Here is a 55,789-nt window from a genome sequence, read left to right as displayed (position 1 = left end):
TCCGTTCTTCTGCGGTGGAGCAGCTGAGGTTGCGCAGCTCGAGGCCTACATGGACGAGCTGAGAAAGTCCGGCGATTCGATCGGCGCCGAGGTCAGCGTCATTGCCACCGGCCTGCCGCCAGGCCTGGGCGAGCCGATCTTTGACCGCCTCGATGCCGACATCGCCCACGCGCTGATGAGCATCAATGCCGTCAAAGGGGTCGAGATCGGCGCCGGTTTCGCGAGTATTGCTCAGCACGGCACCGAGCATCGCGACGAGATGACCCCAGCGGGTTTCCTCTCCAACAACGCCGGCGGTGTGCTCGGCGGTATCTCCACAGGACAAGACATCGTCGCTCGCCTCGCCCTGAAGCCGACCTCGAGCATCCGCCTAGCGGGTCGCACGGTCGACATCACCGGCGCCGCGACTGAGGTCATCACCAAGGGTCGACATGATCCCTGCGTCGGTATTCGCGCGACGCCGATTGCAGAGGCGATGCTGGCTTTGGTGCTGGCCGACCATCTGCTGCGGCATCGCGCACAGAATGCCCAAGTGGTTCCCCCGCTGGCACCCATCCCCGCGCAAGCGCCATAAACCGGCCTTTGCGTCTGGCTGAGCCGATGCCTTACGCGCGTCTGTCGAGCTACTACTTCTTCCATTTCGCCTCACTCGGCGCCCTAGTGCCGTTCTGGGGCCCCTATCTGCGCGATCGCGGGTTTGAGCCGGTTGCCATCGGCGTGCTCATGGCGATCTTGATGGGCACCAAGATTGTCGCTCCCAACCTCTTCGGCACGCTGGCCGATTGGCGTGGTCAGCGCATGCTCATCGTGCGCCTCGGCGCGCTCCTCGCCCTCCTGAGCTTCACTGCGGTGTTCTGGGCCGAGGGCTTTTGGCCCATGGCGCTGACCATGGCGATCTGGAGCTTCTTCTGGAATGGGCCACTGCCGCTCATCGAGGCCGTGACCTTCAACCACCTCGGCACGCGGGTCAGTCGTTACGCGCAGGTGCGGGTCTGGGGCAGCATCGGCTTTATTCTGGTGGTACTGGCGGTTGGCTGGTGGCAGCAGCAGGCAGGCTCCGGCGTAGTTCCCATCGCGGTGCTGCTGCTGTTCGGCGGCATCCTGCTCAGTGTCATGCTGGTGCCGGATTGCCCACATGCCCATGTCGCCGCTGAGCAGCTTTCCTTGTGGCGCCTGTTAGGGCAGCGCGAGGTGCTGTTCTTTCTCGCCGCTTGCCTGTTGATGCAGGCGAGCCACGGGGCCTATTACGCCTTCTATTCGATCTATCTCGAGGCTGAAGGCTATTCAGACAGTGCCGTCGGCGCGCTCTGGGCCTTCGGTGTGGTCATCGAGGTGTTGGTCTTCTTGCGGATGCACCGGTTGTTGGAGCGGTTCAGTGCGCGCGCTGATCTTATGGAGTCTGGCGCTCGCGGTGCTGCGCTGGCTGCTGATTGGTCTGTTCGTCGACATCGTGGCGTTGCAGATTGCCGCTCAGTCGCTCCATGCCGCCAGCTTTGGCGTCTTTCACGCCTCGGCTATCCACCTGACGCACCGCTATTTCCCGGGCCTGACCCAGGCCCGCGGCCAAGCCCTCTATAACAGCATCAGCTTTGGTGTCGGCGGGGCGCTCGGTAGTCTGACCAGTGGACTGCTCTGGTCAGCCGTTGGTGCCAGCTGGACCTACAGCGTCGCGGCAGGGTTTGCGGCGCTCGGCTTCGTCGCCGCCGCATCCAGCAAGTGCCGAGGCTCGGTACCAGCTGGATGCTGATCGGTTTATAGGTCGCCGTTGGCGCCTGCGGTCATGATCGACTCGATATTGTCACGCACCAGCTCGGCCTTTTCCATCAGCTCCGGCGGCAGATTGGCGCCCGGGATGATCTTGCCGAGATCCAGCGTCACCAGCCAGGCCTTGCCGTTGGTGTCTTCGATCAGCGCGATGCGGCAGGGCAGGTAAGCGGCGAAGTCCGGGTTGAACTGCAGCATTTCGTTGGCGATACGGGCATCGCAGAACTGGTAGATGCCGATGCGTCCAGACTCGACGCCCATCGCCTCCAGTTCTTTGGAGAGTGGCAGTTCTGCGACCAATTTGAAGTTCAACGCATTGGCGCGAAGTTTCATCGAGTCGACGGCATCGTCCATCGACACATCCTCGGCCAGCGGCATCTTCAGCACAGTGTCTGAGATGCTGATCGTCTGAGCGCTCGCGGTGATGGTGGTCAGCGCGAGGAAGCAGGCAAGAAAGGACGTGAGCAATGGCAGTTTCAGCAACGACTGTTTCAGCAACGACTTGGAACGCATTTTTAGGAAATCTCCCCTCGGAGCCGAGCCCTAGGCGGCGGCATCGGTCTATTGTGTATTGTGAGCCCAGCGATGGTGAGCTGGTCTGTCTTGGGCCGGTGGTCCGATGCAGATCGGTCCGGCTCCAGCCATTGTGACCTGTCTCCGGTCGATCTGCCAAATCAGCGCTGGACTGTGACTGAAGGGACGCCCAGCGTATACTCCCGGCCGCGTCCGACAGAGAACGAGTCCAGGCCAATGAGTCTGGGCCGACGGACAAGCACTCAAACGCATTGGAGAGGGAGGAGCACGATGGAGCATGGCCATGGTGCACTGATCGAGCGGGTCGAGGCGCTGGGGATGGCGGCAGTTGCCTTCTCGGGAGGTGCCGACAGCACCTTACTGCTTGCGCTGTTGCGCAAGCATCTTGGTCGTGAGCAGGTGATCGCGCTAACCGCGGTCACCCCTTATATGGTGCGGCAAGAGATCGGCGATGCGGTGGCGCTGGCCGCCAGGCTCGATGTTCGTCATGAGCTGGTCGAGATGCCGATGCCGGCTGGTATGGAGGTCAACCCGACTGATCGCTGCTATCGATGTAAGCGTTCGATGTATACGCAGCTCTTGCAGAGCGCGGTCGACTTCGGCTTTTCCGGCCTAGTCGATGGCAGCAACACCGATGACGCCGATGAGCAGCGTCCCGGTTTGCGCGCCTTACGGGAGCTCGGCATTCGCAGCCCGTTTATCGAGCTCGGTATCGACAAGGCCGCGGTACGGCAGATCGCCCGCGAGATGGACCTGCCAACCTGGTATAAGCCGACTAACGCCTGCCTGCTGACCCGCATCGGGTTCAATGTTCGGTTTACGATGGAGCAGCTGCAGCGCATCGAGGAGGCCGAGCGCTTTCTGCTCGAGCTGGGCTACACCTGGGTGCGGGTTCGCTGCCATGGCGAGCTTGCCCGCATCGAGGTGGCACCGGTGCAGCGCGAGCGACTGCTTACCGATGCGGCGACGGTCATCGAGGGCATTCAGCGCTTCGGCTTCCGGTATGTCACCATGGACCTGGCCGGCTATCAAACCGGCAGCATGAGCGATTAGCCGTCCCCCAGACAGACTCGAAGTCAGGCGTCTCGATCAGTCGCCTCGATCAGTCGTCTCGAAATCAGGCACACTCAATCGAGCCGATAGTGTTTCTCGACCGGGGCGGTGATCTCCCAACGGCAGCTCATCCCCGCGGGGAAGGTGATCAGGTCGCCGCGCTTGAAGTGCTCGGGCTCGCCACCCTCGGGCGTCACACTGAAGGTGCCGCGAACGACATAGCAGGTCTCGCGCTGGTGATAGGTCCAGTCGAACGAGGATGGCTCCTTCTTCCAGACTGGCCAGCCCTCGATGCCGAGGACCTCGAGCTTGGCCGGCGGTGGGTTGTGCTCGCAGAGGATCGATTCTTCGGACATGATTGACTCCTAGCTTGTTTAGGGGGCTGACTGCCCCGCATCCTAAAGAGTGGTGTTAAATCTTGCAGCGACAAATGAGGGACCTGATGCGTGATCTGATTGGGTGACCTGATGAGTGACCCGATGAGTGACATCATGAGCGACCTGATGAGCGACCTGATGAGCATGGATCTTGATGGCCTGGCCGCTGAGCTTGGCCGCTGTTTGCAAGCGAGCGGCGATCGATTGGTCACCGCCGAATCTTGCACCGGCGGCTGGATTGCCAAGTGCATGACTGATATTGCTGGCAGCAGTGCCTGGCTCGACCGTGGCTTCGTCACCTACAGCAACGACGCCAAGCAAGAGATGCTCGGCGTTGGCGCCGACACCCTGGCGCAACAGGGCGCGGTCAGCGAGGCCGTGGTGCGCGAGATGGCGTGTGGCGCGCTGACGCGCAGCCGGGCAACCCTGGCCGTCGCCGTCAGCGGCATTGCCGGTCCCGGCGGTGGCACGCCAGCGAAGCCGATCGGCACGGTCTGCTTCGGCTGGGCCCGAGCGGGCCAGGTCAAGGCCGAGACGCAGATGTTTGCTGGCGATCGCGACCAGGTGCGCCGGCAGTCGGTCGCGCACGCGCTGCGGGTGCTCATCACCGATTGGGCTCATGCTTGAGCATCGGCCTGAGCACCGATTCCAGCGGGTGTGGCATCCGGTGCACTGTGGGATAATCCCGCGAAACAGCGCGTCGACCAAGCGAGGGCGGCGTCTCTAACCTGGTGGGGGATGACCAATGGACGAAAATCGCAAGAAGGCGCTGGCGGCTGCGTTAGGCCAGATCGAGAAGCAGTTCGGTAAGGGCTCAGTGATGCGCATGGGCGACGCCGGCGCTATCCCGAACATCGAAGCTGTGTCGACCGGCTCCTTGGGTCTCGATATTGCGCTCGGGATCGGCGGCCTACCGCGCGGGCGTGTGGTCGAGATCTACGGACCTGAATCCTCAGGCAAGACCACCCTGACGCTGCATGCGGTGGCCGAGGCCCAGCGTGCCGGCGGCACGGCAGCCTTCGTCGACGCCGAGCATGCCCTCGACCCGACCTATGCCGAGAAGCTCGGCGTGAATATGGACGAACTGCTGGTCTCGCAGCCAGATACGGGGGAGCAGGCACTCGAGATCACCGATATGCTGGTGCGCTCTGGCGCGGTCGACATGGTGGTTATCGACTCGGTGGCAGCGCTGACGCCGAAGGCCGAGATCGAGGGTGAGATGGGCGACTCGCATGTCGGCCTGCAGGCGCGCCTGATGTCGCAGGCGTTGCGCAAGCTGACCGCCAATATCAAACGCTCGAACGCCATCGTCATCTTCATCAACCAGATTCGGATGAAGATTGGCGTCATGTTCGGTTCCCCGGAGACCACATCGGGCGGCAATGCACTCAAGTTCTACGCGTCGGTGCGGCTGGATATCCGCCGGATCGGCTCGATCAAGCGCGGCGCCGAGGTGGTTGGCAACGAGACCCGTGTCAAGGTGGTCAAGAACAAGGTGGCGCCGCCGTTCCGCGAGGTCCTGTTCGATATCCTCTACGGTGAGGGCATCTCGCGCGAGGGTGAGATGGTCGATCTCGGGGTCGGTGCTGGCATCATCGACAAGTCCGGCGCCTGGTACAGCTACGATGGCAATCGGATCGGGCAGGGCAAGGATAATGTGCGCAACTTCCTGAAAGAGAATCCGGATCTCGCCGCTGAGATCGATACCAAGGTCCGCGAGGCGTTGTTGCCAAAGCCGAAGCCGACCCAGGCCGAGGCTGAGGCTGAAACGGCAAAACCGTTGGCAGCCGGTGCTGCTGGCGAGGCTAAGGAGGCTAAGGAGGCTAAGGAGACCAAGGAGGCCAAGGAAACCAAAGAGACGAAGGCTGCTAAGGTCGCCGCCGATGGGTGATCCGGCCCCGGCTGAGCCCCTGCCCGCGGGGGCGCTGCGCGACGAGATCCAGAGTCGCGCGCTCAAGCTGCTGACCACGCGCGAGCACAGCCGCCTGGAGCTTGCGCGCAAGCTACGCCAGCGTGGCTATCCGGCGGCCGAAGTCGAGACTGTGCTCGATGCGCTGGTCACTAACGACCTGCTCAGCGAAGAGCGGCTGATGGCCGCTTATGTCGCCGAGCGGCTCGGTAAGGGCTTCGGTCCAGTGCGTATCCGCTTCGAGCTGCGCGAAAAGGGGCTTTCGGACGAGCAGATTCAACCTTACCTGGATCAAGAAGAAGCGAGTCTCGTCGAGTCCCTCCGTCTGGCCTATCGTAAGCGTTTTGGCGATGAGCCTATTAGCGACCGCCGCGAGCTGGCCAAGCGCTCCCGCTTCCTCGAGTATCGTGGCTTCCCGTCGCACCTGATTGCCCGTTTTCTGACCTCTATTCAGAGCCCACCCTCTATGCAGAGCCCACAATGAAGAGCGATCTATGAAGAGCAGTGCCGAGCTTCGTCAGGCCTTTCTCGATTTTTTCGCCGAGCGCGACCACACCCCGGTCGAGAGCAGCCCGCTGGTGCCTGGGAACGACCCGACCTTACTGTTTACCAATGCCGGCATGGTGCAGTTCAAGGACGTCTTCCTCGGCCGCGAAAAGCGCTCCTACAGTCGGGCTGTCAGCTCCCAGCGCTGTGTGCGCGCCGGCGGTAAACACAATGATCTGGAGAACGTCGGCTACACCGCCCGCCATCACACCTTCTTCGAGATGCTCGGCAACTTCAGCTTCGGCGACTACTTCAAGCGCGAGGCGATCGGCTTTGCCTGGGAGCTCTTGACCAAGACGCTCGAGATGCCGGCCGATCGGCTTTGGATCACGGTTTACACCGATGACGACGAAGCGGCCCGCATCTGGCTCGACGAGATCGGCGCCGACCCGGCGCGCTTCTCGCGCTGCGGTGAGAAAGACAACTTCTGGTCCATGGGCGAAACCGGACCCTGCGGCCCTTGCTCTGAGATCTTCTACGACCATGGCCCGGAGATCCCAGGCGGTCCGCCCGGCTCGCCAGACGAAGACGGCGATCGCTACGTCGAGATCTGGAACCTGGTTTTCATGCAGTTCGATCGCGATGCCAACGGCGAGCTGCATCCGTTGCCGCGCCCCTCGGTCGACACCGGGATGGGGCTCGAGCGGCTGGCCGCAGTGATGCAGGACGTGCACAGCAACTACGAGATCGACCTCTTTCAGGCGCTGATCCGCGCCGCCTCCGAGGTCACCGGCTGTGCCGATCTCGGCAACAAATCGCTACGCGTGATTGCCGACCATATTCGTTCGGCCGCCTTCCTGATCATCGATGGGGTCACGCCCGGTAACGAAGGTCGTGGCTATGTGCAGCGGCGGATTATTCGTCGGGCCATTCGTCACGGCTATCAGTTGGGGCAGACGGCGCCGTTCTTCTGGCGCCTAGTCGAGCCGCTCGTCGAACAGATGGGCGATGCCTATCCAGAGCTGCGTGAGCGGCGCGCCCATGTCGAGCGTGTCTTGCGCACCGAGGAGGAGCGTTTCGCCGATACCCTAGAGCAGGGGCTCCGGATCTTCGATGAGATCGCCGCCCAGTTGGAAGGCACCGAGATCCCCGGCGAGGCGGTCTTCCGCCTGTACGACACCTATGGCTTCCCGGCTGATCTGACTGCGGATATCGCCCGTGAGCGCGCCCTGACCCTCGACATGGCCGGTTTCGAGCGAGCCATGTCAGCGCAGAAGGAGCGCGCGCGGGCGGCCAGCCAGTTCGGGGCTGGCGCTGTGATTCAGCTCGACATCGAGGGTGAGACCGATTTCACCGGCTATGAGGGCCTTGTCGATCAGGCCACGGTCATCATCTGCTACCAGGATGGTGAGCCGCAGGATCACATCAAGGCTGGACAAGAAGCACTGCTGGTGCTCGACGTGACGCCGTTCTATGCCGAGTCCGGCGGCCAGGTTGGCGACCGCGGCACCTTAACCACAGAGACCGCGCGCTTCGAGGTCCAGGATACCCAGAAGCAGGGCGGGGTCATCTGCCATATTGGGCGCTTGCTCGAGGGCGAGCTGACGGTGGGTGATCGCGTCGATGCCCGCGTCGACCGTGCACGGCGGCGCGCGATCGCGCTCCATCACTCCGCGACGCATCTGTTGCATGCGGCATTGCGCCAGATCTTGGGCGACCATGTGCAGCAACGCGGCTCGCTCGTCGGGCCCGAGCGGCTGCGCTTCGACTTCACCCATTTCGAGCCCGTGACGCGCGAGCAACTGCGCGAGATCGAGCGGCTGGTGAATCGCGAGGTGCGCGAGAACCATACGGTCGAGACCCGCATCATGGGGCTCGAGGATGCCAAGGCCTCGGGGGCCATGGCCTTGTTCGGCGAGAAATACGCTGAGCAGGTGCGGGTGCTGCGGATGGGGGATTTCTCGACCGAGCTCTGCGGTGGCACCCATGTGCGTGCGGTCGGGGATATCGGGCTGTTCAAGATCGTCTCCGAGACCGGTATCAGTGCCGGTGTTCGACGCATCGAGGCGGTTGCCGGTGATGTCGCGCTGAGCTGGGTCGAGGAAGAAGAGGAGCGACTGGCGCGCATCGCTGCCCTTGTAAAGGGTGCCGCGACCGACGCCGACGACAAGGTTGCCTCGCTGGTCGAGCGCTCGCGCCGGCTAGAGAAAGAGCTGGAGCAGATCAAGGCCAAGCTCGCGAGCGCGGCCGGCAGCGAGCTGACCGACGCGGTGATCGAGATCGATGGGGTGAAGGTGCTCGCGGCGCGGCTCGATGGTGTCGATGCAAAGTCACTGCGCGACACGCTTGATCAGCTGAAGAACAAGCTCGGCTCTGGGATCGTCTTGCTCGCCACTGAGAGTGACGGTAAGGTCAACCTGATCGCCGGCGTGACCAAGGATCTTGTCGCCCGGTTCAAGGCTGGCGACCTGGTCAAGGCGGCCGCTGAGAAGGTCGGTGGACGCGGCGGTGGCAGACCTGATATGGCGCAGGCCGGTGGTACTGATCCTGCGGGTATCCCCGCCGCACTGGACCTGGTCGGCAGCTGGGTGAAAGAGCGGGCATCCGCAGCTTAAGCGGTTTCTGTGAACGCTCATGCCGCCTTAGTCAAAGTGTCTATCAAAGTGTCTATCAACGTCTTGCCGATTTGCGGACCGCTGTTTGGCGATCATCGGGAAGTAGAAAATGGACAGCAACTTAGTCCAATTGCAGCAGTGAGGGCGCGAGTCGATCGATGTCGTTAATCGTTCAAAAATATGGTGGCACCTCGGTGGGCTCGGTGGAGCGCATCCAGGCCGTCGCCGAGCGCGTGAAGCGCACGCGAGACCAGGGTCATCAGGTGGTCGTCGTCGTTTCAGCGATGTCTGGCGAGACCGATCGTTTGATCGGGCTGGCGCGTGCCATCCAGCCGCAGCCAGTGCCGCGCGAGCTGGACGTGCTGATCTCCACCGGTGAGCAGGTGACGATCGCGTTGCTGTCCATGGCGCTGGAGGCTGCCGGTTGTCCTGCCCGCTCATACACCGGCTCACAGGTGCAGATTCGGACCGATAGCGCCCATAACAAGGCGCGGATTAGCGATATCGACGGCGCGCGCGTCTGCAGCGATCTCGACGCCGGTCGGGTGGTGGTGGTCGCGGGTTTCCAGGGCATCGATCGCGAGGGCAATATCACCACGCTCGGTAGGGGTGGCTCCGATACCTCCGCGGTCGCGATGGCTGCTGCGCTCAAGGCCGACGAATGCCAGATCTATACCGATGTCGATGGGGTCTACACCACCGATCCACGCATCGAGCCGCGCGCGCGCAAGCTCGACCGCATCACCTTCGAGGAGATGCTCGAGATGGCGAGCCTGGGCTCGAAGGTGTTGCAGATACGCGCGGTTGAGTTCGCCGGTAAGTACCAAGTCCCTTTGCGTGTGCTCTCAAGCTTCCATGATGGGGAGGGCACACTGATCAGCCTCGAGGAGGAGAACGTGGAAGACGCCAAGATCGCCGGCATTGCCTTCGCCAAGGATGAAGCGAAACTCACCGTGCTGGGGGTGCCGGATCAGCCGGGTATTGCATACAAGATACTTGGCCCGATCTCTGCTGCTAACGTGGAAGTCGATATGATCGTGCAGAACGTCGGCTCTGACGGGGCAACGACGGACTTCACCTTCACCGTCAACCGCAACGACTACGAGACTGCCCTACGGGTGTTGAAGGAGACGGCTGAGCAACTCTCGGCGCGCGAGGTCACCGGCGATCAAAAGATCGTAAAGTTGAGTCTGGTCGGCGTTGGCATGCGCTCCCATGCGGGTATTGCCAGCCGCATGTTCGAGGCCTTAGCCCACGAAGGCATCAACATCCGCATGATCTCGACCTCTGAGATCAAGATCTCAGTGGTGATCGACGAGAAATATCTCGAACTCGGTGTCCGTGCCTTGCATGATGCCTTTGGGCTCGACAAACCCTAGGGTAACTATTGATGCATTGCACTAGGGCCTACTGCTAAACTCTGTTCTTGAGTGGCTTGGCCCAGGCACCCGCAACAGCGGAGCCCGGGTTCAAGGCATTGGTAATCAGGCTGCGAGACCTAAAGATACGAAAGGGAACCGCGGCTCGGCTTTAAAAAAGGACATAAAGGATAGACCGCTATGTTGATACTGACCCGCCGCGTTGGCGAAACTCTGATGATCGGCGATGAAGTAACCGTCACGGTGCTCGGCGTCAAAGGTAATCAGGTTCGCATTGGTGTGAATGCTCCGCGCGAGGTTGCAGTGCATCGCGAAGAGATCTACGAACGGATCAAGCGCGAACAGGCTCAAGGTATCCCTGAGCAGCATGTCGCAGACGATCGAGGACTCGACGACTAGTCGAGTTCTGCAGTTCGCCTAAGACATCCGGGTGGCACGCCGGCCTGCATCAGGCCTAGATGATCAGGGCGGTTCCAGTGCCCTGAAGCATCAGCAACGCCACCCAAATCAACGCAAACACGCTAAACTTTGCTACAATCCACCCTGTCCGGAGAGATGGCCGAGTGGCTGAAGGCGCTCCCCTGCTAAGGGAGTATGGGTTAATAGCTCATCGAGGGTTCGAATCCCTCTCTCTCCGCCAATACTGCGGATAAATTGTAGTAGATTCAATAGATTATAATTTAGCCCGATCTGGCCCCCCGCTTGGCCATCGTTAATCTACCGATTTTTCGGTCCTATCCTCAACCTTGACCATCGAGCTCCCCCTCGCCGGGCTGCCCTCAGCTGCCGAAATGCCGGCTAACTTTGCCGACGAAGCGCGTTTTTTGCTCGCCGTTAAGCTCTTTGAGCAAGGCCGCATCTCATCGGGAAAAGCCGGCCGACTGTGCGGTATGGGGCGCGTTGAGTTTTTGCTGGCAGCGAGTCGTTCAGGCGTACCAGTGGTCGATTTACAGGGCGATGACCTGGTCACCGAGTTCGCCTGATGCTTGCCGAGCGTGCTGTGATCAATGCTGGCCCTTTGGTTGCGCTGTCTCTAATAGGGTGTTTCTGAGTCGAGCGGCGGCGACGAGGCTGTTGAAGAGCTGGCGTTGGCCGCGGTTGTAGAGAAGGAATTCCGGGTGCCATTGGACGCCGCGAACGCAGTGACGTAGGGGGGCCTCTATCGCTTGGATGATGCCGTCGAGGTCGCGGCCGGCGATGATCAGGCCTTCGCCCAGGCGGTCAATGCCTTGATTGTGTAGGCTGTTGATACGGGCGCGGTCGCTACTCATCAGGCGCTGCAGTTCGGTTCCGGGCTCGATGCAGAGGGTCTTGAGGGGAAAGATGGTCCAGCGGTTGGAGGTGTGCTTGCGGCGTGAGCGTAGCTCTTGGAAGAGGTTTCCTCCGAGGCGCACATTGAGCAGCTGGGCGCCGCGGCAGATGCCGAGCACAGGCAGGCCGCGCTCGAGTGCACGATCGATGACGGCCGATTCGAGCGCGTCGCGTTCTGGATCGTATTTCGGCGTCACCTCGGGGGCGGCGGCATAGAGTACTGGGTCGACGTCATGGCCACCCGTGATCACGATCCCATCAGCTGTATCTTGGATCTCCGACTTTGGGTTTGCCGGCGTGAGCAATGTGGTGCGCGCACCGGCGAGGCGCAAGGCAAGCTGAACCAGGAGCTTGGGCGCGTGCGAGCCACGCGTTGGGCCGGTGACGGCAATTAAAGGAGTCCGTTGTCGCTGAGCCATTGTTGGCAGGTCTGTTTCCAATCGCCGGTCAGGCGCTCGAAAGGGTTGCTGAGATAGGCGCTGTAGGCGGCGCAGAGCTGATCGAGTCGTGCCGGTTCTGCAGCCAGCTGCTCGACGACAAGCCAATCTTGCCAAGGTCTATTGAGATCCCAGTCGGGCTGATCGATCTCGCTATTGGGCAGTCGATAGTGCAAGGCAGGTCGTGCTTTGACCCGCTCGTCTTGGACCTGCGCACGCACCCGCGCCTCATCGAGGTGGGTAAAGAGGGGTAGCATGTCGAGCGCACGATTGCGGGTTGGGTTGGCATCGAGGTAGTCGTCGATCAACTGCGCGCGATTGGGCGAGTAGCCGGGCGCGACCGCGGTGCGCACATAGCCCTTCGGGAAAGGGTCGGCGAAGAAGGTGAGCCGCCGGGTCAGATCGACCTTGGCGCGCTCGCGCAGCCAGTCTTCGATGCAGAGGAAGGCCTGCAGATACTGGCGGATGCAGTCGACGTCGGTGGCCGGCATCTCAGGATTGAGCTGCATGCCGAAGGCGTAGGTAGGGTCATCGGCGGTGCCGCGTGCTCCAGCGGCGCGCAGACGCTCGATGATGAGGTTGAACTCGGCCAGCCGCGAGAGCGGTAGCGGTGGGCTGATGACCTCGACTGGCACGATGCGCTCGGCGACCAGGCGCAGCAGATCTTCGGCGAGTCCTTCGACCGCACCGCCGAGGTCGTCCTCGTTGCGCTCACGCCGCCCGAGCGCTTTCAGGTAGGCGAAGTCGAGCTCGATCTCCCAGTCGCCAGCGGGGTCACCGCGCAGTGCGACCTCGTAGCGCCCGGGATGCAGCATTTCTCCACCATCGGCGCCGAAGAGCGTCTCTTGCACCAGATCCGCGGTTTCGCTGAGCGTCAGTCCGCTGAGTTCGATCTCGACCCCGACGCGCCGTTCATGGCCGGCGCTGGTGTTGACCAGCGGTGGCATCGCGAGCTTATTTGTGGTTATCAGCATGGACACCCCTGGTGCGTCATCTGAATTCGGGTCTTCAATGTGAGTCATGATGCAGCATGATGCAGCCTAAGGTGCCTTGGCATCCGCTGCAACCCGAGGCATGGCGACCAGCGTCGCGATGGCTGGATTGATGTCATCCAGGAATTGCGCTGCCCGCACCTGTGCTTGGAGTGGCTGTGGCAAACCGGGCGCGCCCGAGCAAAGCGCGAGTCCATAGCCGGTCAGGGCTGGGTAGGAGCGCAGGAACCAGCGTTGCCCGCGATGGTCGATTTCAATCTCAGCATGGTCTTCGGCGATGGCGCAGAAGCTGCTGAGGCCACCGGCGATGCCTTCGCCGGTGGCCTTGAGCAGGCTCTCTTTGCGGCTCCAGAGGGCGACGAAGCGGTGTCTGCGCTCTGCGTTATCGAAACGGGCCAGCCACTGCTGTTCTTCGACCGTGAAGAAGCGCTTGGCGATGGCATCCCAGTCTCTGGTCGGGCGCACCTGCTCGACATCGACGCCAACCGGAGATGTACCGAGCGCGAGGGCGACAAACTGCCCTGAGTGTGAGAGGTTGAAGTGGAGCTGAGGATCGGCCGGGTAAAAGGGCTTTCCGGTCGGGCCGCGCTCGATATGGATCTGCGCTAAAGGCTGTGCGCGCTGATGGCTGATCAGGAGACGCGGCAGCAGTGCCGCGGCGAGGCTGCGGTAGCGGTCGGCATCGCGTCGATAGCGCAGGATGCGGGATTGCTCCTCAGCCGGCAGCTGCTCTAGCAGCCCCGCCTGAGCCGCGCCCCAGGGCTCAAGTGCTAACTCGACGACTAGGAGTCCAGTTTGGATTGTTGCCATGCGTACCGCCGACGTCTGAACCGGGCTTGGCGCGAGTCCCGAGCCAGATAGCATACTATCGGCAGATGAACGTCCAGGGCCATCTGTTCCGTCATCTGTTCCGCCCCTGATTTGAGTACGAGGCAAGGCTATGGCACGCATCCGGTTCGATTTTAAGAACCCCGAGGACCACCGGCTCGCGGGACTGCTGGAGACGCCGCCAGCGGGCGTCGAGACGCAGCGCTATGCGTTGTTTGCGCATTGCTTCACCTGCGGTAAGGATCTCGCGGCGGCAACCCGGATCGCCCGTGCCCTGGCGGCGCGCGGCATCGCGGTGCTGCGTTTCGATTTCACTGGTCTCGGCAATAGCGATGGCGACTTCGCCAACACCAGTTTTTCGTCGAATGTCCAGGATCTGCTCGCCGCCGCGGCGGCGCTTGAGGCTGAATACTCGTCGCCAGCGCTGCTCATCGGCCATAGTCTGGGCGGCGCCGCCGTGCTCGCCGCGGCGGGGCGCCTGCCGTCGGTCGAGGCGGTGGTGACGATCGCCGCGCCGGCGACGCCGGATCATATCGAGCACCTGTTCAGCGGTGTGCGCGGCGAGATGGAGTCGACCGGCGAGGCCGAGGTGCGGGTGGGTCGACGCCGGTTTCGCATCCGTCGCCAGTTCCTCGACGACCTCAAGCAGTATGCCGATGCGGAGCATATCCGCCGGCTGAAGCGCCCGCTGTTGGTGTTCCATTCGCCCGTCGATGAGATCGTTGAGGTTGAGGAAGCGGCAAAGATCTACCACGCGGCGCTGCATCCGAAGAGCTTCATCTCGCTCGATCGGGCCGACCATCTGTTGACCGATCGGGAGGATTCCGAATACGTCGCTGAGACGCTGGTGGCCTGGGCGAGCCGTTATCTGGGGCTGCATCGCCATCATGAGGAGGCCGGCGGTGGCACTGCACCCGCCGTGGAGCCCGGCGAGGTGCTGGTGACCGAGCGCGACCAGTCCTTTCTGCGTGGGCTCTATGCGGCGCGGCATCAGTTGCTGGCGGACGAGCCGGAGTCGGCCGGCGGCACGGATCTGGGGCCAAACCCGTATGAGCTGCTGCTGATGGCCTTAGGGGCCTGTACCTCGATGACGCTGCGCATGGTGGCGAGCCGGAAACGTCTGGCACTTGATGATATTGAGGTGCGGCTTCGGCATCAGGAGCGTCCGGCCGCAGAGGGCGCTCGGCAGGGTCCGCAGCAGATAGTGCAGCGGATCACGCTGGTCGGAGCGCTCAGCGAGCAGGAACGTGCGCTGCTGCTGGAGATCGCCGATCGCTGCCCGGTGCATCGGACGCTCGTGCATTCGCAGCTGCAGATCGTCACCGAGGGCGATGAGCCCTGATGTCCGACCCATTGACCGTCGATTTACCCCCAATTGACCCTCAATCTAACTCAATCTCACCGAACAGCTGAGGACGATGAAACGCTCGCGAACAGACCTAGAAACGACGTCGAACCGGAACGAGGTTGATGCCTTCCTGGCGCATGTGGCGGCGGTGCCCAAGCGAGCGCCGTCGGGTTCGCGCGGGCGGCTGATCTTTTCAATGGACGCGACCGCGAGCCGCGAGCCGAGCTGGGATCAGGCCGCCAGTTTGCAGGCGGCGATGTTCCAGGAGACGAACGACTTGGGTGGGCTGGACGTGCAGCTGGTCCATTACCGGGGGTTTCAGGAGCTGCACGCCTCGCCTTGGTGCAGTCGTGCCGATCAGCTCTTGCCACGGATGACGTCGGTGCGCTGCGCGGCTGGCATCACCCAGATCGGTCGCGTGCTGGATCACGCCATCGCTGAAACCGAGCGCAAGCGCGTCAATGCGTTGGTCTTCGTCGGTGATTGCGTCGAAGAGCCGCTTGATAGCCTGGCCGGGTTGGCGGGTCAGCTCGGCCTGCTTGGTGTGCCAGCCTTCGTGTTCCAAGAAGGGCGCGACCCGACCGCCGAGCGTGCGTTAAAGGAGATTGCGCGCCTCAGTGGTGGCGCCTGGTGTCCGTTCGACGCCTCGAGCCCAGGCACACTGAAGGACCTTCTCAGTGCGGTGGCGGTCTATGCCGCTGGCGGCCGCAAGGCGCTGGCTGACTTTGGTCGCCGGCGCGGCGGTGATGTACTGCGACTGACCCAGCAGCTGAGAGGCAGTAAATGATGATGGTGGAGTCTGAGCAATGGCGCGGCTGCTGATCCTGCTGATCGTCATTGGCGGTCTGTTAGGGGGTCTCTACTGGTTTAGCCGCACACCAGCGACGCAGGTTGCGCGGGTGCTGCGCCGCGTCGCGCTCTGGGGTGGCATTGGGCTGCTCGTGATCGCCACCCTCAGCGGGCGCCTGAACCCGATCTTTGCGGCGCTGGCCGCGGCGATTCCAGTCGGCTTTCGCATCCTCAATCTGCTGCACATGCTGCCGATGCTGCAACGGCTGCTGCGCTCGCTTGGGCTCAGTGGCCTAGCGGGCAGTATCCCGAGTGGCGGACTCGGTGGTGGACTTGGCGGCGGTCTCGGTGGCGCGGCAGGCGCCGGCGGCAAGAGCGAACAGCGCTCCGCCATCCGCACCCGCTATCTGGCGATGAGCCTCGATCACGAGAGCGGCGCGATGGATGGCGAGGTGCGCGAAGGTCCGTTCCAGGGCCGGCAGCTCTCTGAGCTGGTCCTCGACCAACTGTTGCGCATGCTCGAGCTCTATCAGGACAACGATGAGCAGTCAGCGGCGGTGCTGACGGCCTATTTGGAGCGCGAGCACCCAGATTGGCGTGAGCAGGCTGCCGAGGGCGGTGCGGATTGGAATGGGGATGCTCGCGATGGGCGCAAGGCGTCCGGCTCGGGCGGGCAGGGCATGACGCGCGACGATGCCTTAGCCATTCTTGGTCTTGACGCGGGCGGCGGGGCCGAGCCCGAGCCTGAGCAGATTCGCGCCGCGCATCGTCGCCTGATGCAAAAGCTGCATCCGGATCGTGGCGGCTCTGATTATCTGGCAGCCCAGATCAATGCTGCTAAGACGCTGCTGCTAGGCGATTGAGCATGCTCGCCCATCCGCTCAAAGCATGGCTGCTCGCCGACTGAGCCCGCTCGACCATCCGTTCAACGCGATGCCGCTCGACAACTTCAGGTGATCGACACCCAAGGTGAGCGCGCGGCTTCTGGTCAAGGACTGGTGAGCTTGATCTCGATACGCCGGTTGCGTCGATAGGCCGTGGCATCATCGCCGACAACGGCGGGGCGATGCTCGCCGAAGCCGGCCGCGACCATGCGCTCGGGCGGTAGGCCACGGCTGGCGAGGAACTCGACCACCGACAGCGCGCGCGCGGTCGAGAGCTCCCAGTTCGAGGCGTAGCGGTGTCCCTCGCGCAGCGGCTGCGGGTCGGTGTGGCCGTCGATGCGCAGCACCCAGTCGATCTCGTCGGGGATCAGCTTGGCCACCTCGAGCAAGGTCTCGGCAAGCTGCTCGAGCTGCGCGCGACCGGCCGGATTCAGAGCTGCTTCGCCGGACGGGAACAGCAGCTCGGACTGGAACACGAAGCGATCCCCGGTGATGCGCACATCGGGAGTCTCGCCCAGCGCCTCCTTCACGCGACCGAAGAACTCCGAGCGGTAGCGCTCGAGTTCGTTGACCTGTCGCGCGAGCGCTAGGTTCAGGCGCTCGCCGAGATCGGTGATCTCCTCGGCCTGCTCGGCTTTGTCGCGCTCGGCAGCCGCTAAGGCCCCGGCGACCTCCTGCAGCTGGGTGCGCAAGGCGGCGATCTGCAGATTGAGCAGGGCGACCTGATCGCGCTGCTCGGCGGTCAATTCCTGTTCTTGCGCGAGCGCCTCTTGCTGCGAAGCGACCAGCGCATCCAGCGCCAGCAGACGCAGCTGGTCCTGATCGCGGGCCGCGGCCAGGCTGTCGCGCTCGTCGGTGACCTCGGCTAGCTGCTCCGAGAACAGGGCCACCTGTGCGTTCAGCGCCTCGGCGCGCTCTTCGCTGAGGCCTAGGGCCTCGCTGACCTCAGCGAGACGGTTGCTGAGCAGATCCAGTGCGAATTCCTGATCCGAGACCACCTGGCGGAGCAGGAACTGCGCCAGCGTGAAGATCAGTAGCACGAAGATCACCACCATCAATAACGCCGAGAGCGCGTCGACATAGCCTGGCCAGACGTTGACGGTGCGGGAGCTGCGGCGGATTCCGGTGAACACTGGGTTTTGAGTGGTGAGTGGTGAGTGGTGAGTGGTTAGTGGTTAGTGGTTAGTGGTTAGTGGTTAGTGGTGAGTGGTGAGTGGTGAGTTGGGTCAGCGCTTGTGGGTGGCGGTCACCCCTGCGGTCGCATCGGGAGCTGGCGCTCGTGAGCCAGTCTGGGCGAGGAGTAGGGCTTCGAGGACTTGCCGCTGGGCGCGGAGTTCGTCGAGTAGGGCGGCTGTGTCGGTGTTGGTTGTTGCTAGGCTTGCGGTGCTCGTTTCGACCACGCGTGATTGTGGGCGGGAAGCGGCACCGCCCATCTCGGGCTCGTCGATCAGCTGGGTGAGGCCGGAGAGCCATTCTTCGAGGTCGTTGAAGAAGCGATTCTGCGCGTGTCCGGCTTGTAGGTCTAGGAAGCCGAGGATCAGCGAGCCGCCGAGCCCGAACAGCGAGGAGCTGAAGGCGGTGCCCATGCCGGCCAGCGGTGCTTCGAGTCCGGTCTTCAGGGTGGCGAAGACCTCGTCGACGGCGCCGCCGGAGACATCTAGCCCGGCGATGACTTGGCCGACCGAGCCGACGGTATCCAGCAAGCCCCAGAAGGTGCCGAGTAGACCGAGGAAGATCAGCAGCCCGATCACATAGCGTGAGATCTCGCGCGACTCGTCGAGTCGCGAGCGGATGCCGTCGAGGACGGTGCGCAGCGACAGCGCCGAGAGCCGGAAGCGATCCTTGCGCCGCCCGTGCAGATGGCGGGCCAACGGTTTCATCAGCCGCGGATGTTCTTCCAGCAGTTCGATATTGCCGGTGCGGAAATGCCTGATCCAGGCGATCTCGGGATGCAGTGCCAAGACCTGCTGCAGGTTGATGATGAGGCCGATCGCGAGTACACCGAGGATCAGGCTATTGAAGCCCCAGTTGGCGAGAAAGGCGTCTTGGAGCGGCACGAAGAGAACGGCGACCAAGGCGCCGACCAGCGCCAGGTAGACTGCCATCCAGAAGAGTGAATGATTTGGATTACTCATGGTTCGGGGCGAGCTTTTCCGGCAATCGCCCTAGCTGCTGTGCTCCGCGATGCGATCGCGCCAGCGTTGGGCGGCGGTGAGGATGTTGTCCGGCTCTAGGGTCAGGGGCTCGCCGTCGCGGATCAGCTGGCGGCCCGCGATCCAGACGTGCTGGACCTGGTTGCTGCTGGCGGCGTAGACCATTTGTGAGCAGGCATGGTAGAGCGGTTGCGTATGTGGGTTGCCAAGGTCGACCGCGACCATATCCGCCGCCTTGCCCACCTCCAGCGAGCCGGTCTCGTCGTCGATCCCGAGCGCCTTGGCACCGTTCAGGGTGGCCATGCGTAAGGCGGTTTCGGCGGGTACCGCAGCAGCAGAACCGGCGACCCCTTTCGCCAGCAGCGCTGCCGTTCGCATCTCCGCGAGCAGATTGAGGTCGTTGTTGCTGGCTGCGCCGTCGGTGCCGAGGGCGACATTCACGCCCGCATCCAAAAGGTCCGCGACCCGGCAGAAGCCACTTGCCAGCTTCAGATTCGATTCGGGGCAGTGCACCACATGCGCGCCGCTCGCGGCCACGCGGGCGATCTCTTCGTCCTCGAGCTGCGTCATGTGCACGGCAATCAGCTGCGGCCCCAGGAGGCCGAGGCGATCCAGTCGCGCCAGCGGCCGCTCGCCGTGCGTGCCGAGCGATTGCATCACCTCATCGCGTGTCTCATGCAGATGCATGTGCACCTGCACCTCAAGCTCATCGCTCAGGGTGCGGATGCGCGCGAGCGGCTCCTCTGAGACCGCATAGGTCGAATGCGGCGCGAACGCGATGCGTGCCAGTGGGTGGTCGTGGTATTGCTCATATAGCTCGAGGCCGCGTCGCAAATACTCATCGGCGTCCTGCGCATAGCGGGTGGGCAAGTCGACCACGATCATCCCGGCCAGCACGCGCATCCCGGCCTCGGCGGTGATCCGCGCCGTAACCTCGGGGTAGAAATACATGTCGTTGAAACAGGTGATTCCGCCGCGCAGCATCTCCAGCACCGCGAGCCGGGTGCCATCGGCGACGAATTCGGTATCCACCCAGCGACCCTCGGCGGGCCAGATGTGCTCATGCAGCCAGGTCATCAGCGGCAGATCGTCGGCGAGACCGCGCAACAGCGTCATGGCAGCGTGGGTGTGGGCGTTGATCAGGCCGGGGATGAGGGCATGGCCGGGTAGCTCGAGCACGCGCTTGGCTTCGATCTGTTGCTCCGCCTCGCTGCGCGGCAGGAGTGCGCTGATGCGCCCGCGATCGATACAGAGGCTATGCCGCTCCAGTGTGCTATCCGCCGCATCCACTGGCAGAATCCAGTCGGCATGAATCAGGAGCTCGGCTTGCATGAAGGGGTCCTCGGCATGTTGCCACTTGAGCGAAGGGCCAAAAAGGCCAAGAATGCACGAGAACTTTGCCACAAGGGATCGCGTCATGGAAACGTCCCAAGCTAAAACGCCCCAAGCTATACCGTCCCAAACGATGAAGCCGCATGCACTGGTTGCCCATCCAGACAACGCCATCGTCTGGCATGAGGACCAGCTGTTCCTGCTCGACCAACGCGCACTGCCTGCCGAAACGCGGTTCGTAGTCTGCGAGAATGCCGCCGAAACCGCCCGTGCAATCAAAGACATGGTGGTGCGGGGTGCGCCCGCGATCGGGGTGACGGCCGCCTACGGGGTGGTGCTCTCGGTGCGCGATCATTTCCAGCGCAGCCCGGCCGACTGGCGTCCCGGCGTTGACCAGGATCTGAAGGTGCTCGCTGCGGCGCGGCCTACCGCCATCAATCTGTTCTGGGCACTTGAGCGCATGCGTGAGCTGCTCGATCAGCTCGACCAGCTCGATCCGGTGCCGGCGCTGTTGATCGAAGCGCTGCGTATTCATCGCGAAGACGTCGCGGCGAATCAGGCGATGGGCGACCTGGGTGCGGCGCTGATCGAGGGCCCCACCGACGTCATCACCCATTGCAACGCTGGCGCCCTGGCCACTGGCGGCTATGGCACCGCGCTCGGCGTGGTGCGCAGTGCCTATGCCGCGGGCAAGCTCGGACGCGTCTACGCTGACGAGACCCGCCCGTGGCTGCAGGGCTCGCGGCTGACGGCCTGGGAGCTTGACCAATCCGGCATCCCGGTGACGGTGCAGGCGGACAACGTCGCCGCGAGCCTGATGGCGCGCGGTGGGATCGGCTGGGTCATCGTCGGCTCCGATCGCATTGCCGCCAACGGTGATGTCTGCAATAAGATCGGCACCTATGGGCTCGCCGTGCTGGCCCGCTATCACGGTGTGCGCTTCATGGTGGCCGCACCGACCTCGACCATCGATCTGAGCGTCGCGCGCGGTGCCGACATCCCGATCGAGGAGCGGGCCGCCGATGAGGTGCTCAGTTGTGGCGGAACTCGTGTCGGCCCCGAGGCCGTGGGCGCGCATAACCCGGTGTTCGATGTCACGCCGGCCGAGTTGGTCGATGTGATCGTCACTGAGCGTGGGGTGATCGAGCAGCCAACTGCGGAGAAGTTGGCTGCCTTGATGGCGCAGCGGTAATCGATTGCTGCCAATCGATCACATCCTACCAATCGGTCGCGTCCTACCAATACAGTCATGTGCGGCCGGTCAATCGATAAATCGCGGCGACAAATGGCTGTGAGTCAAGCAAGATCGGTTGTTCTGTGCATCAGCGAGTCAGCCTAGCGGTGAAGTCTGTGAGCCAAAACACCAGCCTGTGGAACATTCCGAACATCCTGACGCTGCTGCGGATCGCGCTGATCCCGGTGTTCGTGGTGGTGTTCTATCTGCCGGTGCCCTGGGCGCGCCTGGTCTGCGCGCTGATCTTCACGGTTGCTGCCATCACCGATTGGCTCGATGGCTACCTCGCGCGGCGCTGGAGCCAGACCTCGCCGCTCGGTGCCTTCCTAGACCCCGTTGCCGATAAGCTGATGGTGGCCGTCGCCCTGGTGCTCTTGGTGCAGGCCGAGGCCAGCATCCTGTTTGTGCTGCCTGCCGCCGTCATCATTGGCCGAGAGATCACCGTCTCCGCGCTGCGTGAGTGGATGGCCGAGATCGGCGCCCGGGCCAAGGTCAAGGTGTCGATGGCCGGTAAGGTGAAGACCACGCTGCAGATGATCTCGATCGTCTTGCTCATCCTCGGCAGCCCGTTCCTCGGCATACCGATCTACTGGCCCGCCGTGGTCTTGCTCTACATCGCCGCGCTCCTCACGCTCTGGTCGATGATCCTCTACCTGCGCGCGGCCTGGCCGAGTCTCACCAATACCGAGAAAGACCAGTATGCCGACTGATCAAAAACCAGCAAAAACCGGAACAGAACACCATTTGCGCTGATCATCAGGCAAGAACCGGAACAGACCAGGATTGACGCTGACCATCATGCAAGTTGAAGCCATCTATCGCCAAGGCAGACTCGAATTTCTGACGCCGTTGAGGCTCAAGCAAGACCCGTTGCGGGTGGTCGTCGAGGTGCCTGACGAAGCGATTGACGCGGCGATTCGCACTGAGGTGAGCACTGGGGGGCTCGCCGGCAACCTGCCATCTGAGGTTGTCGCGCACGCCAGAGCCAAGCGCGAAATGCTCGACGCCATTCGCAACGCGCCACCGCCACCAGACGATGAGCTGCCCGCGATGAGTGACAAGCAATGCGAGCGTCTCGAAGCCCTAGCGTTGCGAGAGGACCGCTGAGTGATGGACTTGCTGTTGGATGTGAATGTCGCAGTCGATAGCTGTGTCGGACGAAAGCCATGGTGTGAATCGGTCGATCTGGCCATCGCCAAGTGTCTGGCCGAGGGCGGTCGGCTTTGGCTCTATGCCGGCAGCGTGCAGACGCTCGATTATGTGGTCAGACGAGCACTGCAGCGAGCCCGGTCGCCCGCAGCGAAGCCGCTGTCTGCCAAGCAGCTTGCACATCAATCAAAATCCCTTCTAAAGGTCTTTGCGGAAGACAAGCACTGGCTGGCCGCGCTCGCGGGGGAAGGGCCCGTTTTCGACAGTCCCGATCCAGAGGATGAGCAACTGCTTCACGCGCTCGACCGATTTGCGCCCGGCTCGATCAAGTTACTCACGCGCGATGAGGTGCTTCTGAAAGACCATCGCGACCGCTGTGTTTCGCCCGAGGCTTTCTGCCAGCAACCAGCCACTCAGACCGGCATGGGTTTTATCGATCTGAAGACCCAGCAGGACGCCCTGCGTCCGCAGTTGGAGCAAGGTATCCACCGCGTCCTTCATCACGGTCAATACATCTTGGGCCCCGAGGTGACTGAGCTGGAGCAGCGCCTGGCGGCCTATACCGGCGCGCAGCATTGCATCACCGCGGCCAGCGGCACCGATGCGCTGCTGATCAGCCTGATGGCGCTGGGCATTGGGCCGGGCGATGAGGTGATTACAACGCCGTTCACCTTCGTCGCGACGGTTGAGGTGATCGTGCTGGTGGGCGCGACGCCGGTCTTCGTCGACATCGAGCCGGGGACCTGTAACATCAACGCCGCACTGATCGAAGCCAAGATCAGCGACAACACCAAGGCCATCATGCCCGTGAGTCTCTACGGGCAACCGGCGGATATGGATGAGATCAACGCCATCGCCGCCCGCCATGGCCACCTGCCGGTCATCGAAGACGCGGCCCAGAGCTTTGGCGCGGAATACAAAGGCCACAAGAGCGGCAACCTGAGCACCATCGGCTGCACCAGCTTCTTCCCCAGCAAGCCGCTTGGTGGCTACGGCGATGGCGGTGCCATCTTCACCAGCGACGATGCCCTCGCGCAAGCCTGCCGCGAGATCCGTGTGCATGGCCAGAGCGCGCGCTACATCCATGGGCGCATCGGCATCGGCGGGCGCATGGATAGCCTGCAATGCGCGGTCGTGCTCGCCAACCTCGAGCGCTTCGAGCAAGACATCGCCCAACGCCAAGCCGTCGCGCGCCGCTATCATGCGCTGATCCAGAAGAAAACTGGCGGGAAAACCGACGATAAAGCCCACGAGGCAACAGGCCCAGGCCAGGTTTTCACAGGCAGGAAAGCCGCGACCGCCGAGGCGATCACCGTGCTGCCCTGGCCAGCGCCAGATCGCACCAGCGTCTTCGCCCAATACAGTCTGCGGGTCCAGCACCGCGATGACGTTCAAGCGAAACTCAAAGCGGCGGGCGTGCCGACGGCCGTGCACTATCCGATGCCGATGAATCAGCAGCCAGCGTATGCGCATCTCTGCTGCCCGGAGTGCACACCGGTTGCTGCGGCCACTGCTGAGCAGATCATGAGTCTGCCGATGCATCCGCATCTGACCGAGGTCGAGCAACGGCGTATTGTCGATGCGCTCGTTGCTACCGAGGGAACAACTCGATTGGAAACCGATTAGGAGCCCGAGCGATGCCTACGACTGTTATTCGCCGCTGTGCGATCTGCATCTTGCTGACATTGAGCCTCGCAGCATGTGGCGGGGGCGGCGCCAAGACAAACGTCAGCGCGACCAGCACCACGATGGGTCAAGAGTTGATGGACCTGAATGCCAGCTATGAGCAGGGCCTGATCAGCGCTCAAGAATACAAGCGCGCGAAGAAAGATATCCTGCACAAGTACGATCAATGACCCTGATGTCTATTCGGGGGAGAGGGGAAACAGGGAGCTTATTGATCGCCTCAACAGCCGCGGGGCTCTGATCGGCATCCTTGGGCTAGGCTATGTCGATCTGCCGCTGATGTTGCGTTTTAGTGAGGTCGACTATCGTGTGCTGGGGCTGGATATCGATATAACCTTACATATGAATCCGCTCGCAAGGCCAAGGCCCTGCGAGCGGCCTCTGTGTCTAGACGCGGATACCGCGCGCCGAGAGTTGGCGACGAACGATGGGGTCAGTTCGGTTCTTCGAGGTCGCGGCCTTCATGAAGACCACCAGGCGATCGATGTCGCGGATGGCCCCGAGTAGGTTCTCGTCGGTCGCGTACAGCCTGCCCAGCGATTCAAACGAGAGATCCATCAAGTGCTCGTCGGCGCGTGCAATGCCGACGGCATAGGCGATGCAGCAAGCGAGACCCGGTTGGCGTGCATGCAGGCGCCCGGCGAAACGCCGCCAAGAATCGATCCATCCATCCCACTCGAGCTGCGAGACGTTGAAGCGGCTGGTGCGCAGGAACAGGCTGATGCGCACAAACTCGGCGCGCCAGTCCCAGTGGCTGGCTCCCGATAGCTCGCGCAGACGGTCGACGACACGGCCGTGATATTTTTGGCAGTGATCGCACTGATAGTAGATGGCCAGTGCGTAGGCGATATACTCGCGCTCGAGTTCGCTCAAGGTGAACGGATCGGACTCGCCGGGTACGCCGGTGAGGGTGTGGGCATGGAGTTCGTTCAGGACATCGTTGAACGGATGCCCCTGAATAGATTCTCGAACGGCTTGGACGGCCATGTTGTGCTCCTGAGGATTGGCGACGGTTGATCAGTACTCGATGATGTGCTTGATGCTAAGGCCAATGCCGCACTGCAACAAGACAGGAACAGCAAGGTTGTTGATCTGGCCCCGCTGTTTTTTGATTCCTTGAGTGCTTGACAAAGAAATTCTCGGTGGTATTCTAAGCGGCTCCTAGCGGGAATAGCTCAGTTGGTAGAGCACAACCTTGCCAAGGTTGGGGTCGCGAGTTCGAGTCTCGTTTCCCGCTCCAAATTAAGAAATTAGGCCGGCTTCAAGCCGGCCTTTTTTGTTGCGTGAACCCTGTCTTTGCCTGCGACAGCTGCACCGGCTTGGCCTTGACGCCGATTCAGCAACACAGGAAGCTCGACCTTTTTAGAAGCAACGATCGATATCCACGACGCACGATATCGCCGTGTCAAGCTTGAAGCTGTGGTGCAGGAGGTGGTTTTGGACGAACGGCAAGACCGAGTAGCCTGCGGGGTGACCAAGCCTGATGACTTTTTGCGCTTGCTAGCGCTCAGCCTAGCTTGTTGGCAGCGTAAGGCTTGAGGCTGGCGTTATTGCGCTCGCGTGTATGTCGCCGCAGCACGACGCGATTAGGGGGCAAGACGCTCGATTTTCCAGGGGGTTTCGGGCGCTTCTCGTCGGTAGCGGAAGCGATCGTGCAGCCGGCTGTCGCGTCCCTGCCAGAATTCGATGCTCGTCGGGATCACTCGATAACCGCCCCAGAAGTCTGGGAGCGGTATCTCGCCTTCGCTGTATCGGTGCTTGATCTCGGCGACCTTCTGCTCGAGTAGCGAACGTGAGCGAATCACCTGACTCTGCGGCGAGGCCCAGGCGCCGATACGGCTGCCTCGACCGCGGGTCATGAAGTAGCGCAGCGACTCGCTGGTCGGAATGCGCTCGGCGGTGCCAAGGATGCTGACCTGCCGCGCCAGCGCAACCCAAGGAAACAGCAGGGCGACCCGGTTGTTGACGCCGATCTGCTGGGACTTAGCACTGTGGTAGTTGGTGAAGAAGATGAATCCCTGCGTGTCATACAGTTTGAGCAAGACGGTGCGCAGGCTCGGCTGACCAGCGCTGTCGACCGTGGCGAGGGACATTGCGTTGGGCTCCGGGAGCTGGGTCGCAAGGGTCTCTTGGTACCAACGCTGGAACTGAACAATGGGGTCAGCATCAAGATCCTCGCGCTCGAGCCCTCGCTCCATCGCTTGCGTGCGAAAGCGGGCCGGGTCGGGATTCGTCTGCTCCGGGGTTGCGAGATAGTTCATGGCTGCTGCACGAGGCGTGGCTGCTCCTATGGCGTGCCTTGGCTCAGGATCGCGTGCTCAGCAGCGCGTCGATTTGGGCCTCGGCAGCGGCCCAGTCGTCGGCATGGTTGCCGGGTGCGAATCCGCGTTTCTCTGCGATGTAGTAGGCGGCTTCTTGAATCATGCGGTAGCGCTCTTCGGCGCTGACCTCAGTCACCGGGCTCAGGGTTACCGGGCGCTCTTGGCGCGGTTTCGGGCTGGCCTTTTTGCTGGTCGTCTTCTTGGTGACGGGTGGAGTGGCGGGCTTGGCAGCCGCCGAGCTAGGAGTGGCTGGGGCGGCCGGGCTCGGACGCGAGGCGGTGGGAGCCGCCTTCTTGGTCACCGTCTTCTTGACGGCTCCGGTGGGGCTGGGTGCGCTGCTGGTCTTGGCGGCCGCGGTTTTCTTGGTCGCGGTCTTCTTGCTGCTGGTCTTCTTGGTGACCGGCCCATTGGCGCCTGGCCTATTGGTGCCCGGCCTGTTAGGCATCGGCTTGTTGTCGGCCGCGGCGGCCTTTGCGCTTGTCTTCTTGGTTACGACGGTCTTTTCATCAGCCATGTCGTTCACTCGCCTCCGAGTACTGCATTGGTATTCAGCTCCGGTAGAGAATACACGACCTTTCTGGTCAATCGAAGCATGTTGGTGTGCAGACTGTTATCGGGCTTTCCGCGTGCGCGTCTATTCTTCACGAAGCGCACGGGCGGGAACGGCTCTGGCGGCTCGGATGGCCGGGTAGATGCCGGCGAAGATGGCCGCAAGCCAGGCGAGCACAAGCCCCGAGATCAGCGTCTGCGGCTGCACCTGCATGGGCATGGTCCAGCCGAAGGAGCGCAGGTTGATGACGCTGATCAGCAGATCGCCCATCGCCAGGCCGAGCGGGATGGCGAAGAGGCCGGCGGCGAGGCCCATGGCCGAGGTCTGAATCAGGATGAGCGCGCGCAGCTGGCCGCGGGTCATGCCGGTGGCGCGCAGTACCGCGTAGTCGCGGGCGCGCTCTAGCTCGAGGGCCATGAGGGCGCTGAGGATGCCGACGAAGGCGACGCCGATGGCGAGCAGCCGCAAGACCTTGGTGATGGTGAAGGTCTGGTCGAAGATATCCAGCGAGAGCTCGCGGATGGCGCGATTGGTCTGGACGCTGGTGGTGATGTCGAGCTGGGCGAGGAGCGTCTCGACCTGTTGGCTGACGGCGTCGGCATCGGCCTCGTCAGCGAGGCTGATGCCGAACGAAGAGACGGCGGGATCATCCCATTTCTCAGCGTAGAGGGAGCGGGGCAGGATGAGGGTGCCGCTGTCACTGCCGTAGTCTTGGAAGATGGCGCCGATCTCGAAGCTCTGCCAGCCGCTGGTGGTGAACAGCTCGAGGTCGTCGCCGACCTGCAGCTGCCGGCGATAGGCAAGCGGTTGCGAGATGAGGATGAGCCTTCCGGCCTGCCAGCCTGGCCAGAGATCCGCTGCGGTCGGGCCTTGAAAACGAAAGCCGCGCGGCTGGCCGGTGCTGGATTCGAGTGCGAGGGTGAGGACGGGGCCGTCACGGGTCTCGATGCGGTTGCTGCGGCCTTGGCTCAGCGCCTCGACCGCGGGGAGCGCGAGCAGTTGATCAGCCAGCTCGGGGGGCAGGTCGCCACCGCGACTCGCGCCGCTGCTGGATTCGGCCGAGATGTAGATGTCGCTGGTCAGGGTGTTGGCGAGCCAGTCGGAGACGCTGGCGCGGAAGCTGCCGATCATGATGCTGACGCCGAGCGTTGCCGACACGGCAACGGCGAGCGCGGCAACGGCGAGGCCGGATCGCGTGATGGAGGCGGTGATGCCGCGCGCCGCGAGCCGGCCCTGGGTGCCGAACAGGCGACCGAAGAGGGGCGTGGTCAGGCTGGCGAAGCCATGCACGGCCAGCGGCATCAACAGTGCAGTCCCGACGATCACCAGGAACAGGGCGAGGAAACCGATACCCATCGAACGCGCCGAGAGGGCGATGAGGCCAAGCCCGATGAGGATGAGCAGAACGCCGCTGGCGGCGAGCCAGGGCAACAGCCGTCGGGCTTGGCCTTCGACGCGAGTGCGACGGATGACGTCGCGCGGTTGCGAGCGGGCGGCCTCGAGCGCGGGGCCGAGCGCGGCGAGCAGTGTCACCCCGAGACCCAAGCCAATCCCCTTGAGCAGTGACAGCGGCGCCAGGTGCAGGCTGCGGACACTAAGCTGGAAGTAGATATCGTTGATGGTGCGGGTGACCAGCTGGACCAGACCGGCGCCGACCGCGATGCCGAGCAAGACGCCGAGCAGGGCGCCGACGAGGGCTAGGGCCAGCGTCTCCACCAGCACGAGTGCAAAGAGTTGGCTGCGGGTGGTGCCGAGCATGCGCAGGGTGCCGAGCAACGGTCGGCGCTGGAGCACGGCGAAGGTCATGGTGTTGTAGACGATGAAGGCGCCGACCAGCATCGCCAGCAGGCTCATCGCGGTGAGGTTGGTGTGGAAGGCGCGGGTCATCTGGGCGAGGGCGTTGCTGCGCTGCGCCGAGGCCTCGAGCCGCACGCCGTCGGGCAGGGCGGCGGCGACGCGCTCGGCCTCAGCGTCGGTCAGGATGAGATCGATCCGCTCGATCTCGCCGAGTCGGCCGAGCACCTCCTGGGCGGTGGCGATGTCGGTGATCGCGAGTCCGCTAAGGTTGGCCTGTTCAGGCAGGATGGCAGCGACGGTCATCGGCATGCTTGCGGCGCCCAGATCGAGCTTGAAGGTGTCTCCCGGCTTGAGCCCGAGGCGTGCTGCATCATCGCGACTCAGCGCCAAGGTGGCTGGGTCGCGGAGCAGACGCAGCAGGCCGACGAGACCGTTCGAGGTCCTAGTTTCGCCGCTACTGTTCGGTTGGCTTAGGGTTTCGTCGCTGGTTTCGGTCGCGGCTTGGCTGCTGGTTTGGCTGCTGGTTTGGCTGCTCGTCTGGCTGCCGGTATCGGAGTCAGCGTCGGCATGCATAGGCCCTTCGGTCAATGCCGCGCGCGGTGGCGAGCCAGCGGGACTTGCTGGCGCTGCTGCAGTGCCCGCGCTGGCTCGATTGAGACTGGCACGCAGATCCGGGCGCATCGAGGCGGCGGCGAGCAGGTCGAGTCCGAGCAAGGTCAGGCTGCGCTCGCCGATGCGCACCGGTGCATCGATGACCGGCGTTGCCTGGGTCAAGCCCTGCTCTAGGCGCAGTTCCGCGTACAGCGTTTCTGGGAGACTGCCGCCGGCGCTGATGACCTGGTGGGTGGCGGGGCCAGTGACCTGTTCGACCGAGAGCCGAAAGCCGCGCTTGGCGCTCTCGTTGGCCAAGTCGACCGCGATGACCACGGCGACGCCGAGCGCGATGCCGGCGATCGACAGCCAGGTCTGCCAGGGGTGGCGCGTCAGATAGCGCCGGCTGGCGCTGAGAAGGGACTTGGTCAGCATGCCAGGCTTCGCCGTGCGCTCTGCATTGCGCTCTGCATTGCGCTAAGCGTTGCTCCCAGTGTTGCCCATGGCATTGCCCCAGGTATTGCTCCCGGTGCTGCCCACAGTGTTGCCCCCTGTGCTTCCCATAGCATTGCCTCCGTATCGAGCTTGCTGCGCGGGCCGCTGGCGCGCGTCTGTTCGACCGACGTCGGTTGGTCGTGGAGGAGTCCGAGATTTACCATGACAGTGCCTCGGTGTCGGTGCTGAGGCGACCGTTATCGAGCGCGAGCACGCGATCGGTGATCTCTGAGACCTTGCGGCTATGGGTGACCAGGATCAGGGTGCGGCCCTCATCGCGAAACAGGTGGGCGAGCAGCTCGAGCACCACTTGACCGGTGCGCGCATCGAGGTTGCCGGTCGGCTCATCGGCCAGGACCAGTGCTGGGTTGTGGATGAGGGCGCGGGCGATGGCGACGCGCTGCTGCTCGCCGCCGGAGAGCTCGTCTGGGAAGGCGCCCTCGCGGCCGTCGAGCCCGACCTTTGCGAGCCAGGCGCTGATCTGGCCTCGGCGCTCGCGCGGTGGCGTGCCATTGAGCTCGAGCGGCAGGCCAATGTTCTCGGCCACCGTTAGGGTCGGGATGAGATTAAAGAACTGGTAGATAAAGCCGATGTGCTCACGTCGCAGCAGCGTGAGCTCTGGCTCGCCCATCGCCGCCACGCTGCGCCCCATGATCTCGACGTCGCCGGTATCGGGCTTGTCGATGCCGGCCAGCAGGTTGAGCAGGGTCGATTTCCCAGAGCCGCTCTGGCCGACCAGTGCAATGCACTCGCCGCGAGCAACCCCGAAGCCGATGTCGGCCAACACGGTGCGCCGTTGGTGGCCCTCAGCGTAGGACTTGCCAAGACCGGCGACGGCCAGTACGGGCGTTTGATCGTTATCGTTGCTATCCATTAGGGTCAGAGCCAACGGACCAGGTAATATAATCGCTGACTCTCAGACGAGGACGAGGGTCCGTAGACCACCGCGGGTTCGAGCTTTTTCGTCTGATCACGGCCGGCTCGCGCCGCCTCCTCGCTCTCGACGAGGGTCACGCACCCCTCCGGGAAACGGGCGCGTCGCTTGCTTGGCGCCTTGATCAACGCAAAGCGCTCGGCGAGCGACGTCGAGTCTGGGTCGATGATGACGTGCGGCATGGTTCGTTCACAGTGCGTTCAAAGCGCGTTCAAAGCGCGTTCACATTGGTTGCTGCGTTGGTCAGAGCGCCCGCGCGCTCAGCATAAGGCCATTCAGCGCAAGGTCATGGCCTTGACCCTCTATGTCGCGTGGTTAGCCGCCTAGATCAAGCCGGTTGGGCAGGATTGGCGAAAGAGCCGCCGGTTGCGTCGCCGGCTCATCGCGGTCTGACTGGACCAGGGCGCGAGTCCGTGACCAGGCAGGGTCTGTCAGCGACCGCACCGCAGCCATCCCGATTGATCTCTGACGAGCATGATCTCAGACGATGATGCGATGGCCTAATCCGCTATCATCTTGCCCTAAGCTGTCACCTCGGAGAGCCCCGCCTCGATGCACGCCCATCACGCCCTGGTCCTGAACCTTCATCAGCCACCAGGTAACCTCGAGCAGCTGCTCGACGAGCAGACCTGGGAGGCCAAGGAGATCCTGTTTGCGCTCGACCGCATGCCGCGCAGTCTATGGGGTCAGGAAGACCTGGCGCGCGTGCACCTGTCGCTCTCAGGCACCCTGCTCGAAACCCTCTCCAGCCCGGATTTCCAAGCGCGTGTCTACGGCATCGTTGACTGCGGTAAGCTGCTCTGGTTCCTGCAAAACCAGCAGATCTTCGATATCCTCGGCACCGGCTACTATCATCCGGTGCTGCCACTGATTCCGACCGCCGACCGCCCTGAGCACCTGCGCCGCTGGCAGGGCATCGCCCAGCATCTGTTCTGGCGCTCGCGCTTCGACGGCTTCTGGCCGCCCGAGATGGGCTTCTCGATGGAGCTGATTCCGCTGCTGCGTCGTTTCGGCTATCGCTATGTGCTGGTCGACAGCGAGCATGTCGAGCCGCTTGCGCCGATGAGCTGGCAGGAGCTGCGCTACCGGCCGCATATCGCCCGCTATGGCGATGACGAGATCATCGTCGTGGTGCGCGATCGCGAGCTCTCCGATGCCCAAGAATCCGGGATGGACCCAGGCTGGTTCGTCAACGAGGTCGCCGAGCGCACACGCTGGTGCGACTTCCCGCCGCTGGTGACGACGGCCACCGACGGCGAGAATGGCGGCTGGTTCCGCAATGTTACCGAAGGCTCTAACTACTGGTCGGTTTTCTACCGACCGCTGCTCGACATGATCCGAGCCGGCGACGCCAATCTGCGCCCGAGCTTCATCCATGACTATCTGGACACCTATGGTGCCCACGGCGAGGTGCGTGTCGCGACCAGGGCTTGGAATACCGGCTGGCATCATGGCAAAGGCTTTACCCAGTGGACCGGCTCGCAGACCCAGCGTGATGTGATCAGCCGCTACGCCGAGGTCAGTCAGCGGTTGCACGCTTGGCTCGAGCGAAGCGCTGCCGTGGCTGCTGATGGCGCTGGCGAGACCGCCAACGCGGGGGCTGAAGCGGTCGGCCGGGCAGCTCTCGGCGAGCGGGAAGCTGTCCAAGAGACAAGCGTTCGAGAGGCGTCTCCGCAAGGCGCCGCTGCGGATTTAGGCATCTCTGCCGCAGCCTCACAAAGCTCACAAAGCGCGGAAATGAGCACGCTAATCCCCGCAATGGAGGGTTTTGAAAGCACCACATCGCCAAGCCAGTCGGATGCTTCCGCGGTTGTTTCTGCGGCTGTGCCATCGACTGTGCCATCGGCGATCGATGTGCTTCCCAGGGAATTCTCGCAGCGTTTGGAAGATGCACAATGGCATCTGCTCCGCGCTGAAACCAGCTGCAACATCTTCTGGGGCGAAGCCTGGTGCTATCGCGCGGCGGCCGATCTAGACGTCACCGAGGATCTCCTCAACCAGCTCGATGCTGAGGCGAACCCTGAGGCGAACCCTCAGGCGTAAACGCCCAGCTCAAAGCCCGGTGCCACCGTCGCAAGGGGCTCGGGCGGCTGCCGGGGGCGTCGATCGCCAAAGCGCACTAGAAAACCACCAACAGCGCCGAAAAACAGCAAGAAAGCCACAAAACCAGACCATCCCCGTACCACCTCAAGCAACTGCACACTCAAACCAGCAACCTAACAGGAGCCAAACCCATGGCAGACCTCCCTGAGCTCATCGACGGCCTTCCCAACATCTGCGGCCAAGAACCCACCATCGAGCAAGCCATCAAGGCCGGCCAAAACAAAACGCTCAGCCAATCCCCAGGCGCGGTCGACTTCGGCAACATCCGCGCCGCCTGCGCGATCGCGCTGCATCAACACCAACCGCTGATCCCGGCCGGCGGTGATGAACTGCACACCGCTGCGATCATCAGCAACCTCAAGTACATGATGGACCACCAGGACATCGGCGATAACTACAATGCGCCGGCCTTCGCCTGGTGCTACAAGCGCATGGGCGAGTTCATCCCGCAGCTGATCCATGAGGGCAAATCACCGCGGGTCATGCTCGAATACTCCGGCACGCTGCTCTACGGCCTGCGCCAGATGGGCGAGGACCACGTCCTCGACGCCCTCAAAGGCATGACCATGAACCCCGATTACAACTGGGCCGTCGAATGGCTCGGCATGCCCTGGGGTCACGCCGTTGCACCCTCGACCCCGGTGCAGGACTACCGGCTGCATGTGAAGGCCTTCCAGCACCATTTCGCGGCACTGTTCGGCACCGAGGCCCTCGAACGCGTGCGCGGCTTCTCGCCCTCCGAGATGGCGCTGCCGAACCATCCCGATGTCGCCTACGAATTCGTCAAGACCCTCAACGACTGCGGTTTTCAATGGGTGCTGGTGCAGGAGCATTCGGTCGAGCAGACCGACAACGGCTGGCATCCGCAGCGTCCACACCTGCCGCATCGCCTCGTCTGCACCAACTCCAAGGGCGAGACCGCCAGCATCATCGCACTGGTCAAGACCCAGGGCTCGGATACCAAGCTGGTTGCGCAGATGCAGCCTTGGTATGAGGCGCAGAGCCTGCAGCGCTGGGAGCTGGCGGGCAAGCAAGTGCCGCCGCTGGTGACCCAGATTGCCGACGGCGAGAACGGCGGCGTGATGATGAACGAGTTCCCGGACAAGTTCTTCGAGGCCGCGCGCAACGCCTCAGGCTCTGATGTGCCGTTGATGAACGGCAGCGAGTACCTCGAGCATCTATTCGCGATGGGGATCAAGGAGAGTGACTTCACCGAGATCCGCCCGGTGCAGCAGGGCAAGATCTGGGAGCAGATGCAGCCCGGCGATGGCCCGGAGAAGCTGGCCAAGGTGATCGACGAGCTGAAGCAGTCCGACCATCAGTTCCACATGGATGGTGCCAGCTGGACCAATGATCTGTCCTGGGTCAAGGGCTACGACAACGTGCTCGGGCCGATGGAGGAGGCTAGCTCAGTCTTTCACGAGAAGGTCTTGAAGCCCAATACGCCGACCGATGATCCGAACTATCGCAACGCGCTCTACCATCTGATGGCGTCACAGACCAGCTGCTATCGCTATTGGGGCCAGGGTCAGTGGACCGACTACGGCCGCGAGATCTGCCGGCGGGTGACCGAGATCGTTAAGCACGACTTCGGCTGATCAAGCGCCACCGAGCAGTGGCGTTTGGCGACGACCGAGCACTGGCTCGGCCTCTGTTTGGTCTGTCGCCAACCCGCCGCACTGGACGAGCCCCTGCGCGGCGGGCGCTGGCGCCTCCGCGATCAGATTCAGTCTGTCTTTGATGTCGGAATAGAAGTTGGCCTCGCAGGCCAGGCTCCAGCAAGCGCCTACCACACCGACGTCGGGTTCCTGCTGAATGCGCGTCTGCCGGAGTTCATCGAGCAGTTGGAGGTTTAAGCGGTTCTGCTCGTCCCATTTGCGTTGGGCTAGCACAGGGCACTCAGCACTGCGGCGCTTGGTGCCCAGGTGCGAAGGGTATCCGCTCTGCGATCTCGGGATGATGCGGGGTCGCTGGGCAGGTGGAACCTTTCCGTTCGTTGGGTCAGTCCACCTGCAAGAAATCACTCCCCGCTGGGCGCTCGAAGCGGAACATGGCGTAGTCGAGCTGCGGGTTGCGCTTCAGGTTGGTGAAGATGAAGCGGGTGAGCTGGCCGAAGCGGTCTTCCATCAGTAGGTTGTCGAGCTGGCCCTCCGTAAAGGCGATACGCAGCTTTACGACCTCGGTGTCTTCGGTCTTTGGGACCAGCTCGACCCAGGTGCGACCGTCGCCTTCATCCATATTGCTTAGTGTGAAGTAGTCCTCGACCGGTTGCTCGCTGGCTAGGAGCTGGGCCGGGGTGCCATCGAGGATCTTCTTCTGGCTGCTGTGAGTGACCTGGTTGAGCTCCTTGTCGTGGACGTAGATGCGCGAGCCATCGGCGACGATCTCTTGCTCATTGGGCGTCTCGTAATCCCAGCGGAAACGGTTTGGCCGTAACAGATAGAAGGTGCCGGTCGACTCGATCATCTGGCCGCCATCGGCGCTGATGGTGATCTGGCGGAAATTGGCGCTCAGGCTGTTGAGGCCGCGCAGATAGGACTTCAGCTCATCGATGCCATCGGCGAGCGCCAGCGGTGTCCAGAGGACGCTGAGTAGGAGCGCAAAGAACAGCATGCCGAGACCGCTTGCGACAGCCCCGCTTTTCCGGGCAGGACCGTTTGGCCTCTGTGCTGGTGGCCTCTTTGCTAGTTGCCTCTGTGCTGACTGCCTCTTTGCTGATGCTAGCGAGCATCCGTTTTGCTGCTGTGTGCCGCTGTGGCGCGCGGCTGCACCGACGCTGCGGCGAGAGGGCTGCTGGGGCGGCAGATGGCGAAGGTTTGGATGAGCCATGCTGGAGTCTTCAGCCTGGCTAGAGCGGGCGATTCGATCTCTATCGATCACGAGATTCAGTCCTGTGGTGGGGGCGCGAGCACTTCGCGGTTACCGTTGGTCTCGGCGGGGCCGACGACGCCGATGCGTTCCATCTCCTCGATCATGCGCGCGGCGCGGTTGTAGCCGATCTTCAGCCGCCGTTGGACGCCTGAGATCGAGGCGCGGCGACTCTCGACGACGATCTGCACCGCCTCGTCGAACAGCGGATCTTGATCCTCGACATCGCCGCCGCCTTTGGGTTCCGGATCGATGCCGGGTAGATGGTCGGACGGCTCTTGCAGGATGTTCTCGATGTACTCGGGCGTCCCCTGCTGCTTGAGGAAGTCGACCACCTTATGCACCTCATGGTCGTCGACGAAGGCGCCATGGACGCGCTGCGAGATGCTGCCGCCCGGCGGCAGATAGAGCATGTCGCCATGGCCCAGCAGATGTTCGGCGCCCATCTGATCGAGCACGGTGCGCGAGTCGACCCGGGCCGAGACCTTGAACGCCATTCGGGTTGGGATGTTGGCCTTGATCAGGCCGGTGAGCACGTCGACCGACGGGCGCTGGGTTGCCAGTAGGAGATGGATGCCAGAGGCACGTGCCTTTTGCGCTAGGCGTGCGATCAGCTCTTCGACCTTCTTGCCGACCACCATCATCATGTCGGCGAGCTCGTCGATGATGACGACGATGTTCGGCAGCTTCTCAAGCGTGGGCACCTCGGGCGGTTCGAAGCCCTGGGCGATGGCGGCGTTGACCAGCGGCGCATAGGTCGGGTCCGAGATCGGCTCGCCGGCGGCGATGGCGTCGAGCACCTTGCGGTTGTAGCCGGCGATATTGCGCACGCCGAGAGAGGCCATCAGCTTGTAGCGGCGCTCCATCTCGCCGACACACCAGCGCAGCGCGTTGGCAGCCTCCTTCATATCGGTGACCACCGGCGTGAGCAGATGCGGGATACCCTCGTAGACCGAGAGCTCGAGCATCTTCGGGTCGACCATGATCAGGCGCACATCATCCGGGCCAGCCTTGTAGACCAGGCTCAGGATCATGGCGTTGATGGCGACCGATTTACCGGAGCCGGTGGTGCCGGCGATCAGCGCATGCGGCATCCGACCCAGGTCGGCGACCACCGGCTCGCCAGAGATGTTGGTGCCCATGCTGATGGTCAGCGGCGATTTAGCCTCGTGATAGGCGCGCGAGCCGATGATCTCGCTCAGGGTGACCATCTCGCGTTGATCGTTCGGCACCTCGATGCCGATCACTGACTTGCCGGGGATGACCTCGACCACACGCACGCTAATCTTCGACAGGGCGCGCGCGATATCCTTGCTCAGGCCGGTGATCTTGCTGACTTTGACACCGGGGGCGAGCTCAAGCTCGAAGAGCGCGACGACCGGGCCGGGATGCACCTCGACCACCTCGGCGACGACGCCAAACTCAGCCAGTCGCGCCTCGAGCTCGTGCGACATGGCTTCGATCTGCTCTGGCGTGGCGGCATTGCCGCTGCGCCGGGGTGGATCGAGCAGGTCGAGCGGTGGCCGCTGGCTGAAGTCGCCGCGGATCGCCATGGTGCCGCTCGGCGCTGGCTGCGGAACTGCGGGCCGGGCCGCGGGCGTATGGGTGAAGGTCGCTGCGTCGGCCCAGGCCGGCTCGACCACCGGGGGCGCCAGGGGCGTTATCGCAGGGGTCGGCGACAGCGTTGGGCTCGCAGCGGCGGCCGGCATCGAGCGCTCTGCGAGGGTCGGCGAAAGGGCCTCGGTAGCAGGCGTTTGAGTCTCTACTGTCCGCTCGCTTGCTGGCTCCTGCCAGCCAGATCCAAGCGACTCGGCGTCTTCGTGCTTGGCCGTCTCGGCCACCGATGTTGAAGCTGGCGCTGAGAGCGGCTCGCTCGGTCGTCCTTGCGTGGCGGCGCGGGCCAGCGTCGACGAGGAATCGAAGCCCGTACCGACCCTGATCTGGAGGTTTGGCTCGGCGCTATGCAGAGGCGGCACGCCCATGCTTAAGCCTGTCTCGGCCAGCTCGGTTGAATGGCCGTGCGTCTCGTCATTGAGGCTACGAATCGCGTTCCTGGGCGTCTGTTTGGGCGTCTGCTGCGGAGCCGTGGTCTCGGGCAGGTCGATCTCGTCGAAGCGGCTCGCGCTACTGCGCCATGGCTCGACACGCTTTTCTAATGCGTCGGCATCATCGTCCTCGATCTCGTCAAGCCAGTCCTGTTCGGAGTCGTCTTCGTCCTCCCATTCGGCCTCCCAATCCTGTCGCTGACGGCGCTCAGCGAGCGTTGCGCTGATGCGCCGATAGAGCGGCACGGGGAAACGCAGTACCATGAGGGTCAGGTCGCCGATGCCATCGACGATGAGCAGCGGCGAGAGTCCGGTGAACAGCGACAGGCCAATCAGCAGCAGCCCGAGTAATAACAGCGAGCCGCCGCCGAGGCCGATGGCCGCCGCCGCGAGTTCAGAGACCATCTGGCCAAGGCCGCCGCCGATGCCGTTTGGAAGATCGCCGAATGGGCCAGCAAACTGCAGGCTGGCGAGGCCGGCGCCGGCGGCGAGGGTGAGTAGAAGCCCGATCCAGCGTAATACGAGCCAATAGAGCTTGGTCTCGGGCTCTGGCTCGCGCTCGCGGAAGATCAGAAAGGCGCTTGCAGCCAGGCCGATCGGGATGAGATAGGCAAACACACCGAACAGGAACAGGGACAGATCGGCAAACCAGGCGCCAAAGCGCCCGCCGGTGTTGGCGACCATGGCCTGTTCCCCGGCGAAGGACCAGCCGGGGTCATCCGGTGAGTAGGTGGCGAGCGCCAACACCAGATAGAGTGAAATGATGACGACGGCCCAGAGTGCTCCTTCGCGCCAGGCGCGCTCTAGATAATCACCGAGACGGGCGTGTCTGAGTCGAGTCGCTTGTTCCACATGATCCTCCTAACGTTTGGCGGATTATAGCCTTAGACGGGGAACTTCGTCGTGTTTCGATGATAGTGACTGGGTCGGGCTGAAAGCCCTGATGCTGGCGTGCTGCTTTACCCTGGTCGGGTGCCTGCGTACCATCAACGGTTTGAATCTGGGCGCATTGGAGTATCACGATGAGCGACACCAAACACTGCCGGCTGCTGATCCTGGGCTCGGGACCGGCTGGCTACACCGCGGCCGTTTATGCGGCGCGCGCGAACTTGCAGCCCGTGCTGGTGACCGGCCTAGAGCAGGGTGGGCAGTTGATGACCACCACTGAGGTCGAGAACTGGCCGGGCGATCCGGATGATCTGCAGGGGCCGGATCTCATGGAGCGGATGCGGCGCCATGCCGAGAAGGTCGGCACCGAGATCATCTTCGACCATGTCAACAAGGTGGCCCTGGATCAACGGCCGTTCTTACTGACCGGCGACTCGAGCACCTACAGCTGCGATGCCCTCATCATCGCCACCGGGGCCAGCGCCATGTACCTCGGGCTCGAATCGGAAGAACAGTTTCGTGGCCGCGGCGTCTCAGCCTGTGCGACCTGCGATGGCTTCTTCTATAAGAACCAGAAGGTGGCGGTGATCGGCGGCGGCAATACCGCGGTCGAAGAGGCGCTCTACCTGGCCAATATTGCCTCAGAGGTGACGCTGGTGCATCGTCGCGACGCGCTGCGCGCTGAGAAGGTGCTGCAGGATCGTTTGCTGGAGAAGGCCGACAACGGCAATGTGCGCATCGCCTGGAATCATATGCTCGACGAGGTGCTTGGTGACAGCAGCGGGGTGACTGGGATGCGGATCAAGAACGTGCAGGATGGCAGTACCGAGGAGGTCGAGCTGCAGGGCGTGTTCATCGCCATCGGGCACAAACCGAACACGGGGATCTTTGACGGTCAGCTCGAGATGTCGAATGGCTACATCAAGGTCAAGTCCGGCGCTGAGGGCAATGCCACGGCAACCTCGATCCCGGGTGTGTTCGCGGCTGGGGATGTGATGGATCATGTGTATCGGCAGGCGATTACCTCAGCGGGCACTGGTTGCATGGCGGCACTGGACGCCGAGAAGTATCTCGACGGACTCGCGGGTTGAGCCTGCGGCGGCTGGCTTGGAACCGAGTGCGGAACCGAGGAGGAATGCGGCGATGAAGCGTCACCAGTTTCCGGCTATTGCGCTGACCCTGGCCGTGCCTCTTCTCGGGGTGCTCTGGATCGGTGGCGGGAGCCGGTCGGCTGATCCCGAGTCTGGTCCCTTGTTGCCATTGCTGACGCTGCTGATGGTCAGCGAGTTTGGCTTGATCCTGTGTCTTGCCGGTGTCGTGCTAGGCATTCAGCACGGTCGGCATCAGGGCTGGACTGGACGTTTTATCTTGATCACGGCCGGTTGCGCGCTGGCCGCTGTGGCCTTCCTCTTGCAACTGATCCGATGGTGGCCATTCTAAGGGGCGATGTATCAGCTCCGCGTTTACTCATCGATCGATCAATTCACTGCGGCCGACTGGAATCGGCTCGCGGGTGAGGATCTGCCGCATCTGCGGCACGAGTTCCTCGCGGCGATGGAGCGGCACGGCTGCGTTGGCGAGCGCTTCGGCTGGCTACCGCGTCATCTTGGCCTGTTCGATCAGGCCGAGCGGTTGGTTGCGGTTGCCCCCTGTTATCTCAAATTCAACTCCTACGGCGAGTTCGTCTTCGACTGGGCCTGGGCCGACGCCTATCGGCGCTCCGGGCTCGAGTATTATCCCAAGCTCGTGGTTGCCTCGCCCTATACGCCCGCGACCGGGCAGCGTGTGCTGACCGGTGATGCGCCGAATCGGGCCGAGCTTGCAGCGGCCTTGATCAAGGGGTCACTCGAGGTCGCCAAGCAGATGGGCGTCTCCGGGCTGCACTGGCTCTTCAGCAGCGATGAAGAGACCGGCTGGATGCGCACGGCGGGGTTCATGCCGCGGTTAGGCTGTCAGTTCCATTGGCAGAACCAGGGCTACGCCGATTTTGACGCCATGCTCGCCCGCTTCAGCGCCGAGAAGCGCAAGAAGATCAAGCGCGAGCGTCGTCGGGTGGCAGAGGCTGGCGTCTCGATCCGCCGAGTGCCGGGCAGCGAGGCGACCGCCGAGGAATGGACGATCTTCCATCAACTCTATGAGGATACCTTCGACAAGCGGGGTGGCATCCCGACCCTATCGTTACCCTTCTTTCGCGAGCTCGGCGCTCAGATGGGCGACAGTACGCTGCTGGTGCTCGCAGAGCACGCGGGTGAGATCGTTGCCGCAGCCTTCTGCTTGGTCGGTGCGCGAACCCTCTATGGTCGACACTGGGGCTGCTCCAAGGAGTTCCATAGCCTGCACTTCGAGGCCTGCTACTACCAAGGGCTCGAGCACTGCATCGCACAGGGGCTCAGCGGCTTCGAGCCAGGCGCGCAGGGTGAGCACAAGGTTGCACGCGGCTTCTTGCCGACCCGCACCTGGTCCGCGCATTGGATTGCCGAGCCCGGATTTCACGAGCCGATTGGCAAGTTCCTCGAGCACGAGATCGAGGCGGTGGAAGAGTACATCGCCGAGATGAACGAGCGCAGCCCTTACCGGCGCGATCTGGGTTGATTGGGACGTTTATGGAGGGAGCCCGGTTGGTGTCAGCGATGTCGATGCCCTATCTCTTGGCGCCAAATGACCCCAGCGGTTCGTTTCCTGACCCGTCAGAGGCCATGCGCGACCCGGATGGCCTGCTCGCGGTGGGAGGGGATCTGAGCAACGGGCGCCTCATCAACGCCTATCGGCATGGCATCTTTCCTTGGTACAGCGAAGGCGACCCCATTCTGTGGTGGTCACCGGACCCACGAACCGTCTTGATTCCGAGCGATTTACATTGTTCGCGCAGCTTGCGCAAGCTGCTGCGTCGGCGGGCGTTTGCTGTCACCATGGATCGCGATTTTCCGGCGGTCATCCGCGCCTGTGCCGGGCCGCGGCCGGGCAGCCAGGGAACTTGGCTGCTGCCGGAGATGATCAGCGCCTACTGTGGCCTCCATGTGCACGGGATTGCCCATTCCATTGAGGTCTGGCAAGACGGGCACTTGGTGGGCGGTCTCTATGGGGTTGCGATCGGCGGCGCCTTCTTCGGCGAATCCATGTTCAGCCGGGTCGACAATGCCTCCAAGGTGGCACTGGTGCACCTGTGTGAGCACCTGATCCGCCACAAAGTCGAGCTGATCGATTGCCAGGTTTTGACCTCGCATCTGCAACGCATGGGGGCCGAGCTCATGCCACGCGAGCGCTTCTTGGCCCGCCTGCACGCGCTGCGCGATCGGCCGTCGCCGATTGGCCACTGGGATGATGGCCAACTGCATTATCCTGGTTGTTCGGACGCTTGTTCAGGCGCTTGCTCAGATGAGCGCGTTTGCGCAGACTGAGGTCTGCGACCGCTGTAGGACGTCATTGCAATGAACGCGAATCGGACCATCCCGGGCCATCTGCAGCTCTATCTCACCGGCGAACATGACTGTTCCTATATCGAAGGGTTGCGCGCTCGGACCCTGTTCGTCGACCCCATGGCGCGGATCGATCGCGAGCGGGCGCAGTGGCTGCAGCAGATCGGCTTTCGGCGCAGCGGTATGCACTTCTATCGCCCCGCCTGTCGCGGTTGTCAGCGTTGTATCCCGGTGCGGGTTCCGGTCGCCGACCTGGCGATGAGCCGCTCCCAGCGCCGAAATGCGGCGTTGAACGATACCGATGTGCGCATCGCCTTCAAGCCAGTGCAGTTGCGGCCGGTGCATTACCAGCTCTACGAGCGCTATATCCTGGCGCGGCACAGTGACGGCGATATGGCCGACGATGTCTCGGTCGAGACCTACATGCGTTTCCTGCTCAGCCCTTGGGGTGGTCAGACCTGGTTCATCGAGGCCTACTTGGGCGAGCGGCTCATGTCGGTGGCGGTGACCGACATCTTCCCGGACGGCCTCTCCGCACTCTATACCTTCTTTGACCCCGATCTCGCGGCGCGAGCGCCCGGCACCTATGCGGTGCTGACGCAGGCGCGTGAGGCCGCGCGGCTGGGCCTGAGCTACCTGTATCTGGGATACTGGATCGAGGAGAGCCCGAAGATGGCCTACAAGGATCGATTTCGGCCGATCGAGGCCTGGGATGGTCAGCAGTGGCAGCGTTTCGAGCGCGCTGAGCAGATCCGTTTCGCGTCTTGAGGGTATCCCCCGATTCCAAGGGTCAGGCTGGCCTGTGATATACTCGTGCGGTTTTACGGCGGCGATTCGCTAGGGCAGGTCGCCCTTGGCTGATGCTCAGTCCGTACGCGATATCACGACACAGATTTCATAGTCATGGCAAAAGAAGACGTAATCCAGATGGAAGGCGTGGTCACCGAGACCCTGCCGAACACCGTATTTCGGGTTGAGCTCGAGAACGGTCACATTGTCACCGCCCATATCTCCGGCAAGATGCGTAAGCATTACATCCGCATCCTCACGGGCGATAAGGTCACGGTTGAGCTGACCCCTTATGACCTGACCAAGGGCCGCATCACCTATCGCGTTCGCTAATCGCGGTGACCGTGCAGTAAGGGCTGCCTGGTCCAGGGTGGCGACGCGCTCTGTGCATTAGGTTGGGCCACGGATCATCCCTGAATCCGGGCTCCTTAGAATGCCAATAACCTCAAGCGGCCGTCTTCTCGGTCTCAAAGCCGAACGTTAGCTCGTCGTCCTCGCCGAGACGCACCACGACGGTTCCACCACCGCTGAGCTCGCCGAATAGCAGTTCGTTCGCGAGCGGCTTCTTGATGTGGTCTTTGATCACGCGCGCCATCGGTCGGGCGCCCATCTTCGGGTCGTAACCCTTCTCTGCTAGCCAAGCACGGGCCTCTGGCTCAACCATCAGCGCCACCTTCTTCTCAGCGAGCTGTGCCTCGAGTTCGAACAGGAACTTGTCGACGACGCTGCCAATGGTCTTGGCGTCGAGCGCGCCAAATTGAACGATCGCGTCGAGCCGGTTGCGGAACTCAGGCGTGAAGTACTTCTTCAGCGCCTCCATGCCATCGGTCGAGTGATCCTGCTCGGTGAAGCCGATCGAGCGGCGGCTGGTCTCCTCGGCACCGGCGTTGGTGGTCATCACCAGCACGACGTTGCGGAAATCCGCCTTGCGGCCGTTGTTGTCGGTCAGGCTGCCATGGTCCATGACCTGCAGCAGCAGGTTGAAGACGTCGGGATGGGCCTTCTCGATCTCGTCGAGCAGTAGCACCGAGTGCGGATGCTTGGTGATCTCCTCGGTCAGCAGGCCGCCCTGGTCGAAGCCGACATAGCCGGGCGGGGCGCCGATGAGGCGTGACACCGTATGCCGCTCCATGTATTCGGACATGTCGAAGCGGATCAGCTCCAGGCTCATGATGCGCGCGAGCTGGCGCGTGACCTCGGTCTTGCCGACGCCGGTGGGGCCGGTGAACAGGAACGAGCCGATTGGCTTTTCGTCGGTGCCGAGGCCAGAGCGATTCATCCGAATCGCCGATGTCAGCGCATCGATGGCCTCTTCCTGGCCATAGACCACCATCTTCAGGTCGCGATCGAGATGGCGCAACGACTCGGTATCGGAGCTGGACACCTTGCGCGTCGGGATACGCGCGATCTTGGCGACGATGCTTTCGACATCGGTCACATCGATGCGCTTCTTGCGCTTGGCGGCGGGGCGCAGCTGGACGTTGGCGCCCGCTTCGTCGATCACATCGATCGCCTTGTCGGGCAGATGACGGTCGTTGATGTACTTGGCCGAGAGCTCAGCGGCGGCGCGCAGCGCCGGGTTGGTATAGCTGACCTGATGATGTTCTTCGAAGCGGCTCTTGAGGCCCTTGAGGATCTCGATGGTCTCTTCGACTGAGGGCTCGTTGACATCGATCTTCTGGAACCGTCGCGCCAGTGCGCGATCCTTCTCGAAGATGCCGCGATACTCCTGATAGGTGGTGGAGCCAATGCAGCGTAGATCGCCCGAGGCGAGTACCGGCTTGATCAGGTTGGAGGCGTCCATAACGCCACCGGAGGCGGCGCCGGCACCGATGATGGTGTGAATCTCATCGATGAACAGGATCGCGTGTGGCTTGCGCTTGAGCTCGGCAAGCACCGCTTTCAGGCGCTTCTCGAAGTCGCCGCGATACTTGGTGCCGGCCACCAGCGAACCGAGGTCGAGGGCGTAGATCACCGCGTCGTTCAGGATCTCCGGTACTTCACCGTCAACGATCTTCTTCGCCAGCCCTTCGGCGATGGCGGTCTTGCCGACGCCAGCCTCGCCGACCAGCAGTGGGTTATTCTTGCGCCGCCGACAAAGGATCTGGGCAGTACGCTCGACCTCGCTGGCCCGGCCGATCAGCGGATCGATGCGGCCTTGGCGGGCCATCTCGTTGAGATTCGTGGCGAAGTTCTCGAGCGCGCTCGGCGCCTCCTTGTCGTCGCTGCGCACCTCGTCTGGCTCGGCGTGCGCATCGTCATCTTGGTCCTCGCCCGGTACCTTTGAGATACCGTGGGAGATGTAGTTGACGACATCCAGCCGGGAGACGTCTTGTTGACTCAGAAGATACACGGCTTGGCTGTCCTGCTCGCTGAACAAGGCGACTAGGACGTTGGCGCCGGTGACCTCCTTCTTGCCGGCCGATTGCACATGGAACACAGCCCGCTGCAGCACGCGCTGGAAGCCGAGCGTGGGCTGGGTCTCGCGCTCGTCGTTTTCGGCGATCAGTGGTGTCGTCTCTTCGATGAAGGTCGCCACATCGATGCGCAGTTTGTCATTGTCCGCGGCACAGGCGCGAAGCACCTTGGCGGCAGCTGGATTGTCGATGAGGCAGAGCAGCAAGTGCTCGACCGTCATGTACTCGTGCCGCTTTGCCCGCGCCTCTTTGAACGCCTGGTTCAGCGTGAATTCAAGCTCTTTGCTCAGCATGGACTGTGACCCCGGAACGGTTCGTTGAAGACGGATTGCTGTTCAAGGCGCATCTCAAGCCTCCTCCATCGTGCACAGCAGTGGATGGTGGTTTTTGCGCGAAAAATCATTGACTTGCGAGACCTTGGTCTCGGCGATGTCGCGTGTGAAGACGCCGCAGACACCGACGCCGCGCGTGTGCACATGCAGCATGACTTGGGTCGCCTTTTCCGGCGACATGCTGAAGAAGGACTCAAGCACATGGACGACGAACTCCATTGGCGTGTAGTCGTCGTTGACAAGCAGCACCTTGTAGAGCGGTGGGCGCTTGACTGCAGGCTTGGCCTCTTCCACCGACAGTCCAGAGCCGTCGTCACCTTCTTCCTGATTCGACAGGCTTATCTGGGTCCCGCGGATGACGTAGAGGGTGAAAGCTGTGGTGAATCGGTGCGGCATCGACCTAATTAGCGTGTTTCTGTGCCGGCGGGAGTGGCCCGTGCGGCGCAAGGTTTGTGATAAGACGCTTATCGCGCTTCTAGTTACGTTTCTGGTTGCGCTTCTAATCGCGCTTCCAGATGAGTAGGGGTCATGAACGGAAAAATACAGCCCCGAAGTGACAACGTCTACGCCTTGATTGCCGCCTCGTCGCCGCATCCGTGCCGCACCTTCCCGAGAATGATGCTGCCTGCGCGCTGCTGAACCGGCTTTGCCGCAGCAAGATTGACCAAGCGGATCAGACAACTATACTTTCTTAACGCCCCGCCCGGTTCAGCTTTGCTCCGGGGAGGCGAAGCAGAGCCGTTCAGCGTCGGCCTTGCCTACTACAACAAGCTGGAAAACCAACCGAAGAAGAGCGAAGTCGTAGAGGAGTTTCCGATGATTACAGGTATCGTCAAATGGTTTAACAATGCCAAGGGCTATGGCTTCGTCCAACCCGATGGTCGCGATGAAGATGTCTTCGTGCACTTCTCGTCAATCGATATGGACGGCTACAAGACCCTGAAAGAGGGGCAAAAGGTCCAGTTCGAGGTCTCGCAAGGGCCGAAGGGGCTGCATGCTGCAACCGTGCAGCGGGCGATGCAGTAGTCGCAATCTAGTGCGCGCGCCCGGTCAAAGAGGACGCGCGGTCTGTCAATCTGTCACAGAAGCCGCCACGGCTTGTGCTAGCCGCGGCGGCTTGGTACTAAGCAGCCGTCCACTTTCTACTTCCCGATTCTTGCCGGACAGTGGCGCTCAAATCGGGAAGCAGTTGGTGGACACTTTCTAAGGTCTGGCATCGCGATGCACGTCAGCCCATCTTGGCAATGACGGCGTCGCCGAAGGCCGAGCAGCTCAGCTTGGTCGCTCCCTCCATCAGCCGCTCGAGATCGTAGGTCACCGTCTTGGCCGCGATCGAACCCTCGATCCCCTGAATCACCAAGTCCGCCGCCTCGGTCCAACCGAGATGGCGCAGTAGCATCTCGCCCGAGAGCAGTAACGAACTGGGGTTGACCTGATCCTTGCCGGCGTATTTCGGTGCCGTGCCATGGGTGGCTTCGAACATGGCCACGGTGTCTGAGAGATTGGCGCCTGGTGCCATGCCGATACCGCCGACCTGGGCGGCAAGGGCATCGGAGATGTAGTCGCCGTTGAGGTTGAGGGTGGCGATCACGTCGTAGTCCTTCGGGCGCAGGAGGATCTGCTGCAGGAAGGCGTCGGCGATGACATCTTTGACGACGATGTCCTTGCCGGTGGTTGGATGCTTGAAGCGGCACCAGGGGCCGCCATCGATCAGCTCGGCGCCGAATTCCTCGCGCGCGAGCTCGTAGCCCCAGTCTTTGAACGCGCCCTCGGTAAATTTCATGATGTTGCCCTTGTGCACCAGGGTCACCGAGTCGCGCTGGTTGTCGATCGCATACTGGATCGCCTTGCGCACCAGGCGTCTGGTGCCGTCACGCGAGACCGGCTTGATGCCGATGCCTGAGCTGGCTGGGAAGCGAATCTTGGTCACGCCGAGCTTGTCTTGCAGGAAGTCGATGAGGGTCTTGGCCTCATCAGAGCCGGCTGCCCACTCGATGCCGGCGTAGATGTCTTCCGAGTTCTCGCGGAAGATCACCATGTCGGTGTCTTCAGGGCGTTTCAGTGGGCTTGGCGTACCCTGGAAGTAGCGCACCGGTCGCAGGCAAACATAGAGGTCGAGGCGCTGGCGCAGCGCGACGTTGAGCGAGCGGATGCCGCCACCGACAGGCGTGGTGAGCGGGCCCTTGATCGAGACCACATAGTCACGAACCGCGTCGAGGGTCTCGTCCGGTAGCCAGACATCTGCCCCGTAGACCTTGGTCGCCTTCTCGCCGGCGTAGATCTCCATCCAGGCGATCTGGCGCTGTCCACCATAGGCCTTGCTGACAGCCGAATCCAAGACCTTCTTCAACACGGGAGTGATGTCGACGCCGATGCCGTCGCCCTCGATGTAAGGGATGATGGGCTGGTCCGGGACATCGATACTGTGATCGGGGTTGACGCGAATCTGCTCGCCGGTCGCTGGGACCTGGATCTGTTCGTAGGCCATGGTCGTGATGCTCCTGTTGATCGAATGCCCTGGATATTACCATCGCCGGCGCGGCCGATGCGGCGTTGGTCAAGTCTGCTGGCCTGCGTATACGCCCTTGTCTTGGAGGCATGGGCATGTCATATCAGCGTCCATTCTGAGTCTAAACTGAGTCTAAACAGAGGGAATGCTTGATGTCTGATGCCCGCAATGTCCTGGGTGAGCCACTCGAGATCTGCTCCATCGAGCCCATGACGGGCTTTATGCGCGATGGTGCCTGCGAGACCGGGCCCGAAGATATCGGCTCGCATACCGTCTGCGCGCGAGTGACGCGCGAGTTCTTGGAGTATTCGAGGTCGCGTGGCAACGACCTGATGACGCCAATGCCCGCCTTCGGCTTCCCCGGCCTGAAGCCTGGCGATCGGTGGTGTCTTTGCGCGGCACGCTGGCAGGAGGCGTTTGAGGCCGGCTGCGCGCCGCGGGTGGCCTTGCGCAGCACCCATGAGCGTGCACTCGAGGTCTGCGATCTCGGGGATCTGAAGCGGCACGCGGTCGATCTCTCTTAGGCGCGCCCTGGTCATGGCGTTCACTACGTTGCGAGGTTTGCTGGCGCGATCCGGGCTGACCCTGGTCGGTGTGTTGGGGCTCAGCGCCTCGGTCGCGGCGATGTCGGTGCTGCCGGGCTGCGTGGTGCGCCAGGCCCAGGACGGACCTGCACTGGCTGCGCAGCGCTCGACGCCGCTGTTGGCCGATGAGGTCTTGGTCAAGAAGGGTCAGCGCCGGCTTTATCTGATGCGTGACGGCAAGCCGTTTCGCACCTATCGCGTCGCCCTTGGCTTCGCGCCGGAGGGCCACAAGGAGCGCGAGGGGGATGGCCGCACCCCAGAGGGGCGCTATGTGCTCGACTGGCGCAATGCGAGCAGCCGCTTCACCAAGGCGATCAATATCTCCTATCCCAACGTCGAGGATCGCGCCCGTGCGGCGATGCGCGGCGACAGGCCGGGGGGAGCGATCATGATCCACGGCGAGCCGCGTTGCCACGTCGATCCGGCGCTGGCTGATCTGGTGCGCTACGAGGATTGGACCGAGGGCTGCGTGGCGGTCTCGAATCTGGCGATGGATGAGATCTGGCGCTACACCCTTGACGGCACGCCGATCGAGATTCGGCCCTGAGAGACCTGATATGGCGCGGGCAGGGAAGCCTTGGCTTGGAGCCCGAGGCATGGAGCCCATGACACGGAACCCGAGGCATGGAACCCTGTGCAGATGGAGCGGCCTGAGCGTTATCACATCAGAGCGCTTGTCGGTCCTGATCAAGCATTGGATTGGCTACGGCGCGCATCCTGGGCAGCCGTAGATACGTCTGCGGCGATGTGTCGGTGCCTCTGCGATGATGAGTGTGGGTGTCCATTTCGGGGCGATTTCGGGGCGGGGTGGTTGGAGCAGGCTGCGACTCGACAGCGAGGCGAGTGATGATTAAAACGGCGATGGGCGATTGCAAGAACCGGTGGCGTCTGCTGGGGCATTTCAGGCCAAGCCCGTTGCTATCGCTGCTGACCTCGGTGAGCTTGACGATGACGCTGCTGTCTTGCGCAACCGCCCCGGAAACGGGGCGGCGGCAGCTGTTGCTCGTGAGTCCGGTGGAGGAGGCCCAGCTGGGGCTGCAGGCGTTCCAGCAGCTGAAGCAGCAGAAACCGGTGGTGACCAACGGCAAGGATGTCGCGATGCTGCAGCGGGTCGGTGGGAGGATCAGCCAGGTGGCGCCGCTGCCGGATGCGCGCTGGGAGTTCGTGCTGTTCAAAGACCAGTCGCCGAATGCCTTCGCGTTGCCCGGCGGTAAGGTTGGCGTGAATACCGGCATCTTGCCGATCACCAAGGATGAGGCCGGGCTGGCGACGGTCATCGGCCATGAGATTGCGCACGCGGTGGCGCGCCATGGCGCGGAGCGGATGTCTCAGGGCATGCTGGTGCAGCTGGGTGAAGCTGGACTCTCCGCCGCGTTGGGCTCGAACCCGGGCGCGACCGGCGATCTCGTCATTCAAGCGTACGGGCTCGGTAGCCAGCTGGGAGTGATGCTGCCGTATTCGCGGATTCAGGAGCTGGAGGCTGACGAGCTGGGGCTGTTGTACATGGCCCGGGCTGGCTATGACCCGCGCGAGGCGATCGGGTTTTGGACTCGTTTTGCGGCCTACAACGCAAAGCGGGGCGGGGCGCCGCCTGAGTTCTTGAGCACGCATCCGATGGATCAGCGGCGGATTGAGGCGCTTGAGCGGGCGATGTCGCGGGCGGTCGCCGAATATGAGCGCGCTCGGTCGCGATGAGCAGTCGCCGAGGCCGGTTGATTTTTTTGGGTCTAACTTTTTGGTCGAGCTTTTTTGGTCAAGCTTTTTTGGTCTAACTCTTTGGTCTAACGGTGGAGCGTCTCGATGCGTTGGCTGGCATTGCCTGTGGCGTTGGTGATCTTGGCGGGGCTGGCCTACGGGCTCTGGCCGCGGGGGGCGATGCCTGCTTCCGGCGGCTTCGATGCGACCGCGCTGGCCGCGGCGCTTGCTGAGTTGTCCAGCGAGCCCGGGCCAGCGGCGGTTGCTGCTAGCGCGCCGGTGTCGTTCCCCGCGGATCATGGCGCGCACCCAGAGGCTCGAGCGGAGCTTTGGGAATTGAGCGCGGTGCTCCAAGATGCCGGCAAACGGCCGGTCGCGGTGCGGCTGACGGTGGCGCGGCTCGGGCTGTCTGATCGGGCCGAGCCGCGAGCGTCGGCGATGGCTGCGGATGCCCTGTTTGCCGGCGAGCTGGTGGTGACCGCGGGCGGCGACATAAAGGCCGGCGCGCTGCGCGAGCAACGCGTGAGCCGTGCTGCGCTGGGGCTGGCTGGTGCTGGGGCGGATCAGGCTGGTGTCGAGCGGGTTTGGATCGAGCAGTGGACGCTCGCGCGCGAGGCGGGGGGCTCGGTGGTGCTGCGTGCGGCTGCCGGCGGTGTTGAGCTGAGGTTGGGCTTCTCGCCGCTGAAGCCGCCGCTGGTCCTCGATCAGCAGGCGTTCGCAAGCCCGACCTCTGAGGATGGGGCGGCATCGTTGCGCCTTTACAGCCAGTCGCGTTTGGCCGTATCGGGGAGTCTGCGCCTAGAGGGCGTCGAGCAGCCGTTGCAGGGCTTGGGGTGGCTAGATCATGGCTGGGGAGACTTGTCAGAGACACTGTCTGGAGGGCGCGGCCAGTTGGTGGCGAATCGCTTTCAGTTGCAGCTGGACGATGGCTCCGAGCTGGCCTGTTTGCATCTGCGTCGGCGCGGTGGCGGTGGTACGCCCATCCCGAGCTGCGTGCTGATCGGAGTCGATGGCGAACAAGTGGTTTTGCAGCGACGCGATCTGACCCTGGCGCCAACGGACGCCAAATCGGTGGCTGTGGGCGGCACCTCCTATCCTCTCGGTTGGCGGCTGATGATCCCCGCGCGCGAGCTAGAGCTGGAGATCAAGCCGCTGTTTGCTAGCAAGGGCTCAGGGCCGGCCTCGACGGTCCTGATGCAAGGCAATCAAACCTGGCGTGGCGCGGTCGAAGTGAAAGGTCGGCGCGGCGCAGATGCGTTGGATGGTCATGGACGCATGGACCTCAATGGCTACGCTGAGGGCGGAATCGTTGGCACCGGCTTTGGAATCTGAACAGCTCGGGTGTCTGCTGCTTGCCCTGCTGCCTTTTTGGCCAGTCGCAGCAGGCAGAACAAGTCATGATTAAGGCCGAGCGCGATCTGAGCCCATCCGCAAAGGCATTGTCGAGCGCAGACCTTTCGAGCACAGATAAGCCAAGCACGTATAAGCCGAGCACGTATAGGCATTCACTGATGAAAAAAATTTCAGCTTTTCCAGATGTTATGAAAACGTTAAGAGCACTCGATTTCGCTGATGGATGCGACGCTGCGCTTTTCCAGGTAGCTGCAGATGTCTGCTGATCGTCATCTCCGCTGGCTTGCCGGTGCAAAATGGGTGACGACAATTTTGGTGATGAGTCTGTGGTTTTTGGTCGGCTGCGATGGCAGTAAGCCGCGCTCGGTCACCAAGGCCGAGCCTGGGCCGATCCCGGAAACCCCGCAGCGCCCGGGTGATCCAGAGGTTGGGTACGACGTCCTGGTGAATCGGGCGGTGGTGACCTGCGGCCTGCCCTACGATGCCTATGTTGAGGCGAGCGTTGGTGGAGCCTTCGATCCAGCGCCCGACTCTGCGATCCCCGGTCGGCGCGGGCGTAACGCTGAGCTACCCTACGCCCTGACCGCCTTCACTGCGGAGAGCGGCGTGGAGCTGGTCACAAGCAACTGCCTCGGCTGTCATGCAGCGCCATTGAATGGCGAGCTGGTGATCGGGCTTGGCAATGAGTTTCTCGACTTCACCGCTGATCCGGTGATGGCGGTCGAAGGTGCTGGCGCCTATGTCGATGGCGAGGCTCAGGTTGCCGAGTGGCAGCGCTGGGCGGATCGCATCGGGGCGATTGCTCCTTGGTCGATGACCGATACCATCGGCGCGAACCCGGCGCAGGCGATCACGCTCGCGTTGATGGCACATCGCGACCCGGAGACGCTGGCCTGGTCCGATGAGCCGCTATTGCCGTTGCCGCCGACTGAGGTTCTACCGGCCAGCGTGCCGCCTTGGTGGAACGTCGGTAAGAAGCACGCGATGTTCTACAACGGTGAGGGGCGTGGCGATCATGTCGGCTACATGATGCTGGCGTCGACCACCTGCACCGATTCGGTCGCCGAGGCGCGTGAGATCGATGCCTGGTTCAAGGATGTGCGCGCCTATCTAGCGACGCTCGAGGCGCCCGCTTATCCCTATCCGATCGATGCGGAGCTGGCTGCCGAAGGGCAGCGCCTGTTCAAGGCGGAGTGCACTGAATGCCATGGTCGCTACGGCGAGCGTGAACGGTACCCGAATGAGCTGGTCGCGCTGGACGAGGTCGGTACCGATCCGGCGATGGCTGAGCAAGCGTATCGGCGTACAGATCGCTTCGCGCGTTGGTTCAATGCCTCGTTCTATGGTCGAAATGCCAATGCGCAGCCTGGGCTTGGCTATGTGGCGCCGCCGTTGGATGGCGTCTGGGCGACGGCGCCCTACTTGCACAACGGCGCTGTGCCAACGCTGGCGGCGCTGCTCGACACCCGTGAACGCCCGACCTACTGGCGGTTCGAGAGCGCCAGCCCAGACTACGACCAAGCCGAGTTGGGATGGCGCTATGAGCGGCTCGAGCAGGGCCGAGAGCAATTCGCGAGCCTGGATGAGCAGAAATGGGTCTACGACACCTCCCGCCGCGGCTATAGCAATCAGGGGCACGATTTCGGCGACCTGCTCAGCGCTCAAGAACGCCTTGCGCTGCTGGAATATCTGAAGACGCTATGAGCGAGCAGTCCGTGCGAGCAGTCCGTGCGAGCACTATGAGCGAGCGCAATCGTGAGAGTCCCTGTCCCGAACCACTGCGATTCGCCCCGAATCCTGATCGAACATCGGCGTCGCAGCAGCGTGAAGGCAAAAAAAGACTTGCGCAAACCTCAGTCTATGCCTATAGTAGGCGGCTCAGTTGCGGGGTGGAGCAGTCAGGCAGCTCGTCGGGCTCATAACCCGAAGGTCGCAGGTTCAAATCCTGCCCCCGCTACCAAATAAAGCAAGGGCTTACGTCATCGCGGCGTAGGCCCTTTTTGTTTGGCGCGCGCGATGAAGCCGAGATGTAACCGTTGCGCGAGATTCTTGGCCCTGGTTTCCGACCTTGGTGTAACGCAAATACCTTGCGATCCACCTCACTCAAATCTTGCTACTCCTGTTTTTGCGGGTGAACGGGTGGACGAGTCTGGTTGGCTGGCGATTCGATGTTGCCCAAGGGGCACGTCTCAGGTGATGCTCCTGTTCGATCCCATCTAACGAACTTCATGAGCGCCTCGAACTGCCGGAGGCGATCAACGCGCTGATCGGCCAGAAGTCTGCGCCGCTGCTCGAATGCTCGCTGCACTGAACACCGCTCTCATCGCCATCGCATGCTCGAACCGCTCTTCCTGATCCTCCTCTGCCAGCTGCTCGGCGAGACCTTGGTCCAACTGGCCACGTTGCCGATTCCCGGACCGGTGCTCGGCATGCTCCTGCTGCTGGGCTGGCTGTTCCTGCGCGGTGGCGTCGCCGAGGAGGTCGGTCGCACCGCCGATACGCTGCTCGCCCACCTCTCGCTGCTGTTCGTGCCCGCCGGCGTCGGTGTGATGCTGCACTGGGAGCGGGTGCGCGCGCACTGGCAGGCGCTCGCGCTGGCCCTGATCCTCGGCACCCTGATCACCCTGGTGGTCACTGCGCTGACGATGGCCGGCATGCGTCGTCTGATGGCTTGGCGGCGGAGACCGAGCGATGGTTGAAAGTCGTCTGAACGAGATCTGGGTCTATCTGGCCGCCTCGCCGCTGCTGTGGCTGACCGCGACCCTGACCTGCTACCTGATCGCGCTACGCCTCTATCGCCTGACGGGGAGCACGCCACTGCTCAACCCGGTGATGGTCGCCATCGCGCTGCTGATCGGTCTGCTCTGGCTCACCGACACCCCGTACCGGATCTACTTCGAGGGCGCCCAGTTCGTGCATTTCCTGCTCGGTCCTGCCACGGTCGCCCTCGCCATCCCGCTCTATCGCCAACGCCATCGGCTGCGTGCGCTCGCGCTGCCGATCCTGGTCGCCTTACCGGTCGGGGTCGCCACCGCCGGCCTAAGCGCGATCGGTCTCGCGGCGCTGTTCGGCGCTGAGCCGGCGATCCTGCTGTCCTTAGCGCCGAAGTCGGTCACCGCGCCGGTGGCCATGGGCATCAGTGAGAAGATCGGCGGCATCCCCACGCTCACCGCCGTGCTGGTGATCAGCACCGGCGTGGTCGGGGCGGTGTTCGGCACCGCCGTGCTGCGTCTGCTGCGCTGCCAAGACCCGGCCGTGCAGGGCTTTGCGCTCGGCCTCAGCGCGCATGGCCTGGGCACCGCCCGGGCGTTTCAGGTCGATGCCACCATGGGCGCCTTCGCTGGACTGGCGATGGCGCTCTCGGCCTTCGCCACGGCGCTCTTGTTGCCAGCGCTGCTGAGCTGGATCGGGCTCTCCTGAGCCGCGCCTTCCCGCGACGCCTCAATCCTCAATCCTCAATCCTCAATCCTCATATATGGTCCGCCCCGCGATGCAAGAGCCACTTGACTGTTCAGCAGAAGGAAACGTTGCGGCCATATATCCGGCGTCGTGATGAGGTGGCGTGATCGCTCCTCGCGCCCTGATGGAATCCGCGCGCATTCCTGTCCTTATCACTGTTTCAGTCTCGGCGATGCCGGCTGGTGAGGATTACAGGGTTTCAGGAATGCAGGACAAGCCTTTCATGCCATCACAGTGACAGTCACTCTTAGCAACTCGTGGTTAGAAACTCGTGGTGTGGGTGATCGTGCTCGCTCGGATGTGACTCAATCCCTCATCGGTGCTCGCGGCGGTTAAACCGCCTGACTCAAGGCGTGCTTTGGATCGTAGGCCTCGCCTTTGGT

General features: G+C 62.9%; 53 protein-coding genes, 3 tRNA genes and 1 pseudogene (1 of these 57 cut by a window edge). 37 read left to right on the top strand and 20 right to left on the bottom strand.

Features of this window, described 5'->3' with window-relative positions; all coding sequences use genetic code 11:
* Both aroC and CKO42_RS07755 read left to right on the top strand, forming a co-directional pair.
* On the top strand, positions 1–574 hold the 3' portion of the coding sequence (aroC, locus tag CKO42_RS07760) for a chorismate synthase (RefSeq protein ID WP_200241528.1). Its footprint begins 542 nt before the window's first position; only the last 574 of its 1,116 coding nucleotides appear in the window; its start codon lies beyond the left edge, outside the window; it ends in the stop codon at positions 572–574.
* Between the two features lie 26 nt (positions 575–600).
* Positions 601–1,747: pseudogene (locus tag CKO42_RS07755) on the top strand (MFS transporter).
* A gap of 5 nt (positions 1,748–1,752) precedes the next feature.
* Here the strand turns inward: CKO42_RS07755 and CKO42_RS07750 are convergent.
* Positions 1,753–2,277 carry a DUF302 domain-containing protein gene (locus CKO42_RS07750; RefSeq protein WP_200241514.1) on the bottom strand — a complete coding sequence of 175 codons (525 nt, stop codon included), beginning with the start codon at positions 2,275–2,277 and terminating at the stop codon, positions 1,753–1,755.
* Between the two features lie 291 nt (positions 2,278–2,568).
* Between CKO42_RS07750 and larE the strand changes: the two genes are divergently transcribed.
* On the top strand, positions 2,569–3,351 hold the full coding sequence (gene larE / locus CKO42_RS07745) for an ATP-dependent sacrificial sulfur transferase LarE (protein WP_200241510.1): 783 nt from the start codon (positions 2,569–2,571) through the stop codon (positions 3,349–3,351).
* Between the two features lie 74 nt (positions 3,352–3,425).
* On the opposite strand, the gene CKO42_RS07740 is transcribed toward larE, so the two are convergent.
* A complete protein-coding gene (locus tag CKO42_RS07740; RefSeq protein ID WP_200241494.1) occupies positions 3,426–3,707 on the bottom strand; it encodes a cupin domain-containing protein in 282 nt (93 codons plus the stop codon).
* Positions 3,708–3,830: 123 nt separating this feature from the next.
* Here CKO42_RS07740 and pncC point away from each other — a divergent pair, with 123 nt between their 5' ends.
* The 8 genes from pncC (at position 3,831) to CKO42_RS07700 (ending at position 11,100) form a co-directional block, all read left to right on the top strand.
* Positions 3,831–4,355, top strand: a complete 525-nt coding sequence (pncC, locus tag CKO42_RS07735) for a nicotinamide-nucleotide amidase (RefSeq protein WP_242479206.1) — start codon at positions 3,831–3,833, stop codon at positions 4,353–4,355.
* Positions 4,356–4,473: 118 nt separating this feature from the next.
* Positions 4,474–5,619, top strand: coding sequence for a recombinase RecA (gene recA / locus CKO42_RS07730; RefSeq protein ID WP_200241492.1), 1,146 nt, complete (start codon positions 4,474–4,476; stop codon positions 5,617–5,619).
* Entirely contained in the window at positions 5,612–6,121 is a 510-nt protein-coding gene (locus tag CKO42_RS07725; protein ID WP_200241490.1) for a regulatory protein RecX, read from the top strand. The genes recA and CKO42_RS07725 overlap by 8 nt, the downstream gene beginning before the upstream one ends.
* Before the next feature lie 10 nt (positions 6,122–6,131).
* Positions 6,132–8,738, top strand: a complete 2,607-nt coding sequence (alaS, locus tag CKO42_RS07720; protein ID WP_200241488.1) for an alanine--tRNA ligase — start codon at positions 6,132–6,134, stop codon at positions 8,736–8,738.
* Between the two features lie 158 nt (positions 8,739–8,896).
* Positions 8,897–10,117: an aspartate kinase gene (locus tag CKO42_RS07715; protein WP_200241486.1), complete on the top strand. Its 1,221-nt coding sequence runs from the start codon at positions 8,897–8,899 to the stop codon at positions 10,115–10,117.
* A 180-nt stretch (positions 10,118–10,297) separates the two neighbouring features.
* Positions 10,298–10,516, top strand: coding sequence for a carbon storage regulator CsrA (csrA, locus tag CKO42_RS07710; protein WP_200241484.1), 219 nt, complete (start codon positions 10,298–10,300; stop codon positions 10,514–10,516).
* Between the two features lie 150 nt (positions 10,517–10,666).
* Positions 10,667–10,757 (top strand) — tRNA-Ser (locus tag CKO42_RS07705).
* Positions 10,758–10,863: 106 nt separating this feature from the next.
* The gene (locus CKO42_RS07700) at positions 10,864–11,100 is read left to right on the top strand and encodes a UPF0175 family protein (protein WP_242479205.1); all 237 of its coding nucleotides are present in this window, start codon (positions 10,864–10,866) and stop codon (positions 11,098–11,100) included.
* Positions 11,101–11,121: 21 nt separating this feature from the next.
* On the opposite strand, the gene CKO42_RS07695 is transcribed toward CKO42_RS07700, so the two are convergent.
* The 3 genes from CKO42_RS07695 to CKO42_RS07685 all read right to left on the bottom strand — a co-directional run bounded on the left by CKO42_RS07695 (position 11,122) and on the right by CKO42_RS07685 (position 13,667).
* Positions 11,122–11,847 carry a gamma-glutamyl-gamma-aminobutyrate hydrolase family protein gene (locus tag CKO42_RS07695; RefSeq protein ID WP_200241481.1) on the bottom strand — a complete coding sequence of 242 codons (726 nt, stop codon included), beginning with the start codon at positions 11,845–11,847 and terminating at the stop codon, positions 11,122–11,124.
* Entirely contained in the window at positions 11,820–12,839 is a 1,020-nt protein-coding gene (locus CKO42_RS07690) for an amidoligase family protein (RefSeq protein WP_200241478.1), read from the bottom strand. Before CKO42_RS07690 ends, CKO42_RS07695 begins: the two co-directional genes overlap by 28 nt.
* A 66-nt stretch (positions 12,840–12,905) precedes the next feature.
* Positions 12,906–13,667 (bottom strand): 4'-phosphopantetheinyl transferase family protein, encoded by a 762-nt coding sequence (locus CKO42_RS07685; protein ID WP_200241475.1) that lies wholly within the window; start codon positions 13,665–13,667, stop codon positions 12,906–12,908.
* Positions 13,668–13,797: 130 nt separating this feature from the next.
* On the opposite strand from CKO42_RS07685, the gene CKO42_RS07680 reads away from it, so the two are divergent.
* The 3 genes from CKO42_RS07680 (at position 13,798) to CKO42_RS07670 (ending at position 16,685) form a co-directional block, all read left to right on the top strand.
* Positions 13,798–15,027, top strand: coding sequence for a bifunctional alpha/beta hydrolase/OsmC family protein (locus CKO42_RS07680; protein ID WP_200241459.1), 1,230 nt, complete (start codon positions 13,798–13,800; stop codon positions 15,025–15,027).
* A 76-nt stretch (positions 15,028–15,103) separates the two neighbouring features.
* Positions 15,104–15,820, top strand: a complete 717-nt coding sequence (locus tag CKO42_RS07675) for a VWA domain-containing protein (protein WP_200241456.1) — start codon at positions 15,104–15,106, stop codon at positions 15,818–15,820.
* 19 nt (positions 15,821–15,839) lie between these two features.
* On the top strand, positions 15,840–16,685 hold the full coding sequence (locus tag CKO42_RS07670; RefSeq protein ID WP_200241453.1) for a J domain-containing protein: 846 nt from the start codon (positions 15,840–15,842) through the stop codon (positions 16,683–16,685).
* A 125-nt stretch (positions 16,686–16,810) separates the two neighbouring features.
* Here the strand turns inward: CKO42_RS07670 and CKO42_RS07665 are convergent, their stop codons facing one another.
* From CKO42_RS07665 to CKO42_RS07655, 3 genes are all read right to left on the bottom strand, one after another.
* A complete protein-coding gene (locus CKO42_RS07665; RefSeq protein WP_200241450.1) occupies positions 16,811–17,839 on the bottom strand; it encodes a peptidoglycan -binding protein in 1,029 nt (342 codons plus the stop codon).
* Between the two features lie 93 nt (positions 17,840–17,932).
* Positions 17,933–18,841, bottom strand: a complete 909-nt coding sequence (locus CKO42_RS07660) for a flagellar motor protein MotA (protein WP_242479204.1) — start codon at positions 18,839–18,841, stop codon at positions 17,933–17,935.
* 30 nt (positions 18,842–18,871) lie between these two features.
* Positions 18,872–20,191, bottom strand: a complete 1,320-nt coding sequence (locus tag CKO42_RS07655) for a TRZ/ATZ family hydrolase (RefSeq protein ID WP_200241447.1) — start codon at positions 20,189–20,191, stop codon at positions 18,872–18,874.
* 133 nt (positions 20,192–20,324) lie between these two features.
* On the opposite strand from CKO42_RS07655, the gene mtnA reads away from it, so the two are divergent.
* The 5 genes from mtnA (at position 20,325) to CKO42_RS07630 (ending at position 24,430) form a co-directional block, all read left to right on the top strand.
* The gene (mtnA, locus tag CKO42_RS07650) at positions 20,325–21,383 is read left to right on the top strand and encodes an S-methyl-5-thioribose-1-phosphate isomerase (RefSeq protein ID WP_200241444.1); all 1,059 of its coding nucleotides are present in this window, start codon (positions 20,325–20,327) and stop codon (positions 21,381–21,383) included.
* A gap of 176 nt (positions 21,384–21,559) precedes the next feature.
* On the top strand, positions 21,560–22,135 hold the full coding sequence (gene pgsA, locus CKO42_RS07645; RefSeq protein ID WP_200241807.1) for a CDP-diacylglycerol--glycerol-3-phosphate 3-phosphatidyltransferase: 576 nt from the start codon (positions 21,560–21,562) through the stop codon (positions 22,133–22,135).
* A gap of 88 nt (positions 22,136–22,223) precedes the next feature.
* A complete protein-coding gene (locus CKO42_RS07640) occupies positions 22,224–22,532 on the top strand; it encodes a hypothetical protein (protein ID WP_200241442.1) in 309 nt (102 codons plus the stop codon).
* Positions 22,533–22,535: 3 nt separating this feature from the next.
* A complete protein-coding gene (locus CKO42_RS07635) occupies positions 22,536–24,200 on the top strand; it encodes a DegT/DnrJ/EryC1/StrS family aminotransferase (protein WP_274608892.1) in 1,665 nt (554 codons plus the stop codon).
* An 11-nt stretch (positions 24,201–24,211) separates the two neighbouring features.
* A complete protein-coding gene (locus tag CKO42_RS07630; protein ID WP_200241439.1) occupies positions 24,212–24,430 on the top strand; it encodes an SHOCT domain-containing protein in 219 nt (72 codons plus the stop codon).
* Positions 24,431–24,647: 217 nt separating this feature from the next.
* Here the strand turns inward: CKO42_RS07630 and CKO42_RS07625 are convergent, their stop codons facing one another.
* A complete protein-coding gene (locus tag CKO42_RS07625; RefSeq protein ID WP_200241436.1) occupies positions 24,648–25,247 on the bottom strand; it encodes a hypothetical protein in 600 nt (199 codons plus the stop codon).
* A 177-nt stretch (positions 25,248–25,424) separates the two neighbouring features.
* On the opposite strand from CKO42_RS07625, the gene CKO42_RS07620 reads away from it, so the two are divergent.
* Positions 25,425–25,500 (top strand) — tRNA-Gly (locus tag CKO42_RS07620).
* A gap of 346 nt (positions 25,501–25,846) precedes the next feature.
* Here CKO42_RS07620 and pdxH read toward each other — a convergent pair.
* The 5 genes from pdxH to CKO42_RS07595 all read right to left on the bottom strand — a co-directional run bounded on the left by pdxH (position 25,847) and on the right by CKO42_RS07595 (position 31,130).
* Positions 25,847–26,521: a pyridoxamine 5'-phosphate oxidase gene (gene pdxH / locus CKO42_RS07615; RefSeq protein WP_200241433.1), complete on the bottom strand. Its 675-nt coding sequence runs from the start codon at positions 26,519–26,521 to the stop codon at positions 25,847–25,849.
* Between the two features lie 43 nt (positions 26,522–26,564).
* On the bottom strand, positions 26,565–27,095 hold the full coding sequence (locus CKO42_RS07610) for a DUF2934 domain-containing protein (protein WP_200241430.1): 531 nt from the start codon (positions 27,093–27,095) through the stop codon (positions 26,565–26,567).
* Between the two features lie 120 nt (positions 27,096–27,215).
* A complete protein-coding gene (locus CKO42_RS27910; RefSeq protein WP_274608891.1) occupies positions 27,216–29,954 on the bottom strand; it encodes an ABC transporter permease in 2,739 nt (912 codons plus the stop codon).
* Positions 29,955–30,171: 217 nt separating this feature from the next.
* On the bottom strand, positions 30,172–30,888 hold the full coding sequence (locus tag CKO42_RS07600; protein ID WP_200241423.1) for an ABC transporter ATP-binding protein: 717 nt from the start codon (positions 30,886–30,888) through the stop codon (positions 30,172–30,174).
* Between the two features lie 5 nt (positions 30,889–30,893).
* Positions 30,894–31,130, bottom strand: coding sequence for a hypothetical protein (locus CKO42_RS07595; protein ID WP_200241420.1), 237 nt, complete (start codon positions 31,128–31,130; stop codon positions 30,894–30,896).
* A gap of 370 nt (positions 31,131–31,500) precedes the next feature.
* Between CKO42_RS07595 and CKO42_RS07590 the strand changes: the two genes are divergently transcribed.
* On the top strand, positions 31,501–32,991 hold the full coding sequence (locus CKO42_RS07590; protein WP_242479203.1) for a polysaccharide deacetylase family protein: 1,491 nt from the start codon (positions 31,501–31,503) through the stop codon (positions 32,989–32,991).
* Between the two features lie 191 nt (positions 32,992–33,182).
* Positions 33,183–34,649: a glycosyl hydrolase family 57 gene (locus CKO42_RS07585; RefSeq protein ID WP_200241418.1), complete on the top strand. Its 1,467-nt coding sequence runs from the start codon at positions 33,183–33,185 to the stop codon at positions 34,647–34,649.
* Here CKO42_RS07585 and CKO42_RS07580 read toward each other — a convergent pair whose 3' ends face one another.
* From CKO42_RS07580 to CKO42_RS27905, 3 genes are all read right to left on the bottom strand, one after another.
* Positions 34,650–34,943 carry a hypothetical protein gene (locus CKO42_RS07580; protein WP_200241415.1) on the bottom strand — a complete coding sequence of 98 codons (294 nt, stop codon included), beginning with the start codon at positions 34,941–34,943 and terminating at the stop codon, positions 34,650–34,652. It lies immediately after the preceding gene.
* 109 nt (positions 34,944–35,052) lie between these two features.
* Complete coding sequence (gene lolA, locus CKO42_RS07575; protein WP_200241411.1) at positions 35,053–35,664, bottom strand: outer membrane lipoprotein periplasmic chaperone LolA; 612 nt, start codon at positions 35,662–35,664, stop codon at positions 35,053–35,055.
* Positions 35,665–35,936: 272 nt separating this feature from the next.
* A complete protein-coding gene (locus tag CKO42_RS27905; RefSeq protein WP_200241408.1) occupies positions 35,937–38,816 on the bottom strand; it encodes a DNA translocase FtsK 4TM domain-containing protein in 2,880 nt (959 codons plus the stop codon).
* Between the two features lie 170 nt (positions 38,817–38,986).
* Here CKO42_RS27905 and trxB point away from each other — a divergent pair, with 170 nt between their 5' ends.
* The 6 genes from trxB to infA all read left to right on the top strand — a co-directional run bounded on the left by trxB (position 38,987) and on the right by infA (position 43,390).
* A complete protein-coding gene (trxB, locus tag CKO42_RS07565) occupies positions 38,987–39,943 on the top strand; it encodes a thioredoxin-disulfide reductase (RefSeq protein WP_200241396.1) in 957 nt (318 codons plus the stop codon).
* Positions 39,944–39,995: 52 nt separating this feature from the next.
* Positions 39,996–40,292: a hypothetical protein gene (locus tag CKO42_RS07560; protein WP_200241394.1), complete on the top strand. Its 297-nt coding sequence runs from the start codon at positions 39,996–39,998 to the stop codon at positions 40,290–40,292.
* 6 nt (positions 40,293–40,298) lie between these two features.
* Positions 40,299–41,444 (top strand): GNAT family N-acetyltransferase, encoded by a 1,146-nt coding sequence (locus tag CKO42_RS07555; protein WP_200241392.1) that lies wholly within the window; start codon positions 40,299–40,301, stop codon positions 41,442–41,444.
* A 44-nt stretch (positions 41,445–41,488) separates the two neighbouring features.
* Complete coding sequence (gene aat, locus CKO42_RS07550; RefSeq protein ID WP_200241802.1) at positions 41,489–42,250, top strand: leucyl/phenylalanyl-tRNA--protein transferase; 762 nt, start codon at positions 41,489–41,491, stop codon at positions 42,248–42,250.
* Between the two features lie 30 nt (positions 42,251–42,280).
* Positions 42,281–43,036, top strand: coding sequence for an arginyltransferase (locus tag CKO42_RS07545; protein ID WP_200241389.1), 756 nt, complete (start codon positions 42,281–42,283; stop codon positions 43,034–43,036).
* A gap of 135 nt (positions 43,037–43,171) precedes the next feature.
* Positions 43,172–43,390, top strand: coding sequence for a translation initiation factor IF-1 (gene infA, locus CKO42_RS07540; RefSeq protein ID WP_200241386.1), 219 nt, complete (start codon positions 43,172–43,174; stop codon positions 43,388–43,390).
* A gap of 112 nt (positions 43,391–43,502) precedes the next feature.
* On the opposite strand, the gene clpA is transcribed toward infA, so the two are convergent.
* Positions 43,503–45,767, bottom strand: a complete 2,265-nt coding sequence (gene clpA / locus CKO42_RS07535; RefSeq protein ID WP_200241383.1) for an ATP-dependent Clp protease ATP-binding subunit ClpA — start codon at positions 45,765–45,767, stop codon at positions 43,503–43,505.
* Positions 45,768–45,821: 54 nt separating this feature from the next.
* A complete protein-coding gene (clpS, locus tag CKO42_RS07530) occupies positions 45,822–46,202 on the bottom strand; it encodes an ATP-dependent Clp protease adapter ClpS (RefSeq protein WP_200241380.1) in 381 nt (126 codons plus the stop codon).
* A 420-nt stretch (positions 46,203–46,622) separates the two neighbouring features.
* Here clpS and cspD point away from each other — a divergent pair, with 420 nt between their 5' ends.
* Entirely contained in the window at positions 46,623–46,832 is a 210-nt protein-coding gene (cspD, locus tag CKO42_RS07525; RefSeq protein ID WP_200241800.1) for a cold shock domain-containing protein CspD, read from the top strand.
* A gap of 202 nt (positions 46,833–47,034) precedes the next feature.
* On the opposite strand, the gene icd is transcribed toward cspD, so the two are convergent.
* Complete coding sequence (icd, locus tag CKO42_RS07520; protein WP_200241377.1) at positions 47,035–48,294, bottom strand: NADP-dependent isocitrate dehydrogenase; 1,260 nt, start codon at positions 48,292–48,294, stop codon at positions 47,035–47,037.
* A gap of 173 nt (positions 48,295–48,467) precedes the next feature.
* On the opposite strand from icd, the gene CKO42_RS07515 reads away from it, so the two are divergent.
* The 8 genes from CKO42_RS07515 (at position 48,468) to CKO42_RS07480 (ending at position 55,367) form a co-directional block, all read left to right on the top strand.
* A complete protein-coding gene (locus CKO42_RS07515; protein ID WP_200241374.1) occupies positions 48,468–48,839 on the top strand; it encodes a DUF2237 family protein in 372 nt (123 codons plus the stop codon).
* A gap of 13 nt (positions 48,840–48,852) precedes the next feature.
* On the top strand, positions 48,853–49,446 hold the full coding sequence (locus CKO42_RS07510) for a L,D-transpeptidase family protein (RefSeq protein ID WP_242479202.1): 594 nt from the start codon (positions 48,853–48,855) through the stop codon (positions 49,444–49,446).
* Between the two features lie 299 nt (positions 49,447–49,745).
* Positions 49,746–50,594 (top strand): M48 family metallopeptidase, encoded by an 849-nt coding sequence (locus CKO42_RS07505; protein WP_242479201.1) that lies wholly within the window; start codon positions 49,746–49,748, stop codon positions 50,592–50,594.
* A 105-nt stretch (positions 50,595–50,699) separates the two neighbouring features.
* A complete protein-coding gene (locus tag CKO42_RS07500) occupies positions 50,700–51,926 on the top strand; it encodes a lipocalin-like domain-containing protein (protein ID WP_200241372.1) in 1,227 nt (408 codons plus the stop codon).
* 339 nt (positions 51,927–52,265) lie between these two features.
* Positions 52,266–53,651, top strand: a complete 1,386-nt coding sequence (locus CKO42_RS07495) for a c-type cytochrome (RefSeq protein ID WP_242479200.1) — start codon at positions 52,266–52,268, stop codon at positions 53,649–53,651.
* 179 nt (positions 53,652–53,830) lie between these two features.
* Positions 53,831–53,907: transfer RNA gene (locus CKO42_RS07490), tRNA-Met, on the top strand.
* Positions 53,908–54,280: 373 nt separating this feature from the next.
* Positions 54,281–54,646, top strand: a complete 366-nt coding sequence (locus CKO42_RS07485) for a CidA/LrgA family protein (RefSeq protein ID WP_200241368.1) — start codon at positions 54,281–54,283, stop codon at positions 54,644–54,646.
* On the top strand, positions 54,639–55,367 hold the full coding sequence (locus CKO42_RS07480; RefSeq protein ID WP_200241366.1) for an LrgB family protein: 729 nt from the start codon (positions 54,639–54,641) through the stop codon (positions 55,365–55,367). Before CKO42_RS07485 ends, CKO42_RS07480 begins: the two co-directional genes overlap by 8 nt.
* Positions 55,368–55,789 lie beyond the last annotated feature (422 nt).

Origin of the sequence: Lamprobacter modestohalophilus, from assembly GCF_016583905.1 — a bacterium.
Taxonomy (GTDB): Bacteria; Pseudomonadota; Gammaproteobacteria; order Chromatiales; family Chromatiaceae; genus Lamprobacter; species Lamprobacter modestohalophilus.
The sequence above is the reverse complement of the archived record's forward strand: the minus strand, read 5'-3'. Positions and strand labels throughout refer to the sequence as shown.

Excerpts from the sequence above, each read along its gene's own strand:
- aat (WP_200241802.1), top strand. The coding sequence starts at position 41,489 with ATGCCCTATCTCTTGGCGCCAAATGACCCCAGCGGTTCGTTTCCTGAC.
- CKO42_RS07695 (WP_200241481.1), bottom strand. The coding sequence starts at position 11,847 with ATGGCTCAGCGACAACGGACTCCTTTAATTGCCGTCACCGGCCCAACG.
- CKO42_RS27910 (WP_274608891.1), bottom strand. The coding sequence starts at position 29,954 with ATGCTGACCAAGTCCCTTCTCAGCGCCAGCCGGCGCTATCTGACGCGC.
- trxB (WP_200241396.1), top strand. The coding sequence starts at position 38,987 with ATGAGCGACACCAAACACTGCCGGCTGCTGATCCTGGGCTCGGGACCG.
- CKO42_RS07690 (WP_200241478.1), bottom strand. The coding sequence starts at position 12,839 with ATGCTGATAACCACAAATAAGCTCGCGATGCCACCGCTGGTCAACACC.
- CKO42_RS07750 (WP_200241514.1), bottom strand. The coding sequence starts at position 2,277 with ATGCGTTCCAAGTCGTTGCTGAAACAGTCGTTGCTGAAACTGCCATTG.
- infA (WP_200241386.1), top strand. The coding sequence starts at position 43,172 with ATGGCAAAAGAAGACGTAATCCAGATGGAAGGCGTGGTCACCGAGACC.
- CKO42_RS07560 (WP_200241394.1), top strand. The coding sequence starts at position 39,996 with ATGAAGCGTCACCAGTTTCCGGCTATTGCGCTGACCCTGGCCGTGCCT.
- CKO42_RS07670 (WP_200241453.1), top strand. The coding sequence starts at position 15,840 with ATGGCGCGGCTGCTGATCCTGCTGATCGTCATTGGCGGTCTGTTAGGG.
- clpA (WP_200241383.1), bottom strand. The coding sequence starts at position 45,767 with ATGCTGAGCAAAGAGCTTGAATTCACGCTGAACCAGGCGTTCAAAGAG.
- recA (WP_200241492.1), top strand. The coding sequence starts at position 4,474 with ATGGACGAAAATCGCAAGAAGGCGCTGGCGGCTGCGTTAGGCCAGATC.
- CKO42_RS07485 (WP_200241368.1), top strand. The coding sequence starts at position 54,281 with ATGCTCGAACCGCTCTTCCTGATCCTCCTCTGCCAGCTGCTCGGCGAG.
- alaS (WP_200241488.1), top strand. The coding sequence starts at position 6,132 with ATGAAGAGCAGTGCCGAGCTTCGTCAGGCCTTTCTCGATTTTTTCGCC.
- CKO42_RS07505 (WP_242479201.1), top strand. The coding sequence starts at position 49,746 with ATGATTAAAACGGCGATGGGCGATTGCAAGAACCGGTGGCGTCTGCTG.
- CKO42_RS07680 (WP_200241459.1), top strand. The coding sequence starts at position 13,798 with ATGGCACGCATCCGGTTCGATTTTAAGAACCCCGAGGACCACCGGCTC.
- mtnA (WP_200241444.1), top strand. The coding sequence starts at position 20,325 with ATGAAGCCGCATGCACTGGTTGCCCATCCAGACAACGCCATCGTCTGG.
- CKO42_RS07715 (WP_200241486.1), top strand. The coding sequence starts at position 8,897 with ATGTCGTTAATCGTTCAAAAATATGGTGGCACCTCGGTGGGCTCGGTG.
- CKO42_RS07510 (WP_242479202.1), top strand. The coding sequence starts at position 48,853 with ATGGCGTTCACTACGTTGCGAGGTTTGCTGGCGCGATCCGGGCTGACC.
- CKO42_RS07610 (WP_200241430.1), bottom strand. The coding sequence starts at position 27,095 with ATGGCTGATGAAAAGACCGTCGTAACCAAGAAGACAAGCGCAAAGGCC.
- cspD (WP_200241800.1), top strand. The coding sequence starts at position 46,623 with ATGATTACAGGTATCGTCAAATGGTTTAACAATGCCAAGGGCTATGGC.
- icd (WP_200241377.1), bottom strand. The coding sequence starts at position 48,294 with ATGGCCTACGAACAGATCCAGGTCCCAGCGACCGGCGAGCAGATTCGC.
- CKO42_RS07480 (WP_200241366.1), top strand. The coding sequence starts at position 54,639 with ATGGTTGAAAGTCGTCTGAACGAGATCTGGGTCTATCTGGCCGCCTCG.
- CKO42_RS07675 (WP_200241456.1), top strand. The coding sequence starts at position 15,104 with ATGAAACGCTCGCGAACAGACCTAGAAACGACGTCGAACCGGAACGAG.
- CKO42_RS07495 (WP_242479200.1), top strand. The coding sequence starts at position 52,266 with ATGAGTCTGTGGTTTTTGGTCGGCTGCGATGGCAGTAAGCCGCGCTCG.
- CKO42_RS07725 (WP_200241490.1), top strand. The coding sequence starts at position 5,612 with ATGGGTGATCCGGCCCCGGCTGAGCCCCTGCCCGCGGGGGCGCTGCGC.
- CKO42_RS07655 (WP_200241447.1), bottom strand. The coding sequence starts at position 20,191 with ATGCAAGCCGAGCTCCTGATTCATGCCGACTGGATTCTGCCAGTGGAT.
- CKO42_RS07585 (WP_200241418.1), top strand. The coding sequence starts at position 33,183 with ATGGCAGACCTCCCTGAGCTCATCGACGGCCTTCCCAACATCTGCGGC.
- CKO42_RS07685 (WP_200241475.1), bottom strand. The coding sequence starts at position 13,667 with ATGGCAACAATCCAAACTGGACTCCTAGTCGTCGAGTTAGCACTTGAG.
- CKO42_RS07635 (WP_274608892.1), top strand. The coding sequence starts at position 22,536 with ATGGACTTGCTGTTGGATGTGAATGTCGCAGTCGATAGCTGTGTCGGA.
- CKO42_RS07555 (WP_200241392.1), top strand. The coding sequence starts at position 40,299 with ATGTATCAGCTCCGCGTTTACTCATCGATCGATCAATTCACTGCGGCC.
- CKO42_RS07500 (WP_200241372.1), top strand. The coding sequence starts at position 50,700 with ATGCGTTGGCTGGCATTGCCTGTGGCGTTGGTGATCTTGGCGGGGCTG.
- CKO42_RS07590 (WP_242479203.1), top strand. The coding sequence starts at position 31,501 with ATGCACGCCCATCACGCCCTGGTCCTGAACCTTCATCAGCCACCAGGT.
- CKO42_RS07595 (WP_200241420.1), bottom strand. The coding sequence starts at position 31,130 with ATGCCGCACGTCATCATCGACCCAGACTCGACGTCGCTCGCCGAGCGC.
- clpS (WP_200241380.1), bottom strand. The coding sequence starts at position 46,202 with ATGCCGCACCGATTCACCACAGCTTTCACCCTCTACGTCATCCGCGGG.
- CKO42_RS07740 (WP_200241494.1), bottom strand. The coding sequence starts at position 3,707 with ATGTCCGAAGAATCGATCCTCTGCGAGCACAACCCACCGCCGGCCAAG.
- CKO42_RS07545 (WP_200241389.1), top strand. The coding sequence starts at position 42,281 with ATGAACGCGAATCGGACCATCCCGGGCCATCTGCAGCTCTATCTCACC.
- CKO42_RS07515 (WP_200241374.1), top strand. The coding sequence starts at position 48,468 with ATGTCTGATGCCCGCAATGTCCTGGGTGAGCCACTCGAGATCTGCTCC.
- pdxH (WP_200241433.1), bottom strand. The coding sequence starts at position 26,521 with ATGAACTATCTCGCAACCCCGGAGCAGACGAATCCCGACCCGGCCCGC.
- CKO42_RS07640 (WP_200241442.1), top strand. The coding sequence starts at position 22,224 with ATGCAAGTTGAAGCCATCTATCGCCAAGGCAGACTCGAATTTCTGACG.
- pncC (WP_242479206.1), top strand. The coding sequence starts at position 3,831 with ATGAGTGACATCATGAGCGACCTGATGAGCGACCTGATGAGCATGGAT.
- CKO42_RS07600 (WP_200241423.1), bottom strand. The coding sequence starts at position 30,888 with ATGGATAGCAACGATAACGATCAAACGCCCGTACTGGCCGTCGCCGGT.
- lolA (WP_200241411.1), bottom strand. The coding sequence starts at position 35,664 with ATGCTGTTCTTTGCGCTCCTACTCAGCGTCCTCTGGACACCGCTGGCG.
- larE (WP_200241510.1), top strand. The coding sequence starts at position 2,569 with ATGGAGCATGGCCATGGTGCACTGATCGAGCGGGTCGAGGCGCTGGGG.
- CKO42_RS07660 (WP_242479204.1), bottom strand. The coding sequence starts at position 18,841 with ATGAGTAATCCAAATCATTCACTCTTCTGGATGGCAGTCTACCTGGCG.
- CKO42_RS07625 (WP_200241436.1), bottom strand. The coding sequence starts at position 25,247 with ATGGCCGTCCAAGCCGTTCGAGAATCTATTCAGGGGCATCCGTTCAAC.
- CKO42_RS07630 (WP_200241439.1), top strand. The coding sequence starts at position 24,212 with ATGCCTACGACTGTTATTCGCCGCTGTGCGATCTGCATCTTGCTGACA.
- csrA (WP_200241484.1), top strand. The coding sequence starts at position 10,298 with ATGTTGATACTGACCCGCCGCGTTGGCGAAACTCTGATGATCGGCGAT.